Source organism: Microbulbifer guangxiensis, assembly GCF_021729075.1.
Classification (GTDB): Bacteria; Pseudomonadota; Gammaproteobacteria; order Pseudomonadales; family Cellvibrionaceae; genus Microbulbifer; species Microbulbifer guangxiensis.
The window spans coordinates 230687-288357 of sequence record NZ_JAJSAQ010000003.1 but is presented as its reverse complement, the minus strand read 5'-3'; the positions used below and the strand labels follow the sequence as shown (position 1 = coordinate 288357).

Below are 57671 nucleotides of genomic sequence, written 5' to 3'. Positions count from 1 at the left end.
TCGGGAATGGCGCCGAGCAGGCGATCCAGAGTTTCCAGGTCTTCACTGCAGCTGTGCATGATCTTGGTCACGCTGGTGTCCAGGATCAGTTCGCGCAGCGGTTCCAGGTTCTCGATCGCCAGGTTGTCGATCAGGTAACAGTGCTCACCATCCCCCACCTGTACCAGTGCCGGCTGTGGGTAGAAAGTGCGGCTGCGCATAAATTCGGTATCGAGGGCGACGGCTTTCTGCCCGCGCCACTTTTCACACAGGCGGGCCAGCTCTTCACTGCTGTCCACCCAGTGCGGCGTGGTATCCACATTCAGCATCACGACTCCCGACCGCCGGAGAAAAAGGCCGTACGGCTGTTGAAAGCGTGCGCCAGGGTGCCGCCATCGATGTATTCCAGCTCGCCTCCAATAGGTACACCGTGAGCAATGCGACTGACTGCGACCCCGTGGGCGCGGGCCCGCTCGGCGATGAATTGAGCCGTCGCCTCGCCTTCCACGGTCGGGTTGGTGGCGATGATCAGTTCCTGCAGCGGCTCACTGGCCAGGCGACGCTCCAGCAGGTCGATGCCGAGGTCACCGGGGCCGACGCCGTCGATCGGCGACAGGTGTCCGTGCAGCACGAAGTAACGCCCGTGGTAGTTACCGGCCTGTTCGATGGCCAGTACGTCGGCAGGTGTCTCGACCACGCAGAGGGATTTTTCGTCGCGACGGGGATTCGCGCACAGGGCACAGATTTCCTGCTCGGTCAGCGTGCGGCACTGGCTGCAACGCCCCACCCGTTCGATGGATTGCTCCAGGGCACGGGCCAACTGGCCGGCCGCATCGCGGTCTTTTTCCAGCAGGTACATCGCCATGCGCTGGGCAGACTTGGGCCCGACGCCAGGCAGGCAGCGCAGCGCGCCTATCAATTCTTCAATCAGGGGACTGAACATGCAAACTCTTGTCTGGTTAGGGAAGCGGGGGTTCTAGAAGGGGAACTTGAACCCTTCCGGCAAGTTCATGCCAGCAGTGAGGCCGCCCATCTGCTCCTTCTGCAGTTCCCGGGTCTTTTCCTCCACCCGACGCACGGCATCGTTCACAGCGGCGGCCAGCAGGTCTTCCAGCATTTCCTTGTCCTCGGACAACAGGCTGGGATCGATATTCACCGCAGTCACATCATGACTGCCGTTCATGGTTACCTTGACCATGCCGGCACCAGCCTCGCCGTCCACCCGCAGATCTGCCAGCTGTTGCTGCATCTTCTGCATTTTTTCCTGCATCTCGGCCTGCATTTTCTGGGCCTGCTGCATCAAATCGCCCAAACCTTTCATGATAAACCTCTCTCTGAATGCTTATTCCGGCTGCTGGATACAGGCCGGAGTCAGTCGCTCTCGGCCAGGTACTCCAGGGACTCGGACACCAGTTCGGCGCCCAGCTCCTGCTCGAGCTCCTGCACCAGCGGATCTCGGGAAAGGGCGTCCCGGGCCGCCACGGCGCGGGCCTCGCGGGTTGCCGCAGCCAGGCGCGCCGGCGTGCCGCCCTGCACCTGCCCCACCTGGATATGCACGGTGACCGGCTGCTGGAAAAAGTCACCCAACACATCCGCCAGGCGGCGCTGGTGCACCTCGTCGTAGAGGCTGCTGTAGGACTCGTCCAGGGTAAAGGACAGTATATTGTCCTGCCTGCCCACCAATTCCAGGTGGAAGGCAATGGAATGCAGGATGCCCGTCACTCCCAGCTGGCCATACAGTGCCGGCCAGGTGCCCGGCGTCAGGGATTCCAGCCGGGCCCCGGGGGCGCTCTGCGGTTGCGGTTTCGCCACCGGTTGCGGTGCGGGTACCGGGGCGGCAGGGGCGGACTGCACCGCCGCCACCTGTTCGCGCAGCAGCGCCCGCAGCGCCGCGCGTTCATCGGCGGCCGGTTCGCCTGCAGGCGCCGCGCCGGCCGACGCCGCTAATTCCGCCGGGGCCGGTGCCTGCACTTCCCGGGCATTCTCTGCAGTCGAGCGGGTATCAGCGCCGGGCGCAGATTGCTCGCGTGCCTGCATCGGCGCCTGGGGGGCATTGCCGGAGACTTCCACGTCCCAGGGCGGTGCATCGTCGGCCGGGCGTTGCGGATTCTGGCTTGAAGGCGGCGCCTGAGGCGAGGTGTCTCGGGCAGCCTCGGTCGGTGCGCCCGGTGCTTCCTCGCTGGCAGCCGGCGCACTCATCGGCGGCATTGCGCCAGTGGCAACAGCAGCATTCTGCCCCACCGATGGTTCACCTGCTGCTGGCCCACCCACTGTACCCTCTGCACCCACTGAAGGTGCCATGGCCCCCATTCCCGCCTGCGGTTGGCCATGAACCGCGGGATTCTCAGCTGCCGGGGGCACTGGCGTGCCCTGTTCAGGCCGTGCGACCTCAACGTGGGTCGGCACAGCCTGTGGAAGCGGTTCTGCAGCGGGCGCCGCACCACGGGTGTCGGGGCCGACTTCAGCCGGCTGGACCTCCGCCTGGGGCTTTTTTACGGCGTCCTCCGCGGAGGTCTGCTGTGGCACATTCGCCGGCTCGGCCTGTCCGGTGGCGGGCAGTGGTGCCGTCGGTACATCGGCCACACCCTGGGGGCGGAACGCCAGCATCCGCAGCAGCGCCATCTCGAAGCCGCTGCGGGGATCCGGGGCCAGGGACAGGTCGCGGCGCGCGTGCAGCGCCATCTGGTAATAGAGTTGTACGTTTTCCGGGGCCAGGCGGGCGGCAAACTGACTCAACCGCTCACCGTCGCCAAGGGCGTTGTCCACCGACTGGGGTAACACCTGGGCAACAGCAATGCGATGCAGGTTGTTGGCCAGCTCCGCCAGCGCACCGCTGTAATCCGGTGCCTGCTCGGCGAGCTCCGCTACCGCCGCAAACAGGGCCGTCGCGCTCTCCGCGGTGAGGGCCTCGAGCAGTTTCCAGACCAGGCCGGTATCGATACTGCCGAGCATGGCCCGGACCTCGGCCTCGGCGATCTTGCCACCGCCGAAGGCAATCGCCTGGTCCGTCAGACTCATGGCGTCACGCATACTGCCATCAGCGGCGCGCCCCAGATGCCAGAGCGCGCCCTCTTCGAAGGGGACCATCTCCTGGCCCAGCACGAAGCGCAGGTGTTCGACCACCCGCTCCGGGCTCATATTCTTCAGGTTGAACTGCAGGCAGCGGGACAGCACGGTCACCGGCAGCTTCTGCGGATCCGTGGTGGCGAGCAGGAACTTCACATGGGGTGGGGGCTCCTCCAGGGTCTTCAACAGGGCGTTGAAGGAACTGTTGGAGAGCATGTGCACCTCGTCGATCAGGTACACCTTGTAACGGCCCCGGGTCGGCGCGTACTGGACATTCTCCAGCAGCTCGCGGGTGTCCTCTACCTTGGTGCGGGAGGCCGCATCCACTTCGATCAGGTCGACAAAGCGCCCGTCGGCAATCTCCGTACAGGCAGCGCACTGACCGCAGGGCTCAGAGCTGACACCGGTCTCACAGTTGAGGCACTTGGCCAGGATGCGGGCAATGGTCGTCTTGCCCACCCCGCGGGTACCGGCAAAGAGGTAGGCATGGTGCAGGCGGCCATTGTCGAGGGCGTTGATCAGCGCCTGGAGCACATGCTCCTGGCCCACCATCTCCCGAAATAACCGCGGCCGCCACTTGCGTGCCAGTACTTGATAACTCATCCGCTCTCCAGCGCCCCTGGCGCCATTGGTAACATTTGCTAAGCGGCGGCCATTATACCGGCATCGGCGCCCCAGCACAGGCTGCCGGCAAATAACCCCGGCAATCGCCCTCGTCCCCCCCGCATACGCTGTGATATAACTGTGCGCTACGCCTCAAAACAATAAGCCCAAGAACCCGGCGTACGCAGTACAAGGAATCCCACGGACTGATGAACAGAGCTCGGAAGACGCTTCTGGAAAAGCTGTTTGCCGAACACGGGCAGGCGCTGGTGCGCTTTGTTGCGCGCATCGTGCGCAACACCGAGGATGCTGAGGACATCGCCCAGCACGCCTACCTCCGCCTGCAGAAGCTCAGCGACGAGAAAGAACTCGAGAACCCCCGCGCCTACCTCTACCAGATTGCCAACAACCTGGCCGTCGACCAGCTGCGCCGCGGCAAGCTGCACTCGGAATACGTCAGCCAGCAGATGCCGGCTGAGGGCGAAACGGTGACCGATGACCACGCCGACCATCAGTCGCCCGAGCGGGTGCTGGCGGCGCGCCAGCAGCTGCAGTCTATTTATGAGGCCATGGACAGCCTGCCATTGAAGTGCCGCCAGGCGTTCCTCCTGCACCGGACCCGCGGCCTTTCCTATACGGAAATCGCCCAGGAAATGGATACCTCCGTCAGCAGCGTCGAGAAATACATTCTGCAGGCCCTCAAGGCCTGCCGGCGACGGGTTGACAATGACTGAGCAGAGGGACAGAGCACGGCGATTCGGGCGCGCCTGCGCCATCGGGTCGCCAATCTGGGCAGCAATGCACAGCGCTTGTGCACACCAGTACCGAATTATTCACAAAAACCTTTGAGGGACGGCCCTGCTCAGTCGTCTCATCTCAAAGCCCGGTCATCTGAAAGCAAAAACCGAGGCACATTGAAAATTAAACGCTAAACTTTGCCGCGCAGAATGAAAAAAATTGCGCTAAAAGCCCACCAAACGTGAAAAAACGCGCCAAAAGGCACCAGTTTAGTAAAATGCACCATTTCGGGTCGTCGGCAGATCACAGGATCTCGCCCGATAAACCAGGAAATCGAGACCCGGCCAGTGCACCGGCCGGGTACTCAGGCGAGATAGAACAGGATCAGCAGCGGTGAACACATCGGGCGTACAAGAAGTACAAAATGAAGATCGGCTGGACCAGGCTTGCGCCTGGATCGCCCGCCTGCGCTCGGACGATGTCACCGCAGCGGATCGCCGGAACTTCGCCCAGTGGATGCAGGCTTCCAGCGAGAATCGCGAGGCGTTCGACTCCATGGCCGAACTCTGGGGCGACCTGGGTGCCCTGCGCCATATGCCGATCGACACCCTCTTCCCGGAGAGCCGGCCAAGCCCGGCCGCCCGCCGCCGCAGTAAACATGCCGCTGCAGAGCCGCATAAGGGGCATAGGGGGCATAAAGAGCCCAGCGAAAGAGACTGGACCCGCTGGCTGCTTGGCAGCGGCGTGGTGGCCGCCTGCCTGGTAGTGACGCTGTGGATCGGCAATCAGTGGCTGGGCGGAGAAGCGCCTCAGCAGCAGCTTTACGCCACTGCCGTTGGCGAGACCCGGACCGTGACCCTGGCCGATGGTTCAACGGTGCAACTGAACACCAATTCCGAACTGGCAGTCTCTTTCACCCGCGATGAGCGCCACACCGAGCTGCGCCGGGGCGAGGCCTTCTTTGATGTGGCACGCCAGACCGCCCGCCCCTTCACCGTTGCCGCGGGCAAGGCGAACATCCGTGTTCTCGGAACCGAATTCAATGTCGAGCGCAATCCCGACAACACCCGGGTATCCGTCACCGGCGGTACCGTCGCAGTCAGTGAGGCTGCCAGCGCTCCCGGCCTGACCCCGGAAAGCGTCAAACTGGTTAAAAACCAGAAAGTCAGTGTTTCCGGCAGCGGCATGGGCGACGTGGGCAGAACCTCCCCCGAGGAGGCTCTGGACTGGACCCGTGGCGTACTGGTTTTCGAAGACACACCGCTTGCGGAAGCCCTGGAAGAACTCAACCGCTACCTGCCGGTCCCGGCGCGGGCAGCGCCCTCCGTTTCCGACCGCCGACTGTCCGGAACCTTCGAATTGTCAGACCCTGACAACACCCTCAAGGCCATCGCTGCCGCCCTGGACCTCACTGCAGATAGCAGCGATCCTAACCTGACTCTCTTGTCAGCCGAGAGTAACTAAGATATAAACCCGCTCGGGCGATCGTTATTTAACCAGCCACACGCTGGAGTAACGCCCACCTAAAACGACAATGAATACTCGCCCGCACCGCTGTTGTGCAGGGCGATCGACGCTAAGCGGGCGGATCTTTGATTTCTCGGGCCACTCTTTCCCTGGCAGTTCTTCTGGCACTCTCCTCCGGAGCCGATGCCGCCTGCCCGGAAGAAGAGGTGCGCCTCCCTGCGGGCAGCCTGTCCCGGGCCCTGATTGCCCTGGGCCGCGAGTGCAAGGTTTCCATTCTGGTGGACGCCCCCTCTGCCAACAGCTATCTGATGCCGGCGCAGGTACTGAATCCCGAGACCGGCCAGATCGACCCGCTCCTCGATCAACTGCTACAGGACTCACCATTTACCTTTGAGCAGCTCGGACCGGCTGCCGTCGCGGTGGTAAAACGACCGGGAGAGGTCGAACAGCAAGGGGAGGTACTGCGACCATCCGGACGACCTGAGGAAATTACGGTTACCGGGCGCAATCTCACCGGTAGCCACCTGCGGCACCTGCAGCTGGATAGCTATGCCCCCATCGATGTACTCGCCCAGCCAGAGCTCGAGATCACCGGGGCCCAGACGGTTGCACAACTACTGAAGTTCCTGCCCGCCGTTTCCGGCAACTCCACCAGTACCGCGGTCAGCAATGGCGGTGACGGTACAGCCACCGTTACCCTGCGCGGATTGCCGGCGAGCAATACCCTGGTCCTGATCAACGGACGCCGTATCGTCAATAACGGCTTCGGTGGCGAGGCCGCGGATCTCAATACCATCCCGCTGTCATCTGTCGAGCGGATCGAGATCCTGAAAGATGGGGCATCCGCCGTCTACGGATCGGATGCCATCGCGGGCGTGGTCAACATTATTCTCCGCCAGGACTTCGAGGGAGTTGCGTTCAACAGCTACTTTGGCCAGGCGGAGCGCGGGGACCTGCAGACCGAGTCCCACAACCTCACCTGGGGCAAAGCCGGAGATCGCGGCCACCTGATGGCGAGCCTCGCCCATTACAGCCAGGGCGTGCTCCTGAGTCGCGACCGGCCACTGTCCGCGACCGCAGATAACCGGGTGCGCGGAGGTACGGACCTGCGATCATCCGCCACCCCTGGCGGCTACATTGACCTCGGTGACGGCATGGTGGTCACCAATGCCGAGGATGGCGACTATCGCACATGGACGCGGGAAGACAGGTACGACTACAGCGTCTTTACCACCGCCGTGGTCCCATCTTCCCGTGATTCCCTCTACGTCTCCGGTAATTACGATTTCGATGACAGGTCGGTGGCATTCTTCGAGGCCATGGGCGTGCGCACCACTGCCGAGACCCAGCTGGCGCCAACACCACTTTTCTCCCGTTTCGACAATGGTGACCTCACCATTGCCGCCGACAATGTTTACAACCCCTTCGGCACCCCCATCGAGGATGTGCGCAAGCGGGTACTGGAACTGGGCCCTCGCCGCCAGTTCAACGACACGGAGACCTGGCGCCTCAACACGGGTCTCAAGGGCCGCTGGGACACCTGGCAATGGGCTCTCACCATCGGCCTTCACCACACCCGTGCCAATGAAAGCCTGATCAACCTGATTGATCCCAACCGGCTGTCCGCAGGGCTGAAGGGCCCGGAACAGTGCAACACCGAGTCGGGCTGCGTGGCGATCAACCTGCTGGGACCCACAGGCAGCATCGACGCAGCACAACTGGATTACATTCGCAGTGAGAGCCGGGTGACAGGCAGCTCTCGAATGGCTTCCATGACCTACGTGGCAGACGGCATCCTCGGCACCTACAGCGCGGGGGATATCCTGGCCGCTGCGGGGGTGGAGGTTCGCCGCGAGCGCATTGATTTCACCTCCAACGATGCGCAGGGCCTGTCGTTTATCGGCGGCAGCGCCTCCGGTTCCGCGGAGGGACAACGCATGATTAGTGAGGCCTTTGCGGAAATCTCGGTGCCGCTGTCGGAGGACCGGCTGTGGCTGGATGGCGCCATCCGCTATTCCGACTACAGCGATTTCGGCTCTACCGCAAACCCGAAGCTGGCTTTTCGCTGGCGGCCCGTGCCCTCTCTGCTGTTGCGCACGAGCTATGCCACCGGTTTCAAGGCACCGACCCTGGTCGACATGAACCAGACCGGTTACCAGAGCCAGGAGTTCCTGTTCGATCCCTGTACCCGGGTCGATGCAGCCAGCCTGCCGGGCTGTAGCGGCCAGTCAGATCCGGCCCGCATTCAGTATCTGACCGAGTTCGGCGGCAACCCCGAGCTGAATCCCGAGACCTCCGACAACCGCTCCGTTGGCGCGGTATGGACACCACGGTTTGCCAAGGGCTTCAGCGCCACAGTGGATATTTACGATATCCGCCAGAACGATGTAATCGATACGAGCCCGCAGTACCTGATCAACCAGAATGCCCTTGAGGGACTCTATACAGAACGGGTCCTGCGGGACGAGCGCGGCGATATCACCAGAATACGCGCTACCCGACTCAATATCGGTGCGCGCGAAGTGCGCGGACTCGACCTGTCGCTCCGCTACGAACGCAACTCGGAAGAAAATGGCCGCTTCCGCTGGGCATTCAACGGCAGTCATATGGATCGGTATCTCAACCAGGCTGCACCGGGGTCACCGTTTGAAGACCTCGCGGGAATTTTCATCGACCCAGCCAGCGGTGGCGCCGGCTCACTCCCGGAATGGAAGGCCAATACCGGCGCCTATTGGGACCGGGGCCACTGGGAGGGCGCCTACACTATCCACTACGTCGGGCCACTGCAGGAGTCCTTCAACCGCAACGCTACGCTGGTTGAACGGGAAATCGACAGCTGGTTCAGCCACGATATGCAGCTGGCCTATCGCTCGCCCCTGGGTGTGCGCCTGGCATTGGGCGTGGACAACCTACTCGATCAGGAACCGCCTTTTGCCGCCACGGCATTCAACGACAACTATGACGGCCGCACCTATGAATTGAGTGGTCGTTACTGGTACACGACGCTGACCTTCAACCTTTAACTGAGCGGCTGCATTTCGCCCAGTTTCCCTCCTGACACACAAAGAGTCGAACTCCTCCGCCAACGGCGCGCTAATGTTCGATGAATCCTTTGCTTGTCGAAAAAATGTTCTAGTGTTTTAGCAAGCCTCTGTTGATAGTAGTTAGCAGTTGTCATGGAGGGCACTGCCGTATTCGGCGTTTAGAACCGGTATCAGGAGAGGTATACCATGGACAGATCCCGTCTAGCCCGGGCAATCAAGGGCGCTATTGCAGCCGCAGCCGTTTCCACAAGCTTTGCCACTTCACCGTCCTTTGCTCAGCAGGTGGAAGAAGTCGTTGTCACTGGTTCGCGTATCCAGCGCGTAACGGACGCCAATAGTGCCACCCCCATCAGTGTGTTTGACGCCGCAGCACTGGAAGCTTCCGGCCAAACCACACTGGAGGACTTCCTGCAGGCCGTGCCATCCATGACAGGTGGCCAGCTTGGCTCCACCGTCAACAACGGCAACCCTGGTCTGGCGACGGTTTCCCTCCGCGGTCTGGGTTCCTCCCGAACACTCGTTCTGCTGAATGGGCGCCGCCTCAGTTCATCCGGCCCCAGCACAGGCGTGGTTGACCTGAACACCATTCCCACCACTGCCATCGAGCGGGTGGAGATTCTGCGCGACGGTGCATCAACCATCTACGGCTCCGATGCCATCGCCGGTGTTGTGAACATCATCACCAAGAAGAGCTTCGAGGGTTCGGAAGTATTCCTCGACGCCGGAACCTCGCAGGAGAACGACGGCCAGGAGTACCTCGCCGCGTGGACCTTCGGTGCCGCCACCGATGATGACGATGGTCATGTGATGTTCAACGTGCAGTACACCAAGCGCGAAGACATCTTCCAGGGCGACCGCAAGTGGTCCGATTGCCCCCTGTTTGAAACGGGCGGCGCTGTATTCTGTGGCGGCAGTAGCTACACCGTACCGCCGCGTTTCTTCAGCGAGAGCTTTCCCACCGGACCGATCCTGGACCCGACCACCGACGAGATCCGGGCATTCAATCCCGCAGGTGACGCATTCAACTATGCAGAAGTCAGCTACCTCGTAACGCCCCAGGAAGTGGTTACTTTTTATGGTTTCGGGGAGAAGGAGCTCTGGGACTGGGAAAACCTAACCACCTTCGGTGCTTTTGGTGAGATCCTGTTTGCCAACCGACAATCCGACCAGCTACTGGCCCCGGAAGGCACATTCTTCCAGCCAACCGCGCCTGCGACCAACCCTGGTAACCCGACAGGGGAGGATGCGGTCATTCTCCGGCGCCTGGTCGAAACCGGCGGCCGCTCATTTAACCAGGACCTCAACACCTGGCGGGCCGTTGTTGGCGTCGATGGGGAATGGTGTAACGAGTGGACCTGGGACATCTCCTATAACTATGCGCGCTGGGTAGACTCCCAGATCGATTTTGGCCGTTCCAATCCGAGCCGCTTTACCACGATGCTCGATCCGGACCTCTGTGCCGCTGATCCCGCCTGTGCGGCAGCCGCTCTGGAGGACGGCACAACTGCATGGAACGCCTTTGCCCCCGGCACCTTTACCCAGCCCTGGCAGGATTACGCGTTGGTGCCCAACTCTCCGGTAGAGAAAGCCACGCTCAACAGCCTGCAGGCCAACATCGTGGGCGACTTCGGCGACTTTACCCTGTCTACCGCGAGCGAGCCTTTCGCCTGGGCTGCAGGCTATGAGAAGCGCCGGGAGCGCACTTCCACCGTAGTGGATGGTGCCGCACTGCTGGGCCAGATCTACTTCGTGAGTGGTGAGAACTGGGGCGGCGCTTACGATGTGGACGAATTCTACGGCGAGGTGCGCATGCCGTTCATGGATGGACGCGACTGGGCGGATGTCCTGGCTGCAGAAATCTCATTCCGTTACTCCGACTATGACCGGACGGGCAGTGACACGACCTGGGCAGGTGTCCTCGACTATGCCCCGATTGAGCAGCTCCGCTTCCGGGCCACCTATGCTGAGGGCTTCCGCGCGCCGGGCCTCGATGATCTGTTCCTGCCGCCGACCCAATCTGCCGAGACGTATACCGACCCCTGTGTGAACTGGGGCAGCAGCAGCAACCCGGTCCTGCGGGCCAACTGTGCGGCGGACGGACTGCCGCCCGATTTCGAGCTGGGCAACTCCCAGGCCACCGGCCTGTTCGGCGGCAACGAGGACTTGAAAAATGAGACCTCGGAAAGCTGGACCCTGGGCATCGTCTGGACGCCGACCTTTGTCGAGGACATGAGCTTTACCATCGACTACTTCGACATCACCGTCGATGACGCCATCGGTACCTTCAACACCAACACCATCGTCAGCAACTGTTACACCAGTGAAGGCTTCAGCTCACCCTCCTGTGACCTGATCACCGGTGCTGCTGCGGTCGGCCTCACCCCGCTACCCACCAGCCCGCGGCGGGACCAGAGCGGTACCATTGCCGGCCAGCTGCTGAACGGCCAGAACATCTCCACGTTCGAAACCAACGGTGTGGACCTGGGGGCGGATTACAGCATGGAGTTCGGGGACGGCATCTTTACCTTCAGTGGTACCGCTACCTACCTCAACGAGTGGAACTTCCAGGCCAGTGAATTTGAGCCTGAGACCGATCTCGCTGGCTTCTATGGTGTAGACCCGGTAACTACCCGAATCGCGGCCTTCCCGGAGTGGAAGCTCTATACCAGCTGGGGCTACGAGTACAAGGACTGCTGGTCCACCACCGTCGTGGTGCGGATGGAAGGCGAAGTAGATGATATCGATCCCCGGGACGTCGACCTCTCCACCCATGTCGACAGCAAGTGGTACACGGACCTGAACTTCCGCTACTTCTACTGGGATGACATCACCCTCTCGGGTGGTATCCGCAACCTGTTCAACCAGCAGCCGCCCTATGTCACCAACTACGATGACATGAATACGCTGCCGCTCAACTACGACACCACCGGTCGCTACTTCTACGGCCGCGTGCAGTTCAAATTTTAACCAACCCGCCGCTCCCCACTCTGGGGAGCGGCTCTCCCCCCTCCTACCGACGCTCAAACCCCATCGCTTTGATCATTTTTTGATCGAATCGCATCCTGCCTAAACTGCCAAAACAAATTTTGCGAAATATTGAAGATTCCTTTGAGGGATCCTGACTTTCGTCCGTCTCTTGTCTTGTTGGGAGCGAAGTGGCCGCTTGGGGGTAGCCACTTCCAATCACAGCCCCAAGGGGCAACACACTATAAATCCAACGATTTAGAGAGGATTTACAATGAAAAAGAACCTCCTGTCCGTAGCTGTGAAGGGCGCTATCAGCCTGACCGCAGCCGCAGTTATGGTTCCCGCCATGCCGGCATTCGCGCAAGATGGCGCGCAGATGGTCGAAGAAGTTGTCGTAACCGGTTCCCGCATCAAGCGCACCAACTTCGACGAAGCCGCTCAGGTAGTGAGCATGGACCGTCAGGACATCGAAGCCCTGGGCAACCTGATGATCTCTGACACCCTGCGTTCCACCCCGCTGAACTCCCTCGGTTCTTTCAACGAGCGTTCCGGTAGCTCCGCACAGTCCAACTCCACCGTGGACCTGCGTGGTCTGGGCTCCCAGCGCAGCCTGGTAATGATCAATGGCCGCCGCATGCCGGGTTCCCCGAACCTGGGCGCCGCTTCCATCAACCTGAACATGATCCCGATGACCGCTGTTGAGCGCATCGACATCCTGGCCGACGGCGCCTCCGCCGTTTACGGTTCTGACGCTGTTGCCGGTGTTGTAAACCTGGTAATGCGTGAAAACTTCGAAGGCCTCGAGTTCACCACCCGCCGCGGTGAGCGCTCCAATGACGACGGCATCGAAGAGTCTTTCGGCTTCGTAACCGGCATCACCGGTGAACGTGGCAACATCACTTTTGCCGCCGAGTACAACCGTCGCGACCCGATCTTCGACGGCGACCGCGATTACACTGCCGCCTGGATCCGCGACAATGGCGACGGCCGTCTGGACGCCTACCTGGATACCGATGGCTGGTCTTACTACGGCAAGACCATCGAGATCTACGATCCGAGCACTGGCTACTACGACATTCAGGCAGCTAACAGCTGTGGCGACGACTCCACCTTCATGGAGACCGGCGCAGCCGCCTTTGGCGAGCCTGATGGCACCCTGTGCGCCTACCCGTACGCCAACATCTCTGCCAACAAGGCCGAGCTGAACCGTGCCAACACCTTCCTGAGCGGTAACTATCAGATCAGCGACGAAGTAGAGTTCTTCGCCAACGCGCTGTTCTCCAAGGTTGATTCCTTCGGCCGCTATGCACCGCCCGCCGCTCCGTGGAACGACATGCCGGCCGACTACGCCGACGTGCCTTTCGATATCGACGGCCTGCTGGCTGACGGTTCCATCACCGAGGGTAACTACGAAGTCAACGGTTACTACCGCTGGACCAACATCGGCCCGCGTGACAACTACGTGACCGATACCCAGTACGACCTCACCCTGGGCTTCCGCGGTGACCTGGCCAACGGCATGAGCTACGAGACTTACGCTCAGCGCGGCCGTTACGAGTCCAAGGAATTCGGTAAGTACTACCTGTCCTACCCGGGTCTGGATTACGTGATGGCTTCCGGCATTGATCCGTTCTCCCCGGAAGGCGCTGCCGCCATGCGTGCCAGCACTTCCCAGGACAACTTCACTGCCATGTCCAAGGTCTACGGCCACCTGCAGTTTGACGCTGGCAACTGGCTGGGCGCGGGCGAAACTATCGTCCTGACCGGTGCTGAAGCCTACTCCATCGAGTACGCCAACCAGTACGACGCCGCTTCTGAAGCCGGCCTGGTAGGTGGTAGTTCCGGTAACTCCGCCGCTGGTGAGCGTGATGTCGCTGCCGCGTTCGCGGAAGCCATCATCCCGGTTACCGACCAGATCGAAGTGAACGCTGCCGTTCGTTACGATAGCTACAGCGACTTTGGCTCCAACGTTGCACCGTCCCTGTCCGCCACTTACAACGTGACTGACACCCTGACCCTGCGTGCACGCGCTGGTAAAGGCTTCCGCGCTCCGGCCCTGGACGAGCTGTACGGTCCGTCTGCCTTCTCCGCGGAAGATGCAACTGACCCGACCAGCGGCCTGTCCCGTCAGTGGGATACCTACTACTCCACCAACGAAGACCTGGATGCGGAAACCTCCACCTCCCTGTCCTTTGGCGGTAACTGGGCGTTCGCAGACGGCTGGAACCTGGACGTTGGTTTCTGGAACGTAGAAGTTGAAGACGTAATCCTTCAGCCGAGCACACAGGAAATTTTCTGGGCCCGTGCAGGTGGCGTGGAACTTGATCCTGCCAGCGGCATCTGGATCTCCGGAACCGGTGCTCAGACCGAGGTCTTCTCCCAGACCACCAACGCCGGTATCCTGGATGTATCCGGTGTCGACATTAAACTCGACGGCGTTATTGATACTGAGTTCGGTCAGTTCAGTGCCGGCGGCCTGATCAGCCAGCAGCTTTCTTACGAGAAAGACGCCTACTACCTGGGCCCGGTTCAGGACGTATCCACGTTCAACCTGTACCCGGACATGCGCGCTCAAGCAGTCTTCGGCTGGAGCCTGGGCATGCACGCGGTTGACCTGACTGTCGACTACATCGCAGCGCACGATGAGTTCACCAAAGTATCCGGCAGCGGCTCCCTGTCCAAAACCGGCGAAGACCTGGACGACTGGACCACTCTGAACCTGGCTTACCGCCTGAGCACAGACTCCTTCGGTTCCATCAAGGTCGGGGCTCGCAACCTGACCAACGAAGATCCGGTTATGGACAAAGACGGCAAGTACGCTCGTGACCACTACAACCTGTACGACGCAACAGGTCGCATGGTTTACGCTGAGTACACCATGAGCTTCTAAGGAAGCGACGCTATTCTTAGGTTGTTGACTTAAGAAGGGAAAGGGCCAACTCTGTTGGCCCTTTTTTGTTTGTAAAGAGGTTGAACATGAGCCAGACGCACTGGAACAAGTTCTGGGAACAGGGTTTCATCACCACCTTTGGTGATGCGATGCGCGATAATTACCAGGGCCCGCTGAGAGAACTCTGGCAGGACATATTTTCCCGCGTCAAAAGTCATGGGAGAATTCTCGACATTGCAACCGGCAGTGGTGCCCTCGCCTGCATCGCCTTGCAGACTTCCGATCAACTCGTCTTGGATCTGGAAGTGCTGGCTTCGGATTTCGCAATAATCCCTGAAAACATCAAGGCATCAGACGAAATCGCCAGCCTCAGGAAAAGGATAACTTTTTTCAGCCACATGCCCTGTGAAAACCTGGGCTTTCCCGACAGGCACTTTGACCTGATAACCTCGCAGTTCGGCATTGAATATGGCGACTGGAAACGCTCGGTCCCTGAGGTATTTCGCGTACTCAACGATTCCGGAAACGCGGATTTCTTTTGCCATCGGGAGCAAGCCAAAATCCTGAAAAACTCGAAGTCTGAAATCGCTGTTTACAGGTCAGCGTTAGAAGAGTTCAAAATTTTCAATGCCGCCAGGAATTTTGCAAAAGCCCTCGCAGACCAGGGTAAAGCCAGTCAGGATGATTCACGGCTCCTGAACCAGACGATCAATGCATTCAGAAGTGATCACCCCGGCCAGCAATTGGCAAGCATGATGGTGGCTGATATCGCCAGTCAGTTAAAAAAACTGCGAACGCTCGCCCCCGGTGAAGTTTTTGAGAGGCTGAAAGAGCGGGAGTCGGAATATTCCGCCGCCCTGGCGCGGCTGGACGACATGGTGAATGCGGCCCTGTCAGATGACGACGTCAAGGCTGTCATTAACCTTGCGACGAGTACTGGCTTCAAGGCAGTGACAACCCAGGACTTTTACCACCAGGGCGACCTGGTCGGCATTCACATTCACCTCGAAAAATGAATTGCTTCTGCCAGATGTAAAATGAATTTTTGCCTGCAGGGGTTAAAAGCAGGCCTGCCAAGTGATCGCCATCACGCGCGGTCGCAGCACACCAGTCTGCACGACCCAGGCATTTGTGATCCTGGATATTCAATAGCCCCGACTACCACATCCGGGACAGACGATCTGAACCCGACCACTTTCCCTACTCACGCCCCTGTAATCGCAGGCCGAGCCGGGCGGGATGGTTTTTCCCACCCTATGCCATCACACACTTAACCACCCACTCCCAATCACAACGACACCCAACCTGTCTTACCCTTAAAGCCATGCTTTCCTCTCAATCAGCGATTCCCCTCCAGCAAAAGTCACAAGCTGACAATCCGACATCTAATACATATTGAAATTTTCGTGAATATTTACTTGATTTTTTTCTTGAGGCGACCTTTGTGGTGCTCGTTATACGTTTGTTGGGAGGGAAGCGGCCGCTTGGGGGTGGCCACTTCCACACATCGCCCGCAAGGGCAACACACTATAAATCCAACGATCAAGAGAGGATTTACAATGAAAAAGAACCTCCTGTCCGTAGCTGTCAAGGGCGTCATCAGCCTGAGCGCAGCCGCAGTAATGGTTCCTGCCATGCCCGCCTTTGCGCAGCAAGACGCACAATTGGTGGAAGAGGTTGTCGTAACCGGTTCCCGTATCAAGCGTAAGGACCTGGAATCAGTAACCCCGCTAACCTCTATCGGCGCAGAAGAATTCAAAATTTCGGGCAACCTGAACGTTGAGCAGAAGCTGGCGGAACTCCCGCAGACCCTGCCCAGCTTTGGCCCGAGCTCCAACAACCCGGGTGACGGTACTGCGCGCGTTGACCTGCGCGGCCTGGGCTCCTACCGCACCGTGGTACTGGTCAATGGTCGTCGCTACATCCCGGCTACCCAGACCGGCGTTGTCGACCTGAACACCATTCCCGGCACTCTGATCAAGAGCGTTGACGTGGTAACCGGCGGTGCATCTGCCGTATACGGTTCCGATGCCCTGGCCGGTGTTGTTAACTTCCAGATGGTCGACGACTTTGAAGGCGTTCAAATCACCAGCCTGCACGACGTCACCGCTGAAGGTGACGGCGCCAAGAACAACATCGACCTGACCATGGGTGGCAACTTCGCCGACGGCCGCGGTAACGCAACTGTTTACGCTTCCTGGTCTGACCGTGAAGCCGTTTACCAAGGCGATCGCGACTTCTCCAATGTTGCTCTGACCGAGAGCGGTGGCCAGCTGGTACCGGGCGGTTCCTCCGGCATCCCGGGCACCCGCGTATTCGGCGGCCCGACCGTCGATCCTGATGGCATCCCTGATAGTGGTGATGAATTCGTCCTGGGAACCTTCGAGCAAGACGGCACTGGCCGCGCCTTCGTTGATCCGGACGACCGCTTCAACTACGCTCCGGACAACTACCTGCAGCTGCCGCAGGAGCGCTACCTTGTTTCCTCCTTCGCGCACTACGACATCAGCGACAAGGTAACTGCCTACGGTGAGATGGCCTTCGCTCACAACGAAGTACCGCAGGAGCTGGCTCCGACTCCGGCCTTCACCACTGTTGCCGTAAACGTCAACAGCCCGTTCTTTGACGCCGCGACCCAGGCTGCCATGGCTGCTGCCGACGCTGCCGACAACGGCGACGGCATCTACGAGATGTTCGTTGGCCGCCGCATGGTCGAGAACGGCTCGCGCCAGTCTCTGGATACCCGTGACGGCTTCCGTATCCTCGGTGGCTTCCGCGGTGACATCAATGATGACTGGTCCTTCGACAGCTACTACAGCTACAGCAACCTGGAAAACACCAACCTGCTGAACAACGACGTTGCCGCTTCCCGTTTCCGCCAGGCCCTCCTGGTGAACGATGCCGGCACCGCGTGTCAGGACACCTCCAACGGCTGTGTACCCCTGAACATCTTTGGTGCGGGTAACATTTCCCAGGAAGCTGTCGATTTCGTAAACGTCGGCGCGACTAACGTGACCAGCATCACTCAGGAAGTGCTCTCCGCGAGCGTATCCGGTTCACTGGCCACCCTGCCGACAGCTGATGAAGCCGTAGCTGTGGTCTTTGGCCTGGAATACCGCAACGACGAGTCCACTTACCGTCCGGACTCATTCCTGTCCGCAGGTGACGTACTGGGCTTCAACGCTGGTAAAGCAACCGTTGGTGGTTACGACGCTCAGGAAGTTTTCTCTGAGGTGAACGTACCGCTGGTTTCCGGCAAGCCTGGCGTGGAAAGCTTGGACTTCTGGGCTGCAGCCCGTTACTCCGACTACTCCAACATCGGTGGTGTTAGCTCCTATGCGACTGCACTGAACTACGCACCGATCGATATCGTGAAGATCCGTGCCGGCTTCCAGCAGGCTGTTCGCGCACCGAACGTTTCCGAGCTGTTCCTGGGCCAGTCCAACGGCTTCCCGTCTGCTGACGACCCCTGTGCAGCTGGCAATGTTGGCTCCAATACCGACACCGCTCTGTGTGCCGCTACTGGCGCAACTGCCGGCAGCTTCACCCAGGCTAACAGCCAGATCGAAGGCCTGTTTGGTGGCAACCCTGACCTGCAAGAAGAGACTTCCAACACCTTTACCTTTGGTGTGGTTGTCCAGCCGATGGACGGACTCGATATCTCTGTCGACTACTATGACATCGAAATCGAAGACGCCATTGACGTACTGGGCGGCGGTGTAAACAACGTACTGGACCTGTGCTACAACGTAGTTCAGGACATCAACTCTCCGTTCTGTCAGGCGATTTCTCGCCGCGCCGACGGTAACGTAGGCCTGGTGCAAGTACTGAACGAAAACATCGGCCTGATCGAAACCCGCGGTGTTGACATCAACGCCAACTACGGCACTGACCTGAACTTCGGTATCGATGGCGGCTCCTACCTGAGCCTGGCGTTCAACAGCACATACCTGCTGGATTACGACGTCACGCCGATTGCTGAACTGGCTGACCGCTACAACGAGTGCGCAGGCAGCTTCGGTAATACCTGTGGTTCTCCCCGTCAGGAGTTCAACTGGAACAGCCGTATCACCTGGAGCAGCGGTGATCTGACCCTGTCTGCGCTGGTGCGCTACCTGGGTGAGACTGACGACGACGTCATCGCCAACAACGGTGTAGCTTCTTCTGACCTGGTCGTACCGACCCTGGATGCAGAAACCTATCTGGATCTGAGCGTTGGTTATGCCATGACCGAGAACCTGGACCTGAACGTCGGCATCAAGAATGCTCTGGACACCGAACCGACTCCGCTCGGCGATGCCCAAGAGCAGGCGAATACCTTCCCGTCGACTTACGACTTGCTGGGTCCTCGCTACTTCCTGAGCGCGAGCTACAAGTTCGACTAAGTTGAACCTGTAACTAGCTGAGGTATGGAAACGGCGAGCTCTGCTCGCCGTTTCTTTTTCCCGCAGGGATAAATAGTTGCAAGAGATGAAAAAGCTTCAACCGACCCCGCAGACGCTAAATCAGCTTTATCGCCTGATTACCAGCGGACAGTCTGTCCGCGCCCTCCCTTACCTGCAGCAGCTTGCGACCCACAACCAGGCTGACGTCAATGTGCTGCACCTGCTCGGCCTTGCTTATGCCTCACAGGGAAATCAGCAACAGGCCAAAAGCAGTTTCACCCGGGCTCTGGAAATCAACTTTCAGCAACCGGAAATCCACAACAGTTATGCCAACTTTCTGAAAAGCATCGGTGAAATTGAACAGGCTCGGACGCACTACCAGAGCTCTATTGAAGTTGCGCCCAGCTTTCAGGATGGCTGGCGCAATTTGGCTATCCTCGAATATAGCCTGACAGAGTATAAAGCTGCTCTAAAGCATGCCACGAGAGCCCAGCGCCTCTCACCTGGCAATCCCTCGACGTTGACACTGATCGGTAACATTTACCGAAAGACTGATCGCCCCGAAGAAGCTCTAGAGTGTTTCGAAAAGGCTTTGTCGGTTAAGCCAGGGCATGTTACCGCGATCTATGGTAAAGCACAGGCCCTTTCTGAACTGGAGCGGAATGACGAGGCCTTACCGCTACTTGAGCAGGCACTGGCTCTACGCCCAGACTCCGCCGAAATTCAGTATTCCCTGGCCCTGACGCTACTCAATCTGGGCCACTACCAGCGTGCAGAAAAGTGCCTGTCGAAACTGCTGGCCAGTCATCCCCTGTATCTCGAGGGACATCGCACGCTGAACGAAATCTACTGGCAGCAGGGAAAGGCAGCAGACTTCGGTCAGAGCTACCTGAATATTCCTTCACCGCAACGGTCTGACGTTAAAGTGGCTATTGCACAGGTAGAGGATCTTTTGTCCGCTGACCGCCCCGAGGAAGCCGCTAACCAACTGGAAGCCAACTGGAAAGACTCCTCCGACCCACGCATCATCTTTCTCCGTGCCCGGGTGACCGAAGCACTCGATGGCACGAAGAAAGCGCAGCCGCTGTATGAACGAGCTTACACAAGCTATCCAGAGCTGAGTGTTGCAAAACAGTTCTTCATTTCACTGATTCGCACAGGACAATTTGACCGTTGTGAGACGGAGATTGCCGAATACCTTCAACAAGCTCCTGAGGACCAGTTATTATGGGCCCTTCTCGGTACCTGCTGGAAAATGCTGGCAGACGAGCGGTATCGATGGCTAACAAAAGACAATGCATTTATCCGCCCGTACCAGATCCCCACGCCCCCGGGTTTCGGCTCCCAATCTGAATTCCTGGCGGAACTAAGGTCGACGCTGCTGAGACTGCACAATCTGAAGTCACAACCGCTCAACCAGTCTGTCCGTGCCGGCATTCAGACGCCGGGGAGACTGCTTTACAAGCGTGACCCAGTGATTCAGGCACTTGGCGTAAGCCTTAAAGAGGTGATTAGCGAATACATTGCTGAAATGCCTGAGGAAACCAACCATCCACTACTTGGCCGGAGGTCCGACAATTTCCGTTTTTCCGGCTCTTGGTCGGTACTACTGAAGAGTGGAGGCCATCACGTAAGCCATGTACATCCACAGGGCTGGATCAGCTCTGCTTTCTATGCTGCAGTGCCTGGTAGCATTGAAAGTGATTCGCCCCAAGGTGGAGATATTTATTTTGGCCAGTCACCCTATGAGCTTGGTGACAGCGATGCTATCGAAAAGTCTGTGACGCCCAAGCCTGGAATGTTGGTACTTTTCCCCTCATTCACTTGGCATGGCACAGTTCCTCTAGCGGAAACTGAGATGCAAGAACGTATTACAGCTCCATTCGATGTGGTGCCGAGGCAAGACTGACCAACGAACTGAGCTGGCTCGCAGATCCCTGATTCTGCAACCAACTCAGGACCCCGGGGCCCCCTTTCGTAACCACCCGGTTATAGAGAGACGGCTACTGCCGGCAAAGGGACTTACATAGGCAACCGAGTGCTTTCTCGGGACCTTGAAGACATTAATAGCGTTGAACGTTGGCACCAGACTCTTGTCGACCTGCCATTCGCCATTAAAGATGTGAAAAAAGCCTCCCCAGTCAGGTTGCCAGTCCCTGGTCAGGTTTAGCACATAGGCTGCTACACGGTTTTTCCCCGGGACGTTATCGTCATGCTCCTTGAGAAAGTGGCCGCTCTCAAAGCTCGTAGCCTGGACGTCAGCGAAAGCAATACTGTCATCTCCTACAAGCTCTCTCATCGCACCAAGGAAAGCTTCACTGTTCACCAGCTCGTAAACCATGTTGAGCTCATTTCCAGGCAACAGGTTCTGCGTGTAGATATCGTAAATAGGGATTGTCTTGTAGAAATACTGAAAACCTGCCCTGGCCTGCGACCACACCACTTCCGCAAGAGTAGCTTTCTGCTGTTCCGTCCAGCCTGAGTAATCCCGGTAACTAAGATCCACATGCTTGCCACCGTGATTGAATGCCAGGTTCCATTCAGCCTGCGACATTAGTAAAGCATGCAGCGCATCGGCAGATTGTCCCTGCAAGAAATCAGGCACTTGAACAAAACCGTCAGCAGAAAAGGCAGAGCGGTATCGCTCAATATCCAGAGCTTTTGAAATGTGGTACATTGCCAACCCCGCAGCGTGGGACCTTTCGAAACTAAAGTCCAAATAAGCTCAACAACTGAGAACGGATTTCTCCAGTAATAACAGAGTCATAACCAACGGCCAATATTATCAGAGAAGCCCCATCAACATGAATAAACCCGCCCCTAGTCCTGCAGTCAAGACGGCCTTGCGTAATGGCGATGTTTCTCTCGCCTGCGAGATCCTGGAATCCAGGCTCAAACTGGAGGACAGCTTTCCCGCAGCGGGGGTCGAGCGGTCTGAGGCTATTGAGACCAGGCAACTCCTGGCGGAACTCTATCTTCGCCAGGGTAAGGCCTCAGCGGCCAAGCATCTCATCGACGAATTGCTGGAGGAAATCCCAGACCTCCTCTCAGCACGGATACTGGCTGCCCACATCATCCGGCTTGAGGGGCAAACCAAAGTCCCTGTTGAACTCTACTCACAGTTAGTGAAGGCCACTGAGATCGACCAGGAGCAGCTCAAGTTTATTGCCAGCGAGCTTGTTGCTCTTGGCGCTTTTGAACAAGTGGTACAGACCCTGTTACGGGTAGAGCCAATGGATGCTCAGAGTTTTTACCATCTTGGATTATCATATTTCCGCCTGGGGCAGATTGGTAAAGCTCTTCCCATATACCGCAAACTATTTGCCAGCATCCCGGATAACCCCACCATCGCCAGGGAACTCTCCCTGGTCGCCGCTAAGTTCCGAGAATTCAAAACTGCAATCGAAGCTTACAGCCGCTATATGGAGCTGATCGATCCTAGCGCCGCCGATTTTGTGAAATTTTCGGACCTACAACTGATGAGTCATAATGTAACGGACAGCCAGAGACTACTTGAGAAAGCCCTGGCACTCGGAGAGGACAGCGCTGAATCTCGTCTGCTGGAGGCGAAGATTGCAAGGCTGGCCGGTGACTATACCAAGGCGCTAGAACGGGCGCACGCCACCCTTGCGCTGAGCGCTGCCTCAGGCACCGCATGGAGCATTGTCGCCGAGCTAACGGAGGCGGCGTCCGTCGATGCTCACCTGATTGACAGGCTGACGCAGGTAATCGCAGGTGCGGCTTTACCACCACACGATCTTGAGCTGGCCCAGTTTGCGCTGGCCGGGCTCCACGCCAAAGTCGGTGATATCACGACAGCATATGGTTATATACGGGCTGCAAACCAAACCAAGTCGACATTGCTAAGGGACTCTGGAGCCCTTTACAACAGACAAACAATGGAAGAGCTGCTGCATACCGCCCGACAAGTATTTACCGGACGTTTGTCACCAAAGGTATCCACTGACTCGCACAGGCCTGTTTTCATTGTCGGTATGCCCCGCTCCGGAACGACGGTAATCCACCGCCTGTTGGAAGCTTCCGGTGAGTTGCAATGCCTCGGGGAAAGTGAAGCGCTACCCTTTGTCTACGCCCAACTGCAGCAACGCCTGGGACAAATGCCGGAGAAATTCGCTCATCAGCTTAAAGAGGATGACTGGAATCAGCTGGCTGCGGAATACCTCCGGCGCGCTGGCGCCGGAGTCGAAGGAAGAGATCTCGCAGATAAGATGCCACATAACTTCCTATATGTAGGCATGATCCTTTCGATGTTCCCCCAAGCCAGAATCGTACAGTTACGACGCGCCCCCTTTAATGTATGCATGTCAATCTATGCCAAGCCGTTTCCAGAAGGGCACAGCTACGCATGTAATCCTGGAGATCTCGCGCACTTTTACTACCACTGCAATGCACTGATGGATTACTGGTCCGAAGTCTTTCCGAACCAGACCTACAACCTGGACTTTGACCGCTTCCTCGATGCTCCCACCGATTACGCCCGACAGCTCTTCGAATTTTTGGGCTATCCATGGGAAGACAAATATCTCGAGGCCCGAACAGACTCCCCGCAGACCTTCACTTTCAGTGAACTTCAAGTGCGAAAACCAATCAGAAAGAGCGAAGCGGACAAGTGGGAGCAATACAGGAAAGTAGCAACCGATCTCCTGCATGATCTGGAAACCTGGGCCGACAAATCATGCACGGACGGCAATGCAAACACAGGGGGGGGTAGCTAAGGCAATGTCTTATCAAATCAGTACAGAATTAGATCCCTCCTGCTGGGCGGAAGAATACCGGCGGGACTCCCGTTGCCGCGTACATGAATTTCTCACAGCCGCCTCCGCAGCTGAGATGGTCCAGGCGATTACAGGCAACGCCCGTTTTCGGCAAGCGCACATTGCGGACGGCGAATATCGGGAATTGTCCCGGGAGGAGTTCTCTTCCCTCCCACTGGCACAGCGGCAGCAGTTGGTGCGTAATGTCTACAGCTTGGCCACGCGCGGGGTCGGCTTCTGGTATGGTCGGCATGGCATCAATTCAGGGACAAAAGATGCCTTGGGAGAGATTTATCAATGGCTCTCCAGCGATGAAACCCTTAAATTAGTACGAAAAATATCCGGCATTCCGACGCTGGGAGCACCCTCCGCACAACTTACAGCCTTTGCACCAGGCGATTTCCTAACGCGTCACAGGGATGATGTCACTAGCGAAAAACGAAAAATTGCTTTTGTGCTCAACCTTACCGAGGGCTGGCATCCGGACTGGGGCGGCTTGTTGCAATTCTTCCACGATAGTGGTGAAACGCGTGACTCCTGGTCACCACTTTTCAACAGTTTATGCCTTTTCGATGTCAAGCACGTACATTCAGTAACTTGCGTAGCGCCATTCGCGCCACGGGCCCGTCTGGCAATCAGCGGCTGGTTTCACGACCATGCATAGAAAGCTTCGACATATAACATCGCAAATCGGTAGTGAATTGGCCTGAGACAGCATCTTCATTTCAGTTGAGCCCGCTCATGTCTTAGCTCGAGCCATTTCTGGCGCGCAAGAATTGTTTTGCGGATCGCCTCTCTTTCTGGAGGAGCCAGGTCGGGATGCCATACTGAAAAAATTAAGACGACCCGATCTGCTCCAGCCTGATTTTCAGCAGAGTGCATAAATGTATCGTCAAAAATCATTGTTTTACCCTCTTGCCAAGGGCGCGCCTGATTGCTGACAGTGAGAGCTCCTTCACCCGGCACAATCAGAGGTAAGTGAACTGTCAAGCAGTGATTCGATAGGCCGTAATGCGGCGGTATTTTACTATTTGGCCCCAACACGGAAAAAAACACCTCATAAGGTGAACCATCCAGGTCATAAAGCGGGATATTTTTCAAGGCGTCCATCGTTTCTGGAAATGCATGCTGGGCCTGATAATCAGGGACACCATCCCGGAATACGTCGAAAGCGGTCCACTGCTGAGAATTTGACAGCTCGCGGAATTGCCCATGTAAATCGGAATTCCCTGCTATGTAGGGGCGCCCAGCCAGGCTACCCCGCCTCACCACTTCCACATACTCATTTTTAATTGCTGAGAAGCGGGCTTCAAGCCCAACCACCCAATCCATATTTTTCAAATCAAAGAAGGGCTGACTCGGGAGGTCAGGTACATAAAAAAGCTGGGGCTGCTGTCCTTCTGGAAACGAAAATCGCTCGTTATGCGTTCTGCTCCAGACAGCCTTGCGGGCCCTGGCAGCTCCAGGAACCTTATCCACGCATTCTAAATGCATCTCAGTCAGCTTATTGCGCATAAACTTAGCTGCTTCGAGGGAACGCCTGCGGGAATCACGATCGAGGGAATCATCCTTCCATGCATAAAAGACGCTGTCATCAAGCTCCGATGCCAGGGAGTAGATGGCTAGGGCTGACTGATCCTGACCACGGGACTGCTGGAAATAACCGGCATAGAGATAGTAATACGCGTCTTGGGGGGAGCATTTAATTGCATTTCGATACGCCTTCCACGCCTCGGAGGCCTCTCCGAAGGCCTCCTCCATTACCGCCAGCCGAAACTGAGTTTTCCCTATTTGCGGCTGGTATTTGGACAACTTCCTGAGGTGTTCTAATGCCTCTGTGTAACGTCCTTTTGCAATACTCTCTCTGATCAGCCTGTCCAGCTCATCGACATTCATCGCAAACCACCTGTCTTTCAGCATGATAAGAGGGGCATCAGGAGTTTTGGCCAGGTCGCCCCCAGCCCTTGATTGTACCATTGACCTTTTGCAGTGCCCCGTCACATTTCACCCCTATTATTCCGGCCCTGTCGCTTGGACAGGAATGGAGAGGAGTGACTTCCTCCTGACATGATGGCGCTGTAATGCGCCCACTCGCAGTCTACGCGATCTACCATCTATTACGATCAGAGCATTCTCTCCGGCTGGAAGCCTATGGACTTTTTTACCGCATTTCTAACGCTTTTGTTCGTCATGGACCCTCTGGGCAACATCCCTGTGTTCCTCGCGGCTCTCAAAAACGTCCCGCAACGCCGCCAGCTCTACGTCATCATGCGGGAGCTGGTCTTCGCACTGATCGTGTTGCTGGTCTTCCTCTACGGCGGGCGATTCCTGCTTGCCTGGTTGGGCCTCTCTCAGGAAGCCATCCGCATAGCCGGGGCCATCATTCTGTTCCTGATCGCAATCCGCATGGTTTTTCCTATTCCCGGTGGCATCATGGGCGAGCGGGTCGAGGGTGAACCGTTTTTCGTGCCATTGGCGGTGCCGCTGGTGGCGGGGCCCTCGACCATGGCGATCCTGATGCTGATGACCAACAGCGAGGGAGAGCGCCTGCTCGACTGGACACTCGCCCTGCTTGGCGCCTGGGGCGTCTCTGCTGTGATCCTGCTGATGTCTGCCCCACTTGCACGCCTGCTGGGCAACCGCGGTTTGATTGCCGTAGAGCGCCTGATGGGCATGGTGCTGGTCATGCTGTCTGTCCAGCTTTTCCTCGACGGGGTCAAGGAGAGCCTCGCCTGAGCGGCGTGGTCAGCGGCTCTCCAGCACAATTCCTCAATCAACGTACTGGCGCCGGCACCTCTGTGAGTGCCCGCTTCCTGGTGTGGTGCAGGTTTTTTGTGTGGCCCTGAGGCCATCGATCAATAAATAACCGGCCGACCAGTTCCAGTCCTGTCACAAACTGTTCAGTTTCTGATCTTCGCGACGAATCGAAACAAACTCGCAAAAAAGAAATACCCATCCGCAAAAATTCTTTTGAAGAACAATTCTGTCACCATTTTTCAGACTTGCCTGTGACAGAAAAAAAGTCGTGCCGGCTAAGCCCTATTCAACATGCTCAACTTTCACCCAAAACCTTAGCAAGGGACAAGATACAGAAATGTCATGAAAGTTCACTAATCATATTCAATGCAATAAAGTCACGCTGCGCTAAAAATGCTGCACAACGATAAACGCATTATTTAGTACCCCCAAAGTACATAAGAAGGATGCAATATGATTAAGACCAAGCTGAGCGTAGCCATTGCCGCTCTCGGTACCATCGCCGCTACCGGCGTGGTGGCCCAGGACGCTGTACCCGGTCCGGCCGTTGAAGAAGTGATCGTAACCGGCTCCCGCATTGCCCGGGATCCGCTGTCCACCACTGGCCCCATCACCGTCGTCGATTCCGAGGCTATCCAGCGCTCCGGTGTAGGCACCATCGACGAACTGCTGAACGACCTGCCGTCCATGGGTACCACCGGTATCAACGCCAACGACAACAATGGTGGCCAGGGCCTGTCATTCGTTGACCTGCGCAACCTCGGCTCCGCCCGCACCCTGGTGCTGGTCAATGGTCGTCGTTTTGTTTCCTCCGCCTCTGGCGTCAGCTCTGCTGTGGATATGAACAATATCCCGGTAGACATGATCGACCGTATCGAAGTCCTGACTGACGGCGCATCCGCCGTTTACGGCTCCGACGCTGTCGCCGGTGTTATCAACGTGGTGATGAAGGATTCTTTCGAAGGCCTGCGTGTCAACGCCCGCACCGGTGCTACCACTGAAGGTGGCGGCGAGAATGGTGAGGTGTCTTTCACCTTCGGTAATGAAGGCGCCCGCGGCAACTTCATCGGTAACGTGACGCACAGCGTTCGCGACGAGATCACCTACAACGATCGCGAATGGGCTGGCCTGTTCAGCTCCATGGCGCCGAACGGCAACATCCTCACCAACTATGGCAACTTCGCCGTAGGCGAGGATGGCGTTTCCCTGAACCCCTACGCCGCTTATGACATTGGCCAGTTCATGTGGCTGTCCGGCGCGATGGAACGCACCAGCTTCAACCTGTCCGGAACCTACTCCCTGACCGACGCGGTCGAGGCATTCGGTGAGTTCAGCTACACCAACAAGACCACCAATCAGCAACTGGCTGCACAGCCGATGTACTCCGGTAATGGCTTTGCCCTGAACCCCGAGCAGCATCTGCCGGCAGAGATCCAGAGCGAACTGCAGGCCAGGTGGCAGGAAGCCTACGATGCCTGGGTTGCCGCGGGCAGTGATCCGGAAGATTCTGTCAATCCGTTCCCCGGTGACAGCTGGGTAGCCGGTTTCAACGATTTCCGTGTGCCCCCGGTTGACGGCGGCACCCGTGACTACGAGCAGACTACCGATACCTTCCGTTTTGCCGGTGGCCTGCGTGGTGATCTGGCCAACGGCTGGAGCTGGGACACCTTTGCGAGCTACGGCCGCAACGAAGGTGAGAACTCCACTTCCAACTCCTACAACAAGACCCGCCTGGACGAGATCTTCAGTGGCGAAGCCGGTCTGGACTACCAGTTTGCCGGTGGCATGAGCCCGGAGATCATCGAGTACTTCAAGTACGATGACCTGGAAGACAACGAATATGAGCTGGTGAACCTGGGCGCTTCCCTGTCCGGCGACATCGAGTCCATCCAGTTCCAGGGCGGCGCACTGGGCTTCGCGACCGGTATCGAATACCGCGAGGAATCCGGTGAGTTCAACCCGAGCCCCGAGACCCAGAGCGGTGAGACTTTCGGCAACCAGCAGGACGCTACCGGTGGTGAATACGACGTGGCCGAGGTGTTCGCGGAATTCAACCTGCCGATCCTCGAAGGCGCCAGGTTCGCTGAAGAGCTGTCTGCAGACGTGGCTGTACGTTACTCCGACTTCAGCACCTTCGGTGGTCAGAGCACTGGCAAGCTGGGCCTGGTTTATGCACCAATCGAAGACCTGCGTTTCCGCACCAGCCTGTCCACTGCCTTCCGTGCTCCGGGCATCTATGAACTGTTCAGCGGCTCTGCACAGAGCTATGAATTCCTGATCGACCCGTGTGACACCAGTGCGTCCAACACCCAGGGTCAGGGCGCTAACTGTGACATGGTAAACCCGGGCTTCACCCAGGCGGGCAACCAGGTTCCGACCAACATCGGCGGCAACGAAGACCTGCAGCCGGAAGAGGCCAAGACCTTCACCGCTGGCGTGGTGTGGACCCCGGTCTTCGTTGAAGACCTGTCCATCACCCTCGATTACTTCGACATCCAGGTCGAAGACGCCATCACCTCCCCGGATCTGCAGCGCATCCTGGATGACTGCTTCCGTGACGGTGATGCCAGTGCATGTCAGTTCGTGAACCGTGGTGCCGGCAACCAGATCGTCAAGCTGGAAGGTGCGAAGATGAACATCGGCCAGATCGACACCCGCGGTATCGATATGGACGTAACCAAGAACTTCTACTTCGACGCCGGCCAGCTGGCCCTGCGTGCCCAGGCCACCCACCTGCTGGAGTACATGGAGTACAACGAGCAGTCCGGCACCGAGTCTGACTACGTCAATTACGTCGGCACCACCGGTGGCCTGTACGTAGACTGGCGCGGCCTGGCCAGCGCCATGTGGTACGGCAACGACTGGGAAGCCGGTGCTGAAGTTCAGTACCTGAGCGACGGCGAGAGCGCCTACAAGCCGGTCGACGCCATGACCTACCTGAACCTGAAGGCAGGTTGGGACGTAAGCGATGCCATGCGCCTGTCCGCTGGTATCGACAATGTGACAGACGAAGAGCCGGAAGACACTTCCGGTTACGGCGACTGGAACAGCAGCTACGACTTCAAAGGCCGTTACGCCTGGGCTGGTTTCTCTTACCAGTTCTAAGCGACGGTGCTTCGAACGAAGCTGACCGGGAAGGGGCGCCACTGGCGCCCCTTTTTTGTTTCCGGTGTATCTGCCCGTTGGATTCCGCTAATTTGTGTGGGTGAGCAACCACTACCGTGGAGGCATCCCATGTTCACCAGCCGATCCAGGGACCAGTCCCGTCGAACCAGCGGCGCGTGTATACGACTAATCTGGTATCTGCTCCTCTCCCTGGCCGCCCTGCCGGTGCGGGCGGAGATCGTATGGCACTGGGAGGATTCTTTTACGGCGACGGAGAGAGAAAAGCTCATTCGCTGGGTCAGCGAGACCACAGCGGCCGTGGAAGAGCACGTGGCACCCTTCCCCTTCGACCTGCATATCTTTTTCTACCGACGCGAGAGCCGGCGGGAACCGGTGCCCTGGGCCAATACCCGCCGCGATCGCATCCAGGGAGTGAATTTCCATGTCGATCCGGATTACCCGCTGCAGGCATTTCTCGATGACTGGACCGCGCCCCACGAGCTCAGCCACCTGTTGATTCCCTATCTCGGCCGACAGCACGCCTGGTTTGCGGAGGGCTTTGCCAGTTTTATGCAGTTTCAGATCATGCAGCAGATGGGTGTCCTGACCGAAGCACAGGCTGAAGCTCGCTATCGGGTACGCGTGGAGCGCGCTGCGCGGCGGTATAGCTATGACGACCGTCCCTTTGCCGAGGCTGCGCTGCGACTGCGCGCGAACTCGGAATACCCCACCATGTACTGGGGCGGCGCCGTGTATTTTCTGCAAGTGGATCGGCAGCTGAGGGAAAATGGCTCGTCGCTGCGGCAGGTGCTGGCGGAATACGTTCACTGCTGTCGGCTGCGGGATCACAATATCGCGGCGTTGACATCAGAGCTCGACCGCATCTCTGGTGAAGAAGTTTTCACAATCTTGTTGCAGGAACTCAACGTGAAAAGGGGTTTTCCAGCGGTAGAGCAACTCTGGTGAAAAGGTGCTCGCCCAACCGGGTTACCCGTCTCTGTGTTGCGCCGACTGCTGCCTTTGCAAACAACTGCAAAATGCTAGAAGCTTCTCGGATAGTCCAGCTCGAGCACTCCCTGCACTCTAGGTAAATTCCTGTCATGGGTCTCACGAAATTCGAGCTGCAACTCTCCTTCCGAAATAGCCTTTAGTTTTCGCGCATAGACATTCTCAACACTCGGGCTTTCAGCTAACAAAAAAGCCTGGGTCAGGTGCTCTCGGGTACTTTTAACTCTCCCTAGCCGCAGCGACGTCAATCCCATCAAAAAGTGAAAACGGTGATCATCCTCATACAACCGCAATGCGCGACTCAGCCGTTTTTGTGCAGTTTTATAATCCCCAGACTCATAGGCGGTACGGGCCTCTTCATACAGAAAATACGGATTGCGTTCACGATGATAATGAACGCGGGCAGCATAAATGTCCGCGAGCTTGGTGTAACCCTCGGCCCGATACAGGCGTTCGAGATTGCTGATGGAAACCAGATGGCCACCATTCAGCGCCAGGGCCTGTTGGTAACTGGATTCAGCCAGCTCACGGTGACCCGCACGGCTATACAGGGCACCGAGGTTGGCCCACAGGTCGGCGGAACCGGGTTTCAGGTCGATGGCCTTGCGCAGGTGCAGAAATGCCTGCGCGGCATCCCCCTGCTGCATCAGCTCTACCCCGCGATTGCTGTAGAACTGCGCAAACGCCTCCCGGTCGTCGAGCCGGCGCTGGTCGTAGAGGGGGTCGTAAGCCTCCAGGTTGAAGTCCACCACCCGCCGCCCGCGCCGGCCCTGGGAAACCATATTGATATGGCGGTAGACCACGAAAGTCTGTTCCTGCTCACTGCTCCAGACCGGCGGAACGTCCACCTCGTTGAAATAGGCATCCGCACCCAGTTCCCGCGTCATGGCCACCATCATCAGGGTAAAGGCCAGACAGTTGCCGCGCTGCTGGTGAAAGGTGTCGGCTGCGGTGAGGGTCGCGTCCGCTTCGTAGCTCACATGGAAAGACTGCTCATCGAAAGCACGGATCAGGGCAGCGAGGCGTGCGTCCGGGCTGCGCCCGGGCGCCACGCGGGCCAGTAGAGCGCGCATCTCCGGGGTCAGGGACAGCAGTTGTTCGTCGGGCAGGGCTGCCGGATCGACGGGCTCGCCGAGGATGGCGGTTCCGGACAACAACCCGTGAACATCTGCCGGGGCCTCCTGAGCCGGCAGCGTGGTGCAGCCGCTGAGGATGAGAGCGGCCAGCAGCGAGACCAGGAACGCAGGTATGACCGAGGTAACCGGGGTTTTCATCGTTATATTCCCCTGCAAAGATATTTATATTCAGGATTTACCACTAATCCCCGCCGCTGTGAACCCGCCTGCGACAAATCGCCCCGTTTCATTTGTAACGATTCGCCTGCCAATAACGCAGCTGTTACACTCCAGGGTCTTGTTGTGGCAGCTGCCGGGCCCGGCCCGCGCGTCTCCCACATCTCCGCAAGCCAGGCGTGAAAGATCCGCTTATACGGGTCATTTGCACCGGGCGTGAAAGGCTCGACTAAAGCTATAACAACTGGAATACAGGTTATGTCGTCGAATACATATCAGAACAGTGATGGCTTCTTTGGCCATCCCAAAGGGCTCTCCACCCTCTTCTTTACCGAAATGTGGGAGCGGATGAGTTACTACGGTATGCGCGCCCTGCTCGTGCTGTTTATGACCGCCAGCCTGCAGCAGGAAGGCCTCGCCTTCACCGTTGCTGCGGCCACCGCCATCTACGGTCTCTACACCGGCGCGGTCTACTTCCTCGGCCTGCCCGGCGGCTGGATCGCAGACCGCCTGCTCGGCGGCCAGCGCACCGTCTGGTACGGCGGCATCATCATTATGTGTGGCCATATCGTGCTGGCCATCCCCAGCGACAGCACCTTCTTTATCGGCCTGATCCTGGTGGCTACCGGTACCGGCTTGCTGAAGCCGAATATCAGTGCGCTGGTGGGCCACCTGTACCAGCCGGACGATGTGCGCCGGGACAGTGGCTATGCCCTTTATTACATGGGCATCAATATCGGCTCTATCGCGGGTTACATTATCTGTGGCTACTTCGGTGAGAAGGTCGGCTGGCACTACGGCTTCGGCGCCGCCGCCGTGGGTATGGCGATCGGTCTGATCCAGTACCGCAAGACCATCGGCAACCTGGGCGATGCAAGCCTGAAGCCGGAGCACCCGATGACCGCTGCAGGTGCCAAGAAAGCCTGGGGCGTCATCTGGGCAGTCGTTGCCGCGGTCGTGGTGATCACCGCCCTGACCATGACCGGAGCCATCACCATCAACCCGGTGGCCGTGGCCAAGTATGTGGCTTACACGTTCACCGCGATCTTCCTGCTCTACTTCGGTTACATCTATTTTGGTGGCGGCCTGAAGGAGACCGAGAAGAAGCGCATGTGGGCGCTGTTCCTGGTCTGTGTGGCCTCGGCCTGTTTCTGGTCCGGCTTCGAGCAGGCGGGCTCCTCCCTGAACCTGTTCGCCCGTGACTACACCGACCGTATGGTCGGCGCCTTCGAGATTCCTGCGTCCTGGTTCCAGTTCGTGAATCCGCTGTTCATCGTCATCCTGTCACCCTTCTTTGCGGCGCTGTGGATCAACCTGGGCAAGCGCATGATCACCCCGTCTTACGGGATGAAGTGCGCCGTCGGCCTGATCATCATGGCTTCCGGCTTCATCGTGATGTTCTTCGCCGCCCAGGCCGCGGCAGCTGGACTTGAAGTAGCGCCCTACTGGCTGATAACCACTTACTTCCTGCACACCGTCGGTGAACTGTGCCTGAGCCCGGTAGCCCTGAGTGCCGTAAGCAAGCTGTCCCCACGCCGCTTCGCCGGCCAGATGATGGGTGTATTCGTACTCACCTATTCCATCGGTAATGTGATTGCAGGCCTGCTGGCAGGCAACTTCGACCCGGAGAATATCTCTGCGCTGCCCAACCTGTACGTGCAGATCGCCATCTTCAGCATCGGCATCGGTGCGGTCATCGCCCTGATCAGCCTTAAATCCAAAGGCTGGGAGACCCACGGTGACGGTGAAGAGAAAGAGCCGGTAGAGCCGGCCGAGGCACCAGCCAAGGCGGTCTGAGATACCACCCGTCGGGCGTCACCTGACGCCTGACTGCAGGACCGCTTACAAAGGCCGCTGGCAACAGCGGCCTTTTTTGTGCCTGTCAGGTACCAGCAGGTGATGTCAATGGATACCAGAAGCCGAGTGCGCGGTAGAGAGCATCGGATACCACCATCCGGGTGAAAACCTCCGGGGATATCCGTACGCCTGCCAAGCAGCTTCAGGTGAGCAGGTGCAGGTTCTGCCAGATAAACCGCAGGCCGATAACACACAGCAGCCCGGCAAAGCAGTTTTTCAGCATCTGCGGGGAGAGGCGGTGCGCCAGCAGCGCGCCGAAGCGTGCAAAGAAAGCGCTGGCGAGGACGATACCGAGAAAGGCCGGCCAGTAGATATAGCCGCTGCTCCATGCCGGCAGCTGCGGTTCATTCCAGCCCTGCACGGCGAAACTGACTGCACCAGCAACCGCGATCGGCAAACCGCAGGCCGCAGAGGTGGCCACCGCCCGCTGCATCTGCACCTGGCAACGGCTCAGGAACGGCACTGTCAGGGAGCCACCGCCGATTCCGAAGATGGCAGACGCCCAGCCAATCACCCCTCCGGCGACCGTCAGCACCGGGCGGCCCGGTATGCGGCCGCCGTCTTCCGGCAACTGCGCCCGGCGGAAGCCGTCCAGCCACATCTTGGCCGCAATGGCTAGGGCAAAGAATCCGATCAGCAACTGCAGCCAGGCCCCGGGGAGTAAGTGGGCAGTCACACCGCCCAGCCAGGAGCCGAGCAGGATGCCCGGCGTCATGGCAAGGAAGATTGTCCAGTCCACTGCCCCTTTGAGATGGTGGGTACGGATGGAGCTGATGGAGGTGACGATGATGGTCGCCAGCGAGGAGGCCACCGCCATATGAGTGAGAATTTCCGGGGCAATCCCCTGGGCGGTAAAGACCAGCACCAGCGCCGGCACGATGATCAGGCCCCCGCCGACCCCGAAGAGACCGGCAATGGTGCCGGCCGCCGCGCCCAGCAACAGATAGATCAGTAGCGTTTCCATGTCACCCCCGGGAAAGGCCTGGCAGGCCTTTTTTCTGCTCCGTGCTGTCGGGCATCCGCGCCTGCCACTCTCTCACCTGAAAGGGAACTGCACCGGTCTCTCAGCCGGACTTCTCCAACTGGAGCCAGTCGAAGCCTTCCTGCTGGCAGGCAAAGATGCAGTTGGCTGCCCGCTCGGCGGCTTCCGCCAGCGCAGCACGGGCAAGCTCGATGGTATTGTTCTTCTCACTGATATGGGCCACCACCAGGTGCTGCAGCTGCTCTGAGCCGACCCGCTGCAGGAAGCCCGCCGCCTGCTGGTTGCTGAGGTGGCCGTAGGCACCGCCGACCCGGCGCTTGAGTGAGGGCGGATAGGGCCCCTGCGCCAGCATCTGCGGGTCGTGGTTCGCCTCCAGCACCAGGCCATCACAGCCGGCAAAGTGGTTCTCCACATGGGGCGTGACCGTACCCAGGTCGGTCAGCAGGCCGAGACTGGTACCGCGGCTGCGAAATACGAACTGGGCCGCCTCGCGCGCATCGTGGGGCACCGCCACCGGCGTGACCTGAATATCCGCCACGGAAAAGGGCTGGTGCCCCTCGATCAGGTGCACACTGGGCAACTTGCCGATGTCCCGGGCGCGCAGGGTTCCTGGCGTCAGGTAAACCGGCAGCCCGTACTTGCGCGCCAGTGGCGCCACACCGGACAGGTGGTCGCTGTGTTCGTGGGTGACGAGGATCGCCGAGAGATCGGCAGGAGACAGGCCGAGCCGCGCCATGCGCCGCTCGGTTTCCCTGATCGTGAAGCCGCAATCCACCAGCAGGCAATGGTCGCCGCTGGCGACCAGGGTGCCGTTGCCTTTACTGCCGCTGCCCAGTGACGCGAACCTGAGCGTCATCAGATCAGGTTCTGTTGGATTGCCATCAGCAGTTCAGAGGCTTTTGCCCGGGACAGGGGCTGGCCCCTGGTGTTGCGAATGCGGACCTCGACCTGATCCGGGGTGCTGCGCACCACCACCAGGTAGCCGGGAATATCTGCGCCCGGGCCACTGCCAGCACCCTGCAGATTCGCGAACAGGGCCGGCTCGGCGCCCTCCTTGACCTGGATGTTGGCGATGACCTGCTGCATGGTCACCTGCTCCGCTTTCTCGGCCAGGTCGTCCTGCGCTTTGCCGCCCCAGGAGAACCAGCCGCCGTCCTCGTCTTCGGCCAGCTCCCGGTTTTCGTCGTAGGTGACATAGAAGATGCCAACTTCAGCGTCTTCCTCGTGCATCCGGTAGGCACCGGCATTCACAGCGTGGGCGACCGTTGCCCAGGCGCGGTCGCGGCTGAGTGCCATGGTGATATAGGGCTCGCGACCAGCGGGCTCTTTCAGCTGTACCTTGACTGAGCCACCACCGATAGCCTGGGCTACCAGGGAGGCTGCTGCGCCAGTCACATCGGCAGCCAGCGCGGTGGACATTTCGTCGATCATCCAGCCCTCACGCTCGGGGCTGGTAGACATCTCCGGCCAGGTAACGGCAGCACTGGCCGGCATCTCGGCGGGCGCAGACAGGTGGCGCACGTGGATCTCGGTGGTGTCCGGCTGCACACCGGATTCCACCCGCAGGCGGTACTTGTCTTTGGTTTCCGGCGAGTCCTTGAACTGCAGCCAGGTGGTTTCCATGACGCCGGCAGAGGCGTCAGAGCGCTCCAGCTGCAGGCCGGAAGTGCGCAGGAAGTAGTGCAGCTGCGGCCAGACCTCCTCGGGGGGCTGGGATACCAGTACCCAGCGGCGGTTGCCCAGCTTCTGGATCTTCACCCGCTCCAGGCCGGCGTTCACCGCCAGCGCCTGCGGGCGCGGCACTTCGAAGTCACCGCGCTCCAGCTCGGCACTGCCCACCTGCGGGATCTCGTAGAGTTCTTCCTGGCTCTTGGCTTCCACACCCTCCGGCATACGCAGCGGCGGCAGGCTGTTGGCCAGCTGGTAATCGTCTCCGCGGTCACGGAAATAGCCATTGTCGCCAAACACGCCGCAACCGCTCAGGGTCAGGCCGGCGATACAGAGTGCGGCTCCAGCAGTCAGTCTTGTCATTATTGCTTTCCTAAATCCAATTCTTGTTGGCGACACCGCCGGCGGCGGGCGGCGGTGGTCAGAGTACCCCGGCGGAGCGCAGGGCCTCGCGCACGGTTGCGTGATGCTCCGGAGACAGGCTGGTCAGCGGCAGGCGTATGCCACCGTCGATGTGCCCCATCTCCCGCAGCGCCCACTTTACCGGTATCGGGTTGGACTCCACAAACAGCACTTTGTGCAGTATCTGGATCCGCTGGTCGATGGCCCGGGCGGTTTCCGCGTCACCCCGCAGCGCTGCGGCGCACATCTGCGCCACCGCCGCTGGTGCCACATTGGCCGTCACACTGATATTGCCGTGTCCACCAGCGAGCATCAGCTCCAGCGCAGTGGCATCGTCGCCGGAATAGACGGCAAAGCCCTCGGGCAGTGTCTGGATCAGCTCGCGGGCGCGCTCCAGGTCGCCCGTAGCCTCCTTGATCCCGACAATATTGCCGATTGCCGACAGGCGGCGCACGGTTTCCGGCTGCATGTCCACTGCGGTGCGGCCCGGAACGTTGTAGAGAATCTGGGGAATGGCTACCGCCTTGGCCACAGTCTTGTAGTGCTGGAACAAGCCTTCCTGGGTGGGCTTGTTGTAGTAAGGCGTTACCAGCAGGCAGGCATCAGCTCCGCATTTGGCGGCAGTCTCGGTCAGCTCGATGGCTTCCGTAGTGGAATTGGCGCCGGTACCGGCAATGACCGGGATGCGGCCAGCCACCTGGTCCACCACCCGGCGGATCACCTCCAGGTGCTCGTTCACGTCCAGCGTGGCGGACTCACCGGTAGTGCCCACCGCCACGATGGCGTTGGTGCCCTGCTCGATATGCCACTCCACCAGGTTGTGCAGGCTGTCCCAGTCCAGGCCGCCATCTGCGTACATTGGGGTAGCCAGGGCCACCATACTGCCGGAAAACATCCTAACTCCTTACTGTTGGTCCAGCCTGCGGCTCGCGGCCGCTGCCATCACTGCCCAAAAATAGACCGGTATGTTACTGAGCGCGGGGGGTAGATGCCAGAGTGTCCCAACACCTGTTTTCAGCGCCTCATTTCAACGCCTAGTCGGCGACTTTCCTGCGCTTTTTCTTGCGCTTGCGCACCCCGTCATACACACCCGGCTCACCGGGCGGGCGGGTCTTGAAGCGCCGGTGCACCCACATATATTGCTCGGGGTTGTCCCGCATGCGCGCTTCGACAAACTGATTGACCAGCACCGCGTCCTTGAGTTCGTCCCCGGACGGAATTTCCTCGATGGGCGGATAAACCTTGACCCGATAACCGGCCCCACCCTCAAGGCGCGTGACGATGTAGGGCACCACCTGCGCGCGCCCAACCCGGGCAAAGCGGGAAGTGCCGGTGACCGTCGCGGCCGGCTGGCCGAACAGGGGGGCAAACACGCCCTGCTTGATGCCGTAATCCTGGTCCGGCGCATACCAGACCGCCCGGCCCCGCTTCAGCGCCCGTAGCATGCCGCGCACGTCTTTGCGCTGAAACACCTCGGAATCCGCACCGTGCCGCTCGCGCCCCTTGCGCTGCATGTAGTCGTATACCGGGTTCTTGTGTGGCCGGTACATGCCATCCACCGGGTGGCTCAGGGACATGAACTGGGCGCCGATCTCCAGGGTGGTGAAGTGCATGGCCAGCAGCACCACCCCCTGGCCGCGCTCTGCCGGCCCCTGCAGGTGCTCCAGCCCCTCGATGGTAAAGCGTTTGCGCAACCAGCGGCCTGAGCGGAACCAGGCCATACCGGTTTCCATCAGCGCGATACCGTTGGACTCGAAATTGCGGCGCAACAGGGCATCCCGTTCCCCATCACTCTTTTCCGGAAAACACAGTGCCAGATTGCGCTCGGCGATTATCCGCCGGCTGGTCGCCAGGCGCAGCATGAGCCGGCCCAGGCCACGGCCTATCGCCAGCTGCCAGCGATAGGGCAGCTGCGCCGCTAGGTACCAGAGACCAAAGAGGAGCCAGGTCGGCCAGTAGCGCGGGTGCAACAGCGCCGCGCGGAAATGCGGTTTTTCCATAATTCAGGGGAACGGTTGCCGCCAGAGTGTGAGAAAGCGGCGCATTATAGCGGATAAATGCCCGCCGTTGGCGTGGCGGCGAATACTAACCTCACCGAGGATGATCGCGCCTCAAGCCCTCCAGGTCATAGTGTGCGAGCACTGCCAGGAAGCCATACATCAGCAGCATCGACAGCATGTAAGCGATGGCGGCTCCGGTGGCTTCAAAGCGGGGTACCAGCCACCACAACAGCACCAGCTGCAGCAGCGCACAAATCACCAGGGTGCTGAAGGTCAGCAGATTGTGCCCGCGGTATTTCAAATAGGTAGGAGCCAGGCCGAACAGCACGGTGGCAGCGATGGTGACCGAGAGCAGACGAAAGGCGACGCCGCCCTCCGTGGCAAACTCGGGCCGGAACAGTTCCATCAGCGGGTCGGCAAACAGGAACACGACGGCCAAAAACAGCGCCAGGGTTGGCACCAGCCACTGCAGCCGTACGCGTCGGTAGCGATCCAGAGCCCGGTAGTCACCGCGCTCCATCAGCACCGACAGCTCCCGGGCATATTTGCGGTTGGTCGCCACTGCGAGGATCGCCGCCACACTGGCCATGGATAGCGCCGCAGCATAGGCGCCGGTTGCCGTCGCAGAAGGCTGTAACCAGTCCAGCATCACCACGCCACTCTGCGCCACCACCCCCATGGCCAGGCGATAGACCCAGAATGGCAGCGATGCCCGGCGCCATGAGGGCTTTGGCTCCGTGGAGCGGCAGCCCTGTCGCGACCCGGACCAGGCGCGATGGACCCAGCAACCGAGTACGACCAGCGCCACCAGCCACCCCCCAGCCCAGCAGGCAATGGCTGAGGTGCTGGTCAGCGGCAGCGGCGCTACCGCCACCAGTACTATCAGGACCAGAGCCACCAGAGGCACCAGCAGCAGGGTCGCAAAGGCGGCCCGCACACAATCACCGGTGGCGCTGAGGACGGCGGCGAGGAAATTCACCAGCACACCCACGGGCAGGAACAGGCACCCAAGGTAAACGGCCAGCAGGGTGTCCGCGGGAAACTCACGGATCTCCCGCGCCCAGAGTGCCGCCAGGGCGCCCACGATCAGAGCCCCGGCGAGGATACGCACGACACCAAAGCGGAACAGATCGGCGGCGAGCTGCCACTGGCCGCACTCGAACTTGCCCGGCATCAGCCTCAGGGCATATTTGTCCAGCCCCTGTGCCGCCACGGCGAGCAGCAGAAGGTAGATGGCGGCCGCAACCACGTAGGTTTCGAAGCCCTCAACCGAGAGGCTCCGGGCGAGGAGGACCGTGACAGCAAATGTCAGGAACTGGCCGATAACACCGACCGCAGCGAGGCACCCGACCTCGGCCAGATGTTCTTGCCGCTCGCGTTCAGCATCTGCCATGCCTGACACTTCGCTGTCGTCGGTGGCGGCCTGATAACCGCAAGACAAGACACCTGAGCCTACTCAGGACCTTGCCCCGAGCAGGCCGGCGTTACCGGTGGAATGGATTCACAATCCGGGGAGCGGGTAATCGGGCATTAGTGACGCAACAGCGTGTCGAGCTCGTCGACCACCTCACACCAGTCCGAGTCATCCTGGATCGCTTCCTTCAGAAACTCGCGCTGCCCGTCCGACCAGAATGGCGCCTTGGCCAGCTTCTGGTCGCCGGCCAGGTGATGGCGGGCGATGAATTCGTCGATGGCAGCGTCCTCTGAAGCGAGACCCAACTGCGCGAACAGGTCATTCAGGGTGTGATGGGTTGAAGTATCCATTGTCACTCCGTCTTGTCCGGGGGTACGGGTGCACCTTTTGTGCCCCCTGCGCCACACAGGAAAGTCCTCCCAGTATAGCGCCCTGCCGGTCAAGCCGATGGGCGCTGCACTGGGGGGCCTTCACCGTCAGATATGGAAGGTCTGCATGGCAATTTCAAGGGGGCCGCTCACAGCAGCATCGGGAGCAAATGGCCGGGGGCTCGCCCCGGCCGACTCTGTGGAGACGATTTAGAGTTCAGCTCGCATTGACTGATTCCCTGTTTCGTTGCCACTGGCCTGCTGCAGGCGCGCGACATAAGCATCCAGCGAGTAATCCCGCCCCAGGAAGTCATGCACCAGGTCCCGTGCGGGCCTAGACCCACCTGCCGACAGTACTTTGTCCCGGTACTCTGCTGCCACGATTGGGTTACGCATGCCTTCACGCTCGAAGCGGCTGAACATATCCGCGGCGATAGCCAATGACCATTGGTAGGTGTAGTAGTTGGAAGCGTAACCTGTTAGGTGTCCAAAACTGGCGTACATATGTGTATCGTCCATCGGCGGCACCACCGAATATTCCCGCTCGATAGCCTTGGACCGCTCGTCCAGGTCAAACGCTTCCGGGTCCTCCTCGTACAACTTGTATGACAGTGCCGCGTAAACCAGCTGGCGCGATGTATCCAACGGCAGCCCGAAGTCCCTCGCCGCCACCATGCGCTCGTAAAGCGCATCAGGCAACACCTCGCCCTCACTGTTGACGGCGAAGGATTGCAGAGTCTGGTAATCCCAGACCCACTCTTCCAGCATCTGAGAAGGCGCCTCGACAAAATCCCGCTCGGTACTGATGCCTGACAGCCCTGCCCAGCGCTGGTGCCCGGCGAACATGCCATGGATCAGGTGACCGAACTCATGCAGGAATGTCTCCACTTGTTGGAATTCCATCAGCGCGCCGGGGTCCCCCTCGCCGGGGAAATTACAGCCCAGCGCCATGATTGGCGGCTGCTGGCCACGCACGCCGACCTGGATTGGGAAGGCCGCGGCATGCTGGTACTTGCCCTCACGGGGATGCATGTCCAGGAAGAAACGCCCCACCAACTGGTCACCGGACCACATTTCGTAGGCCTCGACACTGGAGTGCCAGACCGGGGTATCCCATGGTTTGAACTCCACCGCAAACAAGTCACTCACCAGCTGGAAAATCCCATCACGCACGCGGCCATAGGCGAAATACTGCCGCAGTTGCTGCGCATCCAGCTGGTACTCACGCTGGCGTACCTTTTCCATCAGGTAGCTCCCCTGCCAGGGATGCACCTGCTCGGCCCCCGGTTGCTGCTGGCGCAGCTGAGTCAGCAGGCGCTGGTATTCGCGTCCGGCACCGTCGCGCACCTGCTCACCGAGCAAGTCGAGGAATTCGGCAACCGTCTCACTGTTGCCCGCCATCTTGTCGGCAGTATTGAGGTCAACAAAATTGTCGAAGCCCAGCAACTCAGCTCGCTGCCGCCGCAAGCGCAGCAGTTCCTTCAGTACTGGCTTGTTGTCCGGGTAGGCACGGTTGTGAAAGGCCAGCATAAGCTCGCGCCTGAGTGCGTCGTCCTGTGCGTACTTCATTACGGGGCCGAAGTCCGGATAGCGGGTGGTGATGGTCACCATGCCATCCTCTCCCGGTGGATGCGACGCGAGGAAGTCTTCCGGTAGTCCCGCCAGCCGCTCAGGCGCCACCTGAACGGAACGCACATCCTCTCGGATATTGCGCCCGAAGGTTTGTCCCGCTTCCAGTATCTCCTCGTTCAACTGTTTCAACCGTGCACGGATCGCTTCATCCTTGTCGACACCATTCAGGCGGAAATCCTGCAGGTACCCCTCCACGTAGTGGCGACTGTCAGCGGCCAGCTCCTGCTCGCTGACACGCAAGAAGCGCTCATACAGGGGGCGCGACATCTGCGCGTCAGTCACCAGCGCATTGAAAGCGACAACACATTTCTCCGCCGTGGTCCGCAGGTCGCCATCAGGATGCAGCTGCGAAAGGGTACTGGCCCGGCTATATTCATCCGTCAGCCGTATTTCAAAGGTATTCCACTGGTCGAGGAATCCTTCCTCGGTATAAGGACCATCCATGTTCTCCAGCTTTTCCAGGCTGGACCGCAGCCCTTCTTCTGCCTGGCTGCAATGTGATTGAAGCTGCTCGGCGGTGATGCTGGCGTAGGGAAATGGTGACGAAGACTGCAAAGTGGAAGCAGTAACTTCGCTCTCAGCGGTTGTCGCTGGCCCCCTGGCATCCTCCCGGCTACAGCCGACAGACAACAGCAGACCTAGTGACAGGGCCACTATCGGAATGACTCGGTTCAATCTGGAGAACATGGTATTCCCTCCTGGGTTGTTATCCTTGTTATCTGCGCGCCGTCTAGGTTCTGACGACCCCTGGTAGCGAACAGAGCGACCCGGGAATCCCCTCGAGACTGGCGTAGACCCAGCATATCGGAAACTCTCGACAGCAATGGAAGGATAAGGCGCCAACCGCGTCCCGGTCGCAGCACCGGGACTGTTGCCAGAGGAAATCGCGCCAATCAGGGAGCGGGGTTCGGGTTCTCGCTGTGGATAGCCTCGATTCCTTCCAGAACCGCCTGATCAAGCTTTAGGGAGACACTCTCGATGTCACTCTTGAGCTGATCCATGGTCGTGGCGCCAATGATGTTGGAGGTCACGAACGGCTGCTGGTTAACGAATGCCAACGCCATCTGCGCCGGATCCAGGCCGGCCTCCCGCGCCAGCCGCACATATTCAACCGTGGCCCGCTCTGCCCGCGGCCCGGTATAGCGCTGGAAGCGCTCAAACAGGGTAAGCCGTGCACCCGCCGGTTTCTGTCCACCCAGGTACTTGCCGGACAGGGCGCCGAACGCCAGTGGCGAGTAAGCCAGCAGGCCGCACTGTTCGCGGATCGCCATTTCCGCGCAGCCCACTTCGAAAGCGCGGCTCAGCAGGTTGTAGGGGTTCTGGATGCTGGCGATACGCGGTTTGCCCTGCGCTGCCGACAGCTTCAGGTATTCCATCATTCCCCAGGGAGTCTCGTTGGAGATGCCGATATGGCGCACCTTGCCCGCCTTGACCAGTTCTTCCAGGGCATCGACGGTTTCCGCGATCGCGATACCGTCGTCGCTGCCGTGCTCGTAACCGAGACGACCGAAAAAGTTGGTCTGCCGTTCCGGCCAGTGCACCTGGTAGAGGTCGATATAGTCCGTGCGCAGACGTTGCAGGGATGCCTCGCAGGCGGCGAAGATCTGCTCGCGGTTCAGGCGCGGGCCACCGCGAATATGGGCGACGCCGGAATTGGAGTCACCGCGACCGGTCACCTTGGTGGCGAGGATCACCCGGTCCCGGGTGCCGCGTGCCGCCAGCCAGTTGCCGATGTATTCCTCGGTGCGGCCCTGGGTTTCCACCCGTGGCGGTACCGGGTACATCTCGGCGCAGTCAATGAAATTGACCCCCTGATCCAGCGCATAGTCCAGCTGCTCGAACGCGTCCGCCTCGGTGTTCTGCTCACCGTAGGTCATGGTCCCCAGGCAGATCACACTGACATCCAGGCCGGTGGTGCCCAGCTTGCGGTATTCCATGGAGAAGCTCCTGTCACTCAAAGATGCAGGGCATTATGCAGGATGAAAGCAGCGGCGTGCAGGGCAGGAATTGCTGGATAGCGATGGAGACAGAAGGGAAAGGCAACTGGAAGCCAAAAGCCAGAAACGAAAAGCCGGAGCGACGGACGTCGCCCCGGCTGTGGGCCATTACTTGAAATCGGCCTCGACGATCGGGCTGATGTCGGCGTCGTAGTCGATACCGTCGACACCGAAGCCGAACAGCTTCAGGAAGTCTGCCTGGTAACCCTTGTAATCGGTCAGGTCGAACAGGTTTTCCTCGGTGACTTCCGGCCACAGTTTCTCGATCTTGGCCTGGGTCTCCGGACGCAGCTCCTTGTCATCTATGCGATAGCGGTTGTCACTGTCGAGGCGCGGGCTATCGGTGTAGAGACCCTCGGTGTACAGGCGGTAGAGCTGCTCGATACAACCCTCGTGGGTGCCCTCTTCCTTCATCACCTTGTAGACCAGGGAAATATACAGCGGCATCACCGGGATGGCAGAACTGGACTGGGTCACCAGCGCCTTCAGCACGGCCACGTGGGCATCCGCCTGGCCGCTTGCAGAAATGGCCTTGGCCGCGCGATCCAGATCCTCTTTTGCCTTGCCGATGGTGGCGTGGCCATAGATCGGCCAGGTCAGCTGTTCACCGATATAGGTGTAGGCGACAGTCTTGCAGTCGTCGGTCAGCACACCGGCCTTGCCCAGGGCATCCAGCCACAGTTCCCAGTCCTCGCCACCCATGACCTTTACGGTCGCCGCGATCTCTTCCTCGTTGGCGGGATCGAGGGTGATGTCGCCGATCTCCAGCTTGTCGGTGTTGAGGTTACGGGCGGTGTAGGACTTGCCGATCGGCTTCAGCACGGACGAGTGCAACTCGCCGGTTTTCGGATCCTTACGGCGGGGGGACGCGAGGCTGTAAACCACCAGATCCACCTTGCCCATGTCCTGCTTGATCATGTCGATGGCCTGGGCTTTCACCTCATCGGAGAAAGCGTCACCGTTGATGCTCTTGGCGTACAGTCCGGCCTTGTGCGCCTCTTCCTCGAAGGCCGCCGCATTGTAATAACCGGCGGAGGCAGTGCGCTTGTCCGTCGGCGGCTTTTCGAAAAACACCCCCAGGGTGTTGGCGTCGCTGCCGAAGGCGGCGGCGATACGGGAAGCCAGGCCATAACCGGTGGAGGCGCCGACCACCAACACATTCTTGGGGCCGCCCTCGATCTTTGGCTGGGCCTTGATGTAGTCGATCTGCTCGCGCACGTTGGCGGCACAGCCCTGCGGATGGGCATTGGTACAAATGAAGCCGCGCACTTTTGGCTGAATAATCATGCCGAATTCTCTCCCTTGGCAGTTGGGGATGAAGGGTGTCGCGCAGGCCCTGCCTCGACGCGCTCACCGCAGTTGTCCGGTTGCCGCGACCCGCAGTCGATGTGGTCGACCGGTCACGGCAGGCTGCCCATTCTACGGGGGATCCCCGGTCAGTCCAGAGGCACGCACGCCGCGGGCAAATCCGCCTGTCCAGAATATCCGGGGCCTAGGCCAAAGCAGCCCAGTCCACCGGGCTTGTGAGCTTTAAAAATGCCCCGGGTCGGGGCAGCGAGCCCGGCGCTGGTGCATCGACCACTGCCGACCAGAAGTTCACAAAGCCCCGTACCACCAGTTCCGGCGCTGCGCAGCATATGGCACGGATAGTGCAGCCTCCCCTGTGAGTGAACCATTGCCCAGAGCGCTATGCCGGCAGGGACCGCGACGGATCGCGGCCCCGTTCACTCACACCCCATCCACGCAAGAGGCAGAGAGGTACCCATGAAATACTATTCCCGTCATTTCGTTAAACCCGCGGACCTGAACCCGGCACAGCGCCTGTTCGGTGGGCAGCTGCTGGCCTGGATCGACGAGGAGGCCGCAATCTTTGCCGGCTGCCAGATGGGTACCCCGATGGTGGTCACCAAGCTGATGTCGGAAATTGATTTTGTCAGTTCGGCGTTCTGCGGCGACGTGGTGGAGTTCGGTTTCGAGGTGGTCGATATCGGTCGCACTTCGCTTACGATTCACTGCGAGGTGCGCAATAAACAGACCCGGGAGTTGATCCTGCAGGTGGAGCGAATTGTGTTTGTGGCCCTGGACCTAGAGGGCAAACCGACACCGCACAAGAAAGCCGGTATGACCGTGGCCGAGGCACGGGAGGAAAACGACAGCGCCCTCGGCATTCAGCGGCTCGCCGGATAAGAAATGCGTGCCCGTGAACCTGGACATCAATTAGAAGGAAATCAAAAGCCGGAATTTAAGACAGAGTGCCAGGCCCCACTGAGCCTTCTTTGAAACTTCTTGGAAGGCGTCGTGGGGCTAATCAATACCCTGAGCCGGGCCCGGTGCCCGGCTTTTCACTGAGCGGCTCAGCGCAAAAGTAACAGCGGCTTCTCGGTATTCAACAGCATCTTGGCGGTGATGCTGCCCATCAGCAGATCCCGCAGTCGGTTGTGGCTGAAGGCCCCCATCACGGTGAGGTCGATGTTGTGCTCACGCTGGTACTCCACCAGTGCCTCGACAGTTTTACCGCTCAGCCGGTTGGCGGTCACGCTGAGGCCGGCCGCCTCCAGTTCTCCACTGGCCTCGGCCAGTAGCGCCTCCGCTTTTTCCGGCTCACCAACAAAGACCAGGTGACAGGCGATATCCCGAAACGCGGGGCTTTCCGCGACCATGCGCAGCGCCTTGCGCGCCGCCTCGCTGCCATCGTAGGCAAGCAGGATTCGCTGCGGCGGGGTAAATTCCTGGTTCACCACCAGGATCGGTTTGTGCAGTGAGCGCACCACAGTTTCCAGCTGCGAACCCAGCCCCTGCTTATCCTCACCGTGTTCCTCACCGCGGATGCCCAGTACCAGCACGCGGATATGGTCCTCCAGCGCCACCAGGGACTCGGGCAGACTGTCGTGGCGCTGGCAGGTTTCCACCAGGCTGATGCCGGACTGGGCGACACGCTCACGGGCAGCCTGCAACATCAGCTTGCCCTGCTGCACCAGCAATTGCGACCGCTGCTGTTCCAGGGCGGTGAGCTCCTCCAGCAACTCTTCCTGGCTGCCGAAGCCGATACTGCCGGAAAGGTCCGCGACCGCGGGCACATTGCTGCGCTCGATATTGTGCAGAAGCTTGACCGGCGCACCGGTGCGACCGGCAACCCAGGCTGCGTAATCGCAGACCGCGCCGGTATAGCGGGAGCCATCGACACAGGTCAGCACGACCGGCTCGCCGCCATTCACGAGGGAAACTTTATTGTTATTGTCCGTGTCGCTCATCAATGTCCTCCGAGGACTCTCTCAATCTCTTCCGGCTTGTCGTGTACACCGAAGCGGTCGACGATGGTCTCACTGGCTTCGTTCAGGCCCACCAGTTCCACTTCAGCGCCTTCACGGCGGAACTTGACCACGGATTTGTCCAGCGCGTACACAGCGGACACATCCCAGAAATGCGCGCGGCTCAGGTCAATTACCACCTTGTCCACCACTTCCTTGAAGTCGAACGATTCGACGAACTTGTCTGCAGAGTTGAAGAAAACCTGCCCCACGACCCGGTAGGTGCGGCAGCTGTTTTCCTCGTCCAGCTCCGAGGACACGTACATGAAGTGGCCGACCTTATTGGCAAAGAACAGGGCCGCCAGTAGAACGCCGACCAATACACCATAGGCCAGGTTGTGTGTCCACACTACCACAACCACCGTGGCCAGCATGACGATGTTGGTGGACAGCGGATAGTGCTTGAGATTACGCACGGAATCCCAGTTGAAGGTACCGATGGACACCATGATCATCACCGCCACCAGGGCGGCCATGGGGATCACCGCCACCCAGTCACTGAGGAATACCACCAGCGTCAACAGGCCGACACCTGCCACCAGGGTGGACAGCCGGCCGCGGCCACCGGATTTCACGTTGATCACCGACTGGCCGATCATCGCGCAGCCCGCCATACCGCCCATGAAGCCGGTGGCGATGTTGGCAATGCCCTGGCCTTTGCACTCGCGGTTCTTGTCACTGCCGGTATCGGTGAGGTCATCGACGATGGTGGCCGTCATCAGGGATTCCAGCAGGCCCACCACGGCCAGTGCCGCCGAGTACGGGAAGATAATCTGCAGTGTTTCGAAGTTCAGCGGCACTTCGGGCCACAGGAATACCGGCAGGGTATCCGGCAGGTCGCCCATGTCTCCCACAGTGCGGATATCGATCCCCATGATCACCGCCACAGCAGTCAGCGCCAGGATACAGACCAGCGGCGACGGGATGACCTTGCCGATCACCGGGATGTAAGGGAACAGGTAGATGATGCCGAGGCCTGCGGCCGTCATGGCGTAAACCTGCCAGCCGGCGCCGATCAGCTCCGGCATCTGCGCCATGAAGATCAGGATCGCCAGCGCATTGACGAAGCCCGTCACCACCGCCCGTGAGACAAAGCTCATCAGGCTGCCCAGCTTCATGTAACCGGCGATGATCTGCAGTACACCCGTCAGCAGCGTGGCCGCCAGCAGGTATTGCAGGCCGTGCTCCTTCACCAGCGTCACCATCAGCAGCGCCATGGCCCCGGTGGCCGCAGAGATCATGCCCGGGCGTCCGCCGACAAAGGCAATCACCACCGCAATACAGAAGGAGGCATACAGGCCGACGCGCGGGTCGACGCCGGCGATGATGGAAAAGGCAATAGCCTCGGGGATCAGCGCCAGGGCGACCACCAGGCCCGCCAGCACGTCGCGGCGGATGTTGCCGAACCAGTCGGCTTTCGTCGAAGACAGCAGCATAGTGAAGGGAATCCAGTGCGGATGAACAACAATTGATCAAAAAAAGGGCGCGCACTCTAACACGAGCCCTGTTCTCCATAAAGAAACCCCACCTGTCCGGCCATCGGACAGGTGGACAGCGGACACTCCTGGCGGACACCCGGCACCGCCGCACGGGACCCAGAAAAATAAAAACTTCTATTAATTTCAAGAGGTTAGCGAAGCCCCAAAAGCTGGCATAAGCCTTGCTATCTCACAACAAGAGCGGCCCGTCGCAGATTCCGGCGGGCCCCGCATCCGAATCCGGTGGCTGCCGCGTCACACAGAGGCAGGCCACCCCGGGAACCAAGAGATAGTGAAGGAACGGACAACAAGAATGATCAGAGATACCTCCGGGCAGGATGTCGTACTGGAAGCAACGCCCCCCTGGAAAAAGCCGCGCAATATCCGCCTGGCTGCCATCGCCCTCAGCACGCTGGCTTTCCTCTACTGGGGCATCAGCAGTTGGGTGAGCAGCGGCCGGGTCGATGGCACCCTGTCACTGGCCCAGATCAACATCGCCCAGGTCGAACGCGGTGACCTGACCCGGGACCTGATGGTCCAGGGCCGGGTAGTGGCCGCCAACAGCCCCACCCTCTACAGCCCGGCACAGGGCATCGTGAAGTTTGCCGTGAAGGCCGGTGACACCGTGCAGGCCGGACAGCTGCTGGCAGAAGTGGAGAGCCCGGAACTGGACAGCGAACTGGCGCAGCAGCGGGCCCTGCTCAACAAACTGGATGTGGAACTGCAGCGACAGAAAATCCAGGCCAAACGCCAGCAACTGGAGAACCGCCAGCGCGCCGATCTGGCCAAGGTTACCCTGGCCGCCGCCCAGCGCGAGCTGAAGCGCGCCGAGCTGTCGATGGAGAAGCAGATCATCTCCCAGCTGGATTTCGAAAAGGCCTCCGACGATCTGGCCCGCGCCCGACTGGAATACGAGCAGGCGGAGCAGAATGCGGCGTTGGAACAGGAGGCCCTGGCCTTTGAAACCCGCACCCTCGAGTTGCAGCTATCCCAGCAGACACTCCAGGTGGAAGAGCTGGAGCGCAAGGTCAAGGAGCTGCATATCACCTCCCCGGTCAATGGCACCGTGGGCAGCCTGGCTGTGACACAGCGCAGCGCCGTCGCCCGCAATGCGCCGCTGATGACCGTGGTAGATCTCACCAGTTTCGAACTGGAGGCCGCAGTACCGGAAAACTACGCCGATGACCTGGGCCTCGCCATGGCCGTGGAAATCAACCTGAGCGGGCGCAAGCTGCCCGGTGAGATCACCGCCATCTCCCCCGAGGTTATCGACAACCAGGTACAGGCCCGGGTGCGCTTTACCGGCGAGCAGCCCGAGAACCTGCGCCAGAACCTGCGCCTGACCGCGCGCATCCTGCTGGAAAACCGCAGTGACGTGATGCTGGTACGCCGCGGTGGCTTCCTCGACCAGAGCGGTGGCCGCTTTGCATGGAAACTTAACGGCGAAGGCGAGGCCATACGGGTGCCGATCCAGATCGGCGCCCTGGGGCTGAGCCAGGTGGAGATCGTCTCCGGCCTGCAGGAAGGCGACCGGATCATTATTTCCGCCGCGGAAGAACTGGAGCGGGGACAGCTGGTGGCGCTGAAGGATTAACTTTCCCCGCTGTAGGCACCTTCGAAAAGAACACGTAACTCGACGAGAAAGCGGTACTGACAGGTCCTGCTTGGGGGGCCTTCTGCGGCCATGGATGGCCGCAGAGAGCTTACAGGGAAGTATTCACAGCGTGCCCCACGAGTAGGGGCTGTCAGTGGCGCGACAGAGTCACTTGAAAATAATCCCGGGGCCTGACTGCCCGGCACATCGGAACAAACTTTAGAGATAAGGGAAACTACCATGCTGAAAATGCACAACATCCGTAAGAGTTATCGCACCGACACCATCGAAACGCATGCGCTGCGTGATTTCAGCCTGGAAGTGAACGAGGGAGAGTTTGTTTCCGTCACCGGTCCCAGCGGCTCCGGCAAGACCACGTTCCTGAATATCGCCGGCCTGCTGGAAACACCCACGGGTGGCCAGTACCTGCTGGACGGGGAGGATGTGAGCAGCCTGAACGACAACCAGCGCTCGCGCCTGCGCAACGAGAAGATCGGCTTCATCTTCCAGGGCTTCAACCTGATCCCCGACCTGAACCTGTTCGACAACATCGACGTTCCACTGCGCTACCGCGGCTTCAATGCCAAAGAGCGAAAAAAGCGCATCGAAAAAGTACTGGAACAGGTGGGACTGTCAGCCCGGGCCAGACACCTGCCGGCACAGCTGTCCGGCGGCCAGCAACAGCGTGTCGCCATCGCCCGTGCCCTGGCCGGCGAACCCCGCTTCCTGCTCGCGGACGAACCGACCGGCAACCTGGACTCGCTGATGGCCCGCCAGGTGATGGAGCTGCTGGAATTCATCAACGAGTGGGGCACCACCATCGTCATGGTCACCCACGACCCGGATCTCGCCCGCCGCGCGCACCGCAATATCCAGGTCGTCGACGGCCAGGTCTCCGACCTGCAACGGACTGCCGCACCCACCGCTGTGGAAATCGCCTAAGGGAGGTAACACCATGATCGGCTATTACCTTTCCCTCGCCATCCGCAGCCTGCGCTCGACTCCCATACTGAGCTCTCTGATGGTGGCCGCAATCGCCGTGGGCGTGGGTGCGGCCATGACCACCCTGACACTCAATTACATGATGTCGCGCAACGCGCTGGCAGAAAAAGATGCGGTGCTGTATGCCGTCCAGCTGGACAGCTGGTCCGCCACCCAAGGAGTGGATAACCCGAGCGAAATGCCCTGGCAGGTGACCTACCAGGATGCCGTGAGCCTGCTGCGCTCCGACATCCCCACCCACCAGGTGGCCATGCATCTCTGGGGTGGCCCCATATCGGTAGAGGGTTCGGAAATCCGCCCGTTCGTTGCCGGTGCCCGGGTTACCAGCCGGGATTTCTTCGCCCTGTTCGGCGTTGACTTTATTTACGGTGGCACCTGGTCAGAGGAGGCGGACAGCAGTCCGCTGCAACAGATCGTGCTGTCAGAGGAAACCAACGAAAAGCTGTTCGGTGGCGAAAACAGCGTGGGCCGCAGCCTTAACTTCAATGGCGCGCTCTTTACTGTGGTCGGCGTGACCGAGCACTGGCAACCCAGCCCCAAGGTGCACGACCTGAATAACGGCAGCTTCAATAACTCCGCGGAAGTATTCCTGCCGTTTGGCCTGCACCGGCAGTTCGAGATTTACCCCTGGGGTAACAACAACGGCTGGAAGGCCGAGGAGATCAACAGCTACGAGGATCGCCTCAACAGCGATGTCGTGTGGCTGCAGTACTGGGTGCAACTGGACAGTCCGGAGCAAGTTGAAGACTACCGCGATTTCCTGACCGCACATATCCGCGGCCAAAAGGCACAGGGACGCTTTCCCCGACCGCTGAAGTTTGGTCTCACCAACCCTTCGGAATGGCTGCAGCTGAATGAGGTGGTCGATGGGGATGATCGCATGCTCAGCTGGCTGTCACTGGCGTTCCTGTTGGTTTGCCTGGTCAATGCTGTGGCCCTGCTGCTGGCCAAATTCCTGCGCAAGGCGCCGGAGGCCGGTGTGCGACGGGCCCTGGGTGCCAGTCGCAACGCCGTGTTCAGCCAGCACCTGGTGGAAAGCGGTTGCGTGGGCCTGGCCGGCGGCCTGGTGGGCATCCTGCTGACGCTCGGCGGCCTGGGCCTTATCCGACAGTTACAGATGGGCTACATGGATCGCGTCGCCGCCATGGACTGGACGATGATGATTGCCGCCATTGGCCTCGCCGTGCTCTCCAGCCTGCTGGCGGGGCTGTATCCGGCCTGGCGTATCAGCCGTACGAATCCCTCCGTCTACCTGAAAACCCAGTGAGCCGCGAGATCAGAGGAAAATATCATGTTGGAACTGAGACCCATTTTATCGGCGCTCTGGCGCCACAAGATCTCCGCCCTGCTAATTGCACTGCAGCTGGGCCTGACCCTGGCCATTGTCAGCAACGCCCTGGTGGTGATCGACGAGCGGACTGAGCGTATCTCCCGGCCCACCGGTGTCGCGGTGGAGGACATCAATACGTTTGGCTACCTGGCCATTCCCAAGGACTACGACAAATTCGAGGCTTTCCGCCTGGACCTGGACATGATCCGCGCCCTGCCGGGCGTCGCCAGCGCCACCATCAGCAACCACGTGCCGCTGTCCGGCAGTGGCTCCTCCAGCGGCTTCTACACCGAGCCCAATATGGAAGTGGGCGCGACCGCCGCCAACTTCTACACCGTTGACGAACACTTTATCGAGGCTTTGGGAATGAACCTGGTGGCCGGCCGTGGCTTTTCACCGGAGGAAATCATGCAGGTCGGCGCCACCAGCAGCGAGCGCCCCACGGTGGCCGTGGTCACGCAGAGGTTGGCCGACGAAATGTTCCCGCAGGGCAATGCCCTCGGCAACGCCATTTTCAGGGGGGGCGACGACCATCCCATCGAGATCGTCGGCATCGTCGAGCGCAACCTCGGCCCCTGGCCCAACTCACCAATAGCCGGCCGTGGCGTTTTCTATCCGGCAATCATGGACCAATGGTTCACTTACATTGTGCGGGCCGAGCCGGGGCAGCGCGATGCAGTGCTGAAACTGGTGGAGGAGAAGCTGGCGGAGCGCGATCCCAACCGGGTAATCAATTCCGATACCCTGGAAGAACAGAAAGACCAGTACTACGCCGGCGACAACACCATGGTCAAGGTACTCACCGCTGTAGTCATCCTGCTGACCTTTATCGTGGCACTGGGCGTTGTCGGCCTGACGGTGTTCTGGATCACCCAGCGCCAGAAGCAGATCGGCGTGCGCCGCGCGCTGGGTGCGACCCGTACCGCGATCAGTCGTTACTTCCTGCTGGAAAACCTGATCATTGCCACGACCGGTATCCTGCTGGGCTTTGCCGCCGCGCAGATCTTCAACGGCTTCCTGGTCAGTGAGTTCAACCAGCCTGCCCTGCCGTTGACGGTAACGCTCGCCTGCGCCCTGGCACTGCTCGGTGTCAGCCTTGCTGCAGCGCTGCTACCGGCACTGCGTGCGGCCAATATCTCACCGGCAACCGCCACCCGCAGCGTATAAAGTGCTGTAGAATTCCCTCTCCCGGAACGGGCGCGTGCGCCCGTTCTTCATCACCGTATCCCGGGCTCAAGCATGGATAAAGTCCTCGTTATCGACGACAACCCCGGCATCATCTCTGCCCTCGAGTTGCTGCTGTCCCTGCACAGGATCGAAACCGTCAGTGCCCTGACCCCGCAGGCGGGCCTGCAGACACTGCGCGAACAGCCGGATATCAACCTGGTCATCCAGGACATGAACTTTACCGCGGATACCACCTCCGGCGAGGAGGGGCGCGAACTCTTCTTCGCGATCCGCGATATCAGTCCGGACCTGCCGGTAATCCTGCTCACCGCGTGGACGCAGCTGGAAATGGCCGTAGAGCTGGTCAAGGCTGGAGCCGCCGACTACCTGGGCAAGCCATGGGATGACAACAAGCTGATCGCCACGGTCAAGAACCTGCTGGAGCTCAATGACCTCCAGCAGCGCCAGCGACAGAGCCAGCAACAGTCGCTGGCGGCCCGCGAGCGGCTGCAACAGAACTTTGACCTGCAGGGCATCGTGTACCGCAGCGATGCCATGCAAAAACTGCTGGAAATGGCCACCCAGGTGGCCCGTTCCGAGGTGCCCGTTTTGATCACCGGGCCCAACGGTGCCGGTAAGGAAAAGATTGCCGATATCCTGCAAGCCAATTCATCACTGCGAGAGGGTCCCTACATCAAGGTGAACGTGGGCGCCCTGCCGGAAGAACTGATGGAAGCAGAGCTGTTCGGCGCCGAACCCGGCGCCTATACCGGTGCTGGCAACCGCACCCGGCAGGGGCGTTTCGAGGCTGCGGACGGCGGCACGCTGTTTCTCGATGAAATCGGTGAGCTGTCTGCCAGCGGTCAGGTCAAACTACTGCGGGTACTGCAGACCGGCGAATTCCAGCGGCTCGGCAGCAGTGAGACCCGCCGGGTGCGCGTGCGCGTGATCAGTGCCACCAACGCGAATTTGCCGGCATTGATCGAGAAGGGCCGCTTCCGTCAGGACCTGTTCTACCGGCTCAATGTCATCGAGCTGCAGCTGCCGCCCCTGTGCGACCGACCAGATGACATCCTGCCCCTGGGCCGGAGCTTTCTCGGCGAGGGAAAACAGCTCGGGCCCGATGCGCAACAGATGTTGGTGCGCTACCACTGGCCCGGCAATGTGCGCGAACTGCAGAACACCATGCAACGGGCCTCGGTACTGAGCCAGTCGGACACCATCGATGCCCAGACCCTGGCGCTGCCCGTGCAGGAAAAAGCCAGCAGGCCGGACATCAGCTTTGAGCCCAGCCGCGAACTGCTGGAGCGCACGCTGGCCGACTGCGATGGCGTCATCGCCCAGGCCGCTCGCGAGCTTGGCCTGAGCCGTCAGGCGCTTTACCGGCGCCTGGAAAAATATGGTATTCCCTACTGATGTGGCAGCGACTGACCCTTGAAGCGCGAATCACCGCGGTTACCCTCGTCGCTGTCCTCGTCGGAGCGAGTTTACCCTTCCTGCTAATCAGGTTCGGCGCAGACAAGGGCCTCGCCTGGACCGGTGGAATGCTGCTGGGAGTGACCATCGCATTACTGCTGTTACGGACGGTCACCGGTCCGCTGCAGCGGGGCCTCTCCACACTCGAGGGCGGCCTGTTGAATTTCCGCGACGGGGATTTCTCCGTCTCCCTTGCACTGGACCGCAAAGACGAGCTCGGCCGAATCGCCACGCTCTACAATGAAGTGGGCGAGATCCTTCGACGCGAGCGGGCGCACATCCACCAGCGCGAACTGTTGCTGGACACCGTCATCCAGAGTTCGCCACAGGCCCTGCTGCTGGTCGACCAGTCCGGGCACGTAATCTATGCCAACAGCAGTGCCCGCCACCTGCTCAACCACGGCCGTCCAATTCAGGGGCTGACTCTCGCAAAATTGCTACCGCACTGCCCGGTCGAGCTTGCCAGCGCGATCGAGAAGGACGAGGAAGGCCTGTTCAGCTTTACTGACAGCGATGGCAGCCACACCATGCACGTCGGCCACAGCGTATTTTCACTGAATGCGCAGAAACACCGACTCATCCTGATCCGCGATATGACCCGTGAGCTGACCCGGGCCGAAGTGCAGGTGTGGAAGAAAGTGATCCGCCTGATCAGCCACGAGCTGAACAACTCCCTTGCCCCCATCTCCTCCATGGCGCACAGCGGTATGATGCTGGCGCAGCGCATCGACGAGGAAGCGGGCAGTGCAGACGCCAAGTCCCTGGCCAGGGTTTTCGATACCATTGCTGAGCGCTGCCGACACCTGACGGAATTCACCCAGGGTTATGCGCGATTCGCCAAGTTGCCGGCGCCCAGTTGCGAAGAGGTTCCGTGGCAGCGCCTGCTGGACCGCCTCCTGCCATTGCACCGATTCGCCCTGTGCGGCAGCCTGCCTGAGCGACCGGGATATTTCGATCCGGTGCAGATCGAACAGGCCCTGTTGAACCTGCTGAAGAATGCCATTGAAGCCGGCAGCCCGGTCGACGACATCGAAGTCGAGGTTCACTGCAACCGGCAGGCACAGCAGATCATCGTGCGCGATCGCGGCACGGGCATGAGTGAAAAGGTATTGCAACAGGCCCTGTTGCCCTTCTACTCCACCAAGCCGCAGGGGGTGGGACTGGGGCTGGCCCTGTGCCGTGAAATTGTCGAGGCGCACGGCGGGCGGCTGCAGTTACGTAACCGCAGCGGCGGCGGCCTGGAAGTCTCGCTGTGGTTGCCACAGCGCAGTGACCGACAGGCTTCATGACAGCAGTGCACAGCACCCGCTGCTCCGGCAACAAACGCAATCAACAGTATTTGCGAATGCCTTGCATTGCGTTTTGCAGCCCAGCTTTGGATCCGGAAAAACTGAAATTCGGCTACTAGACTTTCGCTAACGGTCTTCACACACCGGCAGGTCCCTTTTGTCGGCCATCCCTGTGAGTGTCGGTCAACCGTTGTGAAATTCATCGTCTCACGAAAGGAGCCGAATCATGAGTGATTCAAAACCCGGCATCGAACGGCGCAAGTTCCTGCGCCTGATGGGCTGTTCTGCGGTCCTGATTCCCGCCGTGATGCTGCCGGACCAGCCGGCGCGGGCCCAGGGCAAGGCCAGCAAGGAAGCCGTGCAGTACCAGGACACACCCAAAGACGGCCAGAAGTGCAAGGACTGTCAGTTCTGGACCGACCCCAACGGCTGCCAGGTGGTAGAGGGGGAAATCAGCCCCGAGGGCTGGTGCAGCCTGTATGTGAAGAAAGCCTCCTGATCGCCTCGCTGATCGAAAGGCACGGGCACTGCCATGGTGTCCGTGCTCGTCCACTCGCAACAACTTCACCAGCGTAATCGCCACCACCGGATCATGCCCCGGGCATTTTGAGGATCAGAAGAACGGGTTGGC

The 57671-nt window shown here is 59.7% G+C and carries 41 protein-coding genes (1 of these 41 cut by a window edge); 22 read left to right on the top strand and 19 right to left on the bottom strand.

Going from position 1 to position 57671, the window contains the following annotated elements; all coding sequences use genetic code 11:
* The 4 genes in view from rnd to dnaX are tightly spaced (at most 50 nt apart) and all read right to left on the bottom strand, a layout consistent with a single transcriptional unit that may run on beyond the window.
* A protein-coding gene (rnd, locus tag LVD12_RS08270) for a ribonuclease D (protein WP_237067232.1) crosses the window boundary here: on the bottom strand, window positions 1–308 show its start. The gene continues 826 nt to the left of window position 1, outside the view; only the first 308 of its 1134 coding nucleotides appear in the window; the start codon lies at window positions 306–308; its stop codon lies beyond the left edge, outside the window.
* The gene (recR, locus tag LVD12_RS08265; protein ID WP_237067231.1) at window positions 308–922 is read right to left on the bottom strand and encodes a recombination mediator RecR; all 615 of its coding nucleotides are present in this window, start codon (window positions 920–922) and stop codon (window positions 308–310) included. Before recR ends, rnd begins: the two co-directional genes overlap by 1 nt.
* Before the next feature lie 33 nt (window positions 923–955).
* Window positions 956–1300 carry a YbaB/EbfC family nucleoid-associated protein gene (locus LVD12_RS08260; protein ID WP_237067230.1) on the bottom strand — a complete coding sequence of 115 codons (345 nt, stop codon included), beginning with the start codon at window positions 1298–1300 and terminating at the stop codon, window positions 956–958.
* A gap of 50 nt (window positions 1301–1350) precedes the next feature.
* The gene (gene dnaX, locus LVD12_RS08255) at window positions 1351–3648 is read right to left on the bottom strand and encodes a DNA polymerase III subunit gamma/tau (protein ID WP_237067229.1); all 2298 of its coding nucleotides are present in this window, start codon (window positions 3646–3648) and stop codon (window positions 1351–1353) included.
* A 209-nt stretch (window positions 3649–3857) separates the two neighbouring features.
* Between dnaX and LVD12_RS08250 the strand changes: the two genes are divergently transcribed.
* The 8 genes from LVD12_RS08250 to LVD12_RS08215 all read left to right on the top strand — a co-directional run bounded on the left by LVD12_RS08250 (window position 3858) and on the right by LVD12_RS08215 (window position 21048).
* Window positions 3858–4382, top strand: a complete 525-nt coding sequence (locus LVD12_RS08250; protein WP_237067228.1) for an RNA polymerase sigma factor — start codon at window positions 3858–3860, stop codon at window positions 4380–4382.
* Between the two features lie 397 nt (window positions 4383–4779).
* A complete protein-coding gene (locus LVD12_RS08245; protein WP_237067227.1) occupies window positions 4780–5850 on the top strand; it encodes a FecR family protein in 1071 nt (356 codons plus the stop codon).
* 209 nt (window positions 5851–6059) lie between these two features.
* Window positions 6060–8876 carry a TonB-dependent receptor gene (locus LVD12_RS08240; protein WP_237067226.1) on the top strand — a complete coding sequence of 939 codons (2817 nt, stop codon included), beginning with the start codon at window positions 6060–6062 and terminating at the stop codon, window positions 8874–8876.
* Window positions 8877–9083: 207 nt separating this feature from the next.
* Window positions 9084–11864, top strand: a complete 2781-nt coding sequence (locus LVD12_RS08235; protein WP_237067225.1) for a TonB-dependent receptor domain-containing protein — start codon at window positions 9084–9086, stop codon at window positions 11862–11864.
* 271 nt (window positions 11865–12135) lie between these two features.
* The gene (locus tag LVD12_RS08230; protein ID WP_237067224.1) at window positions 12136–14754 is read left to right on the top strand and encodes a TonB-dependent receptor plug domain-containing protein; all 2619 of its coding nucleotides are present in this window, start codon (window positions 12136–12138) and stop codon (window positions 14752–14754) included.
* An 86-nt stretch (window positions 14755–14840) separates the two neighbouring features.
* On the top strand, window positions 14841–15770 hold the full coding sequence (locus LVD12_RS08225; protein ID WP_237067223.1) for a class I SAM-dependent methyltransferase: 930 nt from the start codon (window positions 14841–14843) through the stop codon (window positions 15768–15770).
* Between the two features lie 543 nt (window positions 15771–16313).
* Entirely contained in the window at window positions 16314–19139 is a 2826-nt protein-coding gene (locus LVD12_RS08220; protein WP_237067222.1) for a TonB-dependent receptor domain-containing protein, read from the top strand.
* An 85-nt stretch (window positions 19140–19224) separates the two neighbouring features.
* Window positions 19225–21048: a 2OG-Fe(II) oxygenase family protein gene (locus tag LVD12_RS08215; protein WP_237067484.1), complete on the top strand. Its 1824-nt coding sequence runs from the start codon at window positions 19225–19227 to the stop codon at window positions 21046–21048.
* A gap of 45 nt (window positions 21049–21093) precedes the next feature.
* Here LVD12_RS08215 and LVD12_RS08210 read toward each other — a convergent pair whose 3' ends face one another.
* Window positions 21094–21816 (bottom strand): 2OG-Fe(II) oxygenase, encoded by a 723-nt coding sequence (locus tag LVD12_RS08210; RefSeq protein WP_237067221.1) that lies wholly within the window; start codon window positions 21814–21816, stop codon window positions 21094–21096.
* Between the two features lie 127 nt (window positions 21817–21943).
* On the opposite strand from LVD12_RS08210, the gene LVD12_RS08205 reads away from it, so the two are divergent.
* Both LVD12_RS08205 and LVD12_RS08200 read left to right on the top strand, forming a co-directional pair.
* Window positions 21944–23875, top strand: a complete 1932-nt coding sequence (locus LVD12_RS08205) for a tetratricopeptide repeat-containing sulfotransferase family protein (RefSeq protein ID WP_237067220.1) — start codon at window positions 21944–21946, stop codon at window positions 23873–23875.
* Window positions 23876–23879: 4 nt separating this feature from the next.
* The gene (locus LVD12_RS08200) at window positions 23880–24578 is read left to right on the top strand and encodes a 2OG-Fe(II) oxygenase family protein (protein WP_237067219.1); all 699 of its coding nucleotides are present in this window, start codon (window positions 23880–23882) and stop codon (window positions 24576–24578) included.
* A gap of 56 nt (window positions 24579–24634) precedes the next feature.
* Here the strand turns inward: LVD12_RS08200 and LVD12_RS08195 are convergent, their stop codons facing one another.
* Window positions 24635–25810 (bottom strand): aspartyl/asparaginyl beta-hydroxylase domain-containing protein, encoded by a 1176-nt coding sequence (locus LVD12_RS08195; protein ID WP_237067218.1) that lies wholly within the window; start codon window positions 25808–25810, stop codon window positions 24635–24637.
* 255 nt (window positions 25811–26065) lie between these two features.
* Between LVD12_RS08195 and LVD12_RS08190 the strand changes: the two genes are divergently transcribed.
* The 3 genes from LVD12_RS08190 (at window position 26066) to LVD12_RS08180 (ending at window position 30742) form a co-directional block, all read left to right on the top strand.
* Window positions 26066–26650 carry a MarC family protein gene (locus tag LVD12_RS08190; RefSeq protein WP_237067217.1) on the top strand — a complete coding sequence of 195 codons (585 nt, stop codon included), beginning with the start codon at window positions 26066–26068 and terminating at the stop codon, window positions 26648–26650.
* A 474-nt stretch (window positions 26651–27124) separates the two neighbouring features.
* Window positions 27125–29776, top strand: a complete 2652-nt coding sequence (locus LVD12_RS08185; protein WP_237067216.1) for a TonB-dependent receptor plug domain-containing protein — start codon at window positions 27125–27127, stop codon at window positions 29774–29776.
* Between the two features lie 129 nt (window positions 29777–29905).
* On the top strand, window positions 29906–30742 hold the full coding sequence (locus LVD12_RS08180; protein WP_237067215.1) for a hypothetical protein: 837 nt from the start codon (window positions 29906–29908) through the stop codon (window positions 30740–30742).
* Window positions 30743–30816: 74 nt separating this feature from the next.
* Here the strand turns inward: LVD12_RS08180 and LVD12_RS08175 are convergent, their stop codons facing one another.
* A complete protein-coding gene (locus LVD12_RS08175) occupies window positions 30817–32058 on the bottom strand; it encodes a tetratricopeptide repeat protein (RefSeq protein WP_237067214.1) in 1242 nt (413 codons plus the stop codon).
* Between the two features lie 276 nt (window positions 32059–32334).
* Between LVD12_RS08175 and LVD12_RS08170 the strand changes: the two genes are divergently transcribed.
* Window positions 32335–33873: a peptide MFS transporter gene (locus LVD12_RS08170; RefSeq protein ID WP_237067213.1), complete on the top strand. Its 1539-nt coding sequence runs from the start codon at window positions 32335–32337 to the stop codon at window positions 33871–33873.
* 202 nt (window positions 33874–34075) lie between these two features.
* On the opposite strand, the gene LVD12_RS08165 is transcribed toward LVD12_RS08170, so the two are convergent.
* The 10 genes from LVD12_RS08165 to fabV form a co-directional block, all read right to left on the bottom strand.
* On the bottom strand, window positions 34076–34897 hold the full coding sequence (locus LVD12_RS08165) for a sulfite exporter TauE/SafE family protein (protein ID WP_237067212.1): 822 nt from the start codon (window positions 34895–34897) through the stop codon (window positions 34076–34078).
* A gap of 100 nt (window positions 34898–34997) precedes the next feature.
* Entirely contained in the window at window positions 34998–35771 is a 774-nt protein-coding gene (locus LVD12_RS08160) for an MBL fold metallo-hydrolase (RefSeq protein WP_237067211.1), read from the bottom strand.
* Window positions 35771–36946, bottom strand: coding sequence for an NlpB/DapX family lipoprotein (locus tag LVD12_RS08155; protein WP_237067210.1), 1176 nt, complete (start codon window positions 36944–36946; stop codon window positions 35771–35773). The genes LVD12_RS08160 and LVD12_RS08155 overlap by 1 nt, the downstream gene beginning before the upstream one ends.
* A 58-nt stretch (window positions 36947–37004) precedes the next feature.
* The gene (gene dapA / locus LVD12_RS08150) at window positions 37005–37880 is read right to left on the bottom strand and encodes a 4-hydroxy-tetrahydrodipicolinate synthase (RefSeq protein ID WP_237067209.1); all 876 of its coding nucleotides are present in this window, start codon (window positions 37878–37880) and stop codon (window positions 37005–37007) included.
* Between the two features lie 139 nt (window positions 37881–38019).
* Window positions 38020–38985: an LpxL/LpxP family Kdo(2)-lipid IV(A) lauroyl/palmitoleoyl acyltransferase gene (lpxL, locus tag LVD12_RS08145; protein WP_237067208.1), complete on the bottom strand. Its 966-nt coding sequence runs from the start codon at window positions 38983–38985 to the stop codon at window positions 38020–38022.
* 91 nt (window positions 38986–39076) lie between these two features.
* Window positions 39077–40378 (bottom strand): lipopolysaccharide biosynthesis protein, encoded by a 1302-nt coding sequence (locus LVD12_RS08140; RefSeq protein ID WP_237067207.1) that lies wholly within the window; start codon window positions 40376–40378, stop codon window positions 39077–39079.
* A gap of 137 nt (window positions 40379–40515) precedes the next feature.
* Window positions 40516–40749: a DUF2789 domain-containing protein gene (locus LVD12_RS08135; RefSeq protein ID WP_237067206.1), complete on the bottom strand. Its 234-nt coding sequence runs from the start codon at window positions 40747–40749 to the stop codon at window positions 40516–40518.
* Window positions 40750–40977: 228 nt separating this feature from the next.
* On the bottom strand, window positions 40978–43086 hold the full coding sequence (locus LVD12_RS08130) for a M3 family metallopeptidase (RefSeq protein ID WP_237067205.1): 2109 nt from the start codon (window positions 43084–43086) through the stop codon (window positions 40978–40980).
* A 206-nt stretch (window positions 43087–43292) separates the two neighbouring features.
* On the bottom strand, window positions 43293–44336 hold the full coding sequence (locus LVD12_RS08125; RefSeq protein WP_237067204.1) for an NADP(H)-dependent aldo-keto reductase: 1044 nt from the start codon (window positions 44334–44336) through the stop codon (window positions 43293–43295).
* A 168-nt stretch (window positions 44337–44504) separates the two neighbouring features.
* Complete coding sequence (fabV, locus tag LVD12_RS08120; protein WP_237067203.1) at window positions 44505–45683, bottom strand: enoyl-ACP reductase FabV; 1179 nt, start codon at window positions 45681–45683, stop codon at window positions 44505–44507.
* A gap of 477 nt (window positions 45684–46160) precedes the next feature.
* On the opposite strand from fabV, the gene LVD12_RS08115 reads away from it, so the two are divergent.
* On the top strand, window positions 46161–46583 hold the full coding sequence (locus LVD12_RS08115) for an acyl-CoA thioesterase (protein ID WP_237067202.1): 423 nt from the start codon (window positions 46161–46163) through the stop codon (window positions 46581–46583).
* Between the two features lie 167 nt (window positions 46584–46750).
* On the opposite strand, the gene LVD12_RS08110 is transcribed toward LVD12_RS08115, so the two are convergent.
* Window positions 46751–47647, bottom strand: a complete 897-nt coding sequence (locus LVD12_RS08110) for a universal stress protein (RefSeq protein WP_237067201.1) — start codon at window positions 47645–47647, stop codon at window positions 46751–46753.
* Complete coding sequence (locus LVD12_RS08105) at window positions 47647–49140, bottom strand: SulP family inorganic anion transporter (protein ID WP_439651337.1); 1494 nt, start codon at window positions 49138–49140, stop codon at window positions 47647–47649. The genes LVD12_RS08110 and LVD12_RS08105 overlap by 1 nt, the downstream gene beginning before the upstream one ends.
* A gap of 355 nt (window positions 49141–49495) precedes the next feature.
* On the opposite strand from LVD12_RS08105, the gene LVD12_RS08100 reads away from it, so the two are divergent.
* The 7 genes from LVD12_RS08100 (at window position 49496) to LVD12_RS08070 (ending at window position 57539) form a co-directional block, all read left to right on the top strand.
* Window positions 49496–50776, top strand: coding sequence for an efflux RND transporter periplasmic adaptor subunit (locus LVD12_RS08100; protein WP_237067200.1), 1281 nt, complete (start codon window positions 49496–49498; stop codon window positions 50774–50776).
* A 240-nt stretch (window positions 50777–51016) separates the two neighbouring features.
* The gene (locus tag LVD12_RS08095; RefSeq protein WP_237067199.1) at window positions 51017–51718 is read left to right on the top strand and encodes an ABC transporter ATP-binding protein; all 702 of its coding nucleotides are present in this window, start codon (window positions 51017–51019) and stop codon (window positions 51716–51718) included.
* A 13-nt stretch (window positions 51719–51731) separates the two neighbouring features.
* Window positions 51732–53045 carry an ABC transporter permease gene (locus LVD12_RS08090; protein ID WP_237067198.1) on the top strand — a complete coding sequence of 438 codons (1314 nt, stop codon included), beginning with the start codon at window positions 51732–51734 and terminating at the stop codon, window positions 53043–53045.
* Between the two features lie 24 nt (window positions 53046–53069).
* The gene (locus LVD12_RS08085; RefSeq protein WP_237067197.1) at window positions 53070–54275 is read left to right on the top strand and encodes an ABC transporter permease; all 1206 of its coding nucleotides are present in this window, start codon (window positions 53070–53072) and stop codon (window positions 54273–54275) included.
* Between the two features lie 72 nt (window positions 54276–54347).
* Window positions 54348–55691: a sigma-54-dependent transcriptional regulator gene (locus tag LVD12_RS08080; protein ID WP_237067196.1), complete on the top strand. Its 1344-nt coding sequence runs from the start codon at window positions 54348–54350 to the stop codon at window positions 55689–55691.
* A complete protein-coding gene (locus LVD12_RS08075; protein WP_237067195.1) occupies window positions 55691–57040 on the top strand; it encodes a sensor histidine kinase in 1350 nt (449 codons plus the stop codon). The genes LVD12_RS08080 and LVD12_RS08075 overlap by 1 nt, the downstream gene beginning before the upstream one ends.
* A 226-nt stretch (window positions 57041–57266) precedes the next feature.
* A complete protein-coding gene (locus tag LVD12_RS08070) occupies window positions 57267–57539 on the top strand; it encodes a high-potential iron-sulfur protein (RefSeq protein ID WP_237067194.1) in 273 nt (90 codons plus the stop codon).
* Window positions 57540–57671 lie beyond the last annotated feature (132 nt).

What these genes read in the sequence shown, in the direction of transcription:
- LVD12_RS08105 (WP_439651337.1), bottom strand. Translation starts at nt 49,140, where the DNA reads ATGCTGCTGTCTTCGACGAAAGCCGACTGGTTCGGCAACATCCGCCGC.
- LVD12_RS08200 (WP_237067219.1), top strand. Translation starts at nt 23,880, where the DNA reads ATGTCTTATCAAATCAGTACAGAATTAGATCCCTCCTGCTGGGCGGAA.
- LVD12_RS08125 (WP_237067204.1), bottom strand. Translation starts at nt 44,336, where the DNA reads ATGGAATACCGCAAGCTGGGCACCACCGGCCTGGATGTCAGTGTGATC.
- LVD12_RS08160 (WP_237067211.1), bottom strand. Translation starts at nt 35,771, where the DNA reads ATGACGCTCAGGTTCGCGTCACTGGGCAGCGGCAGTAAAGGCAACGGC.
- LVD12_RS08115 (WP_237067202.1), top strand. Translation starts at nt 46,161, where the DNA reads ATGAAATACTATTCCCGTCATTTCGTTAAACCCGCGGACCTGAACCCG.
- dapA (WP_237067209.1), bottom strand. Translation starts at nt 37,880, where the DNA reads ATGTTTTCCGGCAGTATGGTGGCCCTGGCTACCCCAATGTACGCAGAT.
- recR (WP_237067231.1), bottom strand. Translation starts at nt 922, where the DNA reads ATGTTCAGTCCCCTGATTGAAGAATTGATAGGCGCGCTGCGCTGCCTG.
- LVD12_RS08175 (WP_237067214.1), bottom strand. Translation starts at nt 32,058, where the DNA reads ATGAAAACCCCGGTTACCTCGGTCATACCTGCGTTCCTGGTCTCGCTG.
- LVD12_RS08260 (WP_237067230.1), bottom strand. Translation starts at nt 1,300, where the DNA reads ATGAAAGGTTTGGGCGATTTGATGCAGCAGGCCCAGAAAATGCAGGCC.
- LVD12_RS08215 (WP_237067484.1), top strand. Translation starts at nt 19,225, where the DNA reads ATGAAAAAGCTTCAACCGACCCCGCAGACGCTAAATCAGCTTTATCGC.
- LVD12_RS08180 (WP_237067215.1), top strand. Translation starts at nt 29,906, where the DNA reads ATGTTCACCAGCCGATCCAGGGACCAGTCCCGTCGAACCAGCGGCGCG.
- LVD12_RS08250 (WP_237067228.1), top strand. Translation starts at nt 3,858, where the DNA reads ATGAACAGAGCTCGGAAGACGCTTCTGGAAAAGCTGTTTGCCGAACAC.
- LVD12_RS08070 (WP_237067194.1), top strand. Translation starts at nt 57,267, where the DNA reads ATGAGTGATTCAAAACCCGGCATCGAACGGCGCAAGTTCCTGCGCCTG.
- LVD12_RS08235 (WP_237067225.1), top strand. Translation starts at nt 9,084, where the DNA reads ATGGACAGATCCCGTCTAGCCCGGGCAATCAAGGGCGCTATTGCAGCC.
- LVD12_RS08080 (WP_237067196.1), top strand. Translation starts at nt 54,348, where the DNA reads ATGGATAAAGTCCTCGTTATCGACGACAACCCCGGCATCATCTCTGCC.
- LVD12_RS08075 (WP_237067195.1), top strand. Translation starts at nt 55,691, where the DNA reads ATGTGGCAGCGACTGACCCTTGAAGCGCGAATCACCGCGGTTACCCTC.
- LVD12_RS08230 (WP_237067224.1), top strand. Translation starts at nt 12,136, where the DNA reads ATGAAAAAGAACCTCCTGTCCGTAGCTGTGAAGGGCGCTATCAGCCTG.
- LVD12_RS08100 (WP_237067200.1), top strand. Translation starts at nt 49,496, where the DNA reads ATGATCAGAGATACCTCCGGGCAGGATGTCGTACTGGAAGCAACGCCC.
- LVD12_RS08190 (WP_237067217.1), top strand. Translation starts at nt 26,066, where the DNA reads ATGGACTTTTTTACCGCATTTCTAACGCTTTTGTTCGTCATGGACCCT.
- LVD12_RS08085 (WP_237067197.1), top strand. Translation starts at nt 53,070, where the DNA reads ATGTTGGAACTGAGACCCATTTTATCGGCGCTCTGGCGCCACAAGATC.
- LVD12_RS08090 (WP_237067198.1), top strand. Translation starts at nt 51,732, where the DNA reads ATGATCGGCTATTACCTTTCCCTCGCCATCCGCAGCCTGCGCTCGACT.
- fabV (WP_237067203.1), bottom strand. Translation starts at nt 45,683, where the DNA reads ATGATTATTCAGCCAAAAGTGCGCGGCTTCATTTGTACCAATGCCCAT.
- LVD12_RS08155 (WP_237067210.1), bottom strand. Translation starts at nt 36,946, where the DNA reads ATGACAAGACTGACTGCTGGAGCCGCACTCTGTATCGCCGGCCTGACC.
- LVD12_RS08220 (WP_237067222.1), top strand. Translation starts at nt 16,314, where the DNA reads ATGAAAAAGAACCTCCTGTCCGTAGCTGTCAAGGGCGTCATCAGCCTG.
- LVD12_RS08185 (WP_237067216.1), top strand. Translation starts at nt 27,125, where the DNA reads ATGATTAAGACCAAGCTGAGCGTAGCCATTGCCGCTCTCGGTACCATC.
- LVD12_RS08195 (WP_237067218.1), bottom strand. Translation starts at nt 25,810, where the DNA reads ATGAATGTCGATGAGCTGGACAGGCTGATCAGAGAGAGTATTGCAAAA.
- LVD12_RS08095 (WP_237067199.1), top strand. Translation starts at nt 51,017, where the DNA reads ATGCTGAAAATGCACAACATCCGTAAGAGTTATCGCACCGACACCATC.
- LVD12_RS08210 (WP_237067221.1), bottom strand. Translation starts at nt 21,816, where the DNA reads ATGTACCACATTTCAAAAGCTCTGGATATTGAGCGATACCGCTCTGCC.
- LVD12_RS08225 (WP_237067223.1), top strand. Translation starts at nt 14,841, where the DNA reads ATGAGCCAGACGCACTGGAACAAGTTCTGGGAACAGGGTTTCATCACC.
- lpxL (WP_237067208.1), bottom strand. Translation starts at nt 38,985, where the DNA reads ATGGAAAAACCGCATTTCCGCGCGGCGCTGTTGCACCCGCGCTACTGG.
- LVD12_RS08110 (WP_237067201.1), bottom strand. Translation starts at nt 47,647, where the DNA reads ATGAGCGACACGGACAATAACAATAAAGTTTCCCTCGTGAATGGCGGC.
- dnaX (WP_237067229.1), bottom strand. Translation starts at nt 3,648, where the DNA reads ATGAGTTATCAAGTACTGGCACGCAAGTGGCGGCCGCGGTTATTTCGG.
- LVD12_RS08130 (WP_237067205.1), bottom strand. Translation starts at nt 43,086, where the DNA reads ATGTTCTCCAGATTGAACCGAGTCATTCCGATAGTGGCCCTGTCACTA.
- LVD12_RS08165 (WP_237067212.1), bottom strand. Translation starts at nt 34,897, where the DNA reads ATGGAAACGCTACTGATCTATCTGTTGCTGGGCGCGGCGGCCGGCACC.
- LVD12_RS08170 (WP_237067213.1), top strand. Translation starts at nt 32,335, where the DNA reads ATGTCGTCGAATACATATCAGAACAGTGATGGCTTCTTTGGCCATCCC.
- LVD12_RS08135 (WP_237067206.1), bottom strand. Translation starts at nt 40,749, where the DNA reads ATGGATACTTCAACCCATCACACCCTGAATGACCTGTTCGCGCAGTTG.
- LVD12_RS08205 (WP_237067220.1), top strand. Translation starts at nt 21,944, where the DNA reads ATGAATAAACCCGCCCCTAGTCCTGCAGTCAAGACGGCCTTGCGTAAT.
- LVD12_RS08140 (WP_237067207.1), bottom strand. Translation starts at nt 40,378, where the DNA reads ATGGCAGATGCTGAACGCGAGCGGCAAGAACATCTGGCCGAGGTCGGG.